The organism is Pseudomonas sp. AO-1 (genome assembly GCF_019775695.1).
Taxonomy (GTDB): Bacteria; Pseudomonadota; Gammaproteobacteria; order Pseudomonadales; family Pseudomonadaceae; genus Aquipseudomonas; species Aquipseudomonas parakoreensis.
In genome coordinates this window covers 3320832-3376147 of record NZ_CP079947.1, presented here as the reverse complement: position 1 = coordinate 3376147, position 55316 = coordinate 3320832, and the positions used below count along the sequence as shown (strand labels likewise).

Below are 55316 nucleotides of genomic sequence, written 5' to 3'. Positions count from 1 at the left end.
TCGGCCTATGACTCCGTGGGCCCATTCTTCCGAGTAGCCATTTCCTGTACTGCTGGACTGGCCTTTGCGAAAATCACGGTTGAAGTAGAAATTTCGATTGAGGATGCTCAGGCTGCTGCCTTCGATGAATCCCTCGCCTTTTTCCTCGGCGGCCATTGCAGCCTGCGCAGCGCTGATGCTCAAGACGATCTGAGAAAGTCCCAACAGGGCCTTGTTGTTCATAAACGCTCTTGATGTTTTGGCAGATTTTTCATTGTGCGGTTGTGTATATGCCGAAGCGCGCCGGGCATAGCCGGGTGCGCTTCTTACATACTTCCACATGCAAAATAACGTCAGGGTGACGTGAAAATTACTTTTCCGTCAGCAACACGTCAACAATGCTCAGTGCTGGCTCCTGCAATCCGTTCCTGATACGCGGTACTCCAGAATATGCAGGTTTCCGCTCGAATCCTCGTAGGTCATTTGCGCAGGCATCACATCGCAGTTGCCATTGGTCGACGTGACGTGAATGACCTTGGCGATGTCGAGCTTCATGCCATAGCGGTAGTGAGTGACTTCTGGCGGGTTCTTGCCTTGGGCGCTAGCGTATTCGCGCATGGATTGCTCGTTGGCCTGGATCATCTTACCGTACAGGCGATCGGAACTGCCATCGGCCCATACGGTGGATGACAGCAGAGTCGCACTCACTATCAGCAGCAGTCTTAGGTGTTTCATAACGGCGATCTCCTCTCGGGTTTTCGATCCACGATTCAACTCTACCTCCGTAGTTAAGTACGGAATCAAGGAGGGAGGAGATGAAGGTCCTGGTTTATGGCGCCGAGATAAGATGGTAGGGCTTAAGTACACTTTCGTCGGGTAACAGCAGCGCATTACTGCGCCACCGCCCCCAAAGAACCGGGCATGAGAGTCGCGCCTCATCCGGCTCAAGTCTTTCGTCAGCACCATGGTCTAGTACCGGGCAATCAATCCACGTCTATCGCAGCTCGACGTTGGGCAAAGTAAGACGACCACGCAGGATCACAGGGATTGGCCAAGTTACGTAGTGCCGTTTCTCGATCCGGCTTAGGTATGTGCGCCACGTAATCACGCTTGATCGTCTTCACGAAGCTCTCGGCCATGCCGTTGCTCTGCGGGCTGCGAACTGGGGGGTCACCGGCTGCAAGCCGATCTGTCGAGCAAACAGGCACGTCTGGTCGGCGGTGTACGCCGAGCCGTTATCGCTTAGCCATTGCACCGGCGTGGCGGGCAGTTGATCACCGAAGCGCCTCTCCACGCTTTCCAGCATCAAGTCGCGGATATCATCGCCGCTGTACCCGGTCGGGCTCGCGACCTAGCCGATGGCCTCGCGATCACAGCAGTCCAGGGCGAAGGTTACGCTCAATTTGGCTCCGTCCTCGCAGCGGAACTCAAAGCCGTCCGAGCACCAACGCGTATCGCTGGTTTGCACCGCAATACGGCCTTCGTGCCGACGCGGCACGCCGGGCTGTTTTCGTAGACAGATTCAGCAGCGGTTGCAGGTGCTCGCCGCACTGGATCACCCAGCGCGCCAGGGTTTGGCGGGGGATATCGACGCCGTGACGACCGAGGATTTTTTTGAAGCGGTGCAGCGGCAGACCATCGACGTATTTGGTGATCAACAGCATCGCCAGGACGCTAGGACTGGCCATGCTCTTTTCGATCAGTTGAGCCGGTTTGTCGGCGGTGACCGGTGCGGCTTCACAGCCGCGGCAGCCGTAGACCTTGTCCGCTGGTTCCCTTCACAACCACTGGCCAACGCAGAGCGTTTTACCCATGCAGCGAAACGATTAGCGGACAGGAAACGGTCCCGTGGCTCGCACAACAGTCGTGAACCAGTTGCACCAAAACAGACTCGATCCGTCGCAGATCCGCGAGCTTGCCACGCACATCCCCAAGCTTCTGCTCGGCGAGCACGCGCGCTTCATCACAGTGAGCGCCGTCATCGAGCCTCAACAGCCCGGCCACTTCTTCGAGGCTAAAGCCCAGCCGTTGCGCGGACTTTACGAATTTCACCCGGGCGACATCGGGGGTTGGGGAGCAATGGAACTGAAAACCAACGTAAGCCGAATTAGAGTTCGTTTTACTCGTCAGCGACTGCGAATTAACGAACTTTGATTCGTGAGAAAGGTTTATTGCACTGATTTTCGGGTGTTGGTGACCTTTCCTCGCGATAGCGGAAACGGTTTCATAAAACGGTCGTTTTTCGAAACTATCCAGACGTTGCAAGGGTTTGCGGGGCAGCGACTGAGCTTAAGTGCACTTTCTGTTCCGTTGCTCCCCCAACCCCTATTTCCAGCAGCGAGGTGATGAATTCGTTTTGCTGTTGTGCGGCGGCGACAAAAGCAGCCAAAGCCGTGATATTGAAGCGGCTAAAAAACTCGCCAGCGAGTGGAGGTCAGAATGAGCGAAAAAATTTACGACTACGACCCAGCAGCAGCCCTAGACGGCCCTGAAGCAATCGCCGTCTTCATGGCGGAGCCCTGCCATTTCCTCTCAGCGCCATAATCCAGGACCTTCATCTCCTCTCTCCTTGATTCCGTACTTAACTACGGAGGTAGAGTTGAATCGTGGATCGAAAACCCGAGAGGAGATCGCCGTTATGAAACACCTAAGACTGCTGCTGGTAGTGGGTGCGACTCTGCTGTCATCCACCGTATGGGCCGAGGGCGGGAGCGACCGAGCGATTGAGCGAATTGCTGCACGCGAGAGGGCTGAAGCGACCCTGGTGGCGGAAACCGTCAAGGAGATTAAGCAACTGGGCCCCACGGCGGCAGGCCGTAGCGAAGCGCAGCCCGCCTGTCCGCCTGCAAAGTAGAGCCTGTGCTACTCGACCAGATGCAACGTGAGCCCACTCTGCTGAGGCGCGAGGGCAAATAGCAATACCAAACTGTGCCCTTTGCAAGTGCTCCTTTGGCCATTCAGCGGCGCTCATTGAGCGCCGCTTTTTTCTAAGCGCAAGCCGACCAACAGGGGCGCCTTACGCAACGGGAAATCCTCGGTTAACGCCCGAGTTGTCCCCATGCAGCGAAACGATCAGCGGACAGGAAACAGTCCCGTGGCTCGCACAACAGTCGTGAACCAGTTGCTCCAAAACTGACTCGATCCGTCGCAGATCCGCGAGCTTGCCACGCACATCCCCAAGCTTCTGCTCGGCGAGCACACGCGCTTCATCGCAGTGAGCACCGTCATCCAGCCTCAACAGCCCGGCCACTTCATCGAGGCTAAAGCCCAGCCGTTGCGCGGATTTAACGAATTTCACCCGGGCGACATCCGCCTCACCGTAACGGCGAATGCTGCCGTAGGGCTTGTCCGGTTCGGGTAACAGCGCCTTGCGTTGATAGAACCGGATGGTTTCCACGTTGACCCCGGCCGCCTTGGCGAAAGCGCCAATGGTCAGGCTTTCCAAATTGTTTTTCATACCGCTTGATTCCGTACATGACTACGGGACTAACCTTAAACCATCGATCAAATGCTCGAAAGGAGAAATGCATGTCTGAACCATCAAACGGGCGCGCCCCTCTTGTCGCCGGGGGGCTTGCGGCGATTCTCGCCTCGGCTTGCTGTCTCGGGCCGCTGATTCTGATCGCACTGGGATTCAGCGGGGCCTGGATCGGTAACCTGACCGTGCTGGAACCGTACCGCCCGCTCTTCATCGGCGCGGCACTGGTGGCGCTGTTCTTCGCCTACCGGCGCATTTTCCGCCCCGCTCAAGCCTGCGCACCGGGCGAGGTCTGCGCCATCCCTCAGGTACGTACCTCCTACAAGCTGCTGTACTGGCTGGTGGCGGCCTTGGTGCTGGTCGCGCTCGGCTTCCCCTACATCCTTCCCTTGTTCTACTGATCAGGAGTTCACCATGAGAAAACTGCTCGCATCCTTAGCCCTCGCCAGCCTGGTCGCCACACCCGTCTGGGCGGCCACGCAGACCGTCACCCTGGCGGTGCCGGGCATGACCTGCGCCGCCTGCCCGATTACGGTGAAGACGGCGTTGACCAAGGTCGATGGCGTGACCAAGGCTGAGGTGAGTTTCGAGAACCGCGAGGCCATCGTCACCTTCGACGATACCAAGACCAATGCCCTGGCGCTGACTAAGGCGACCGAGGACGCTGGCTATCCGTCCAGCGTCAAGCAATAGGAGGGACTTCCGATGGCAAATCCTCTCAATCTGTTCACGCGGATCGGTGACAAAGCCGGCTCCGTCGGCGTGCTGATTTCTGCCATAGGCTGCGCCATGTGCTTTCCCGCCCTTGCTAGTCTGGGGGCCGCGTTCGGTCTGGGCTTTTTGAGCCAGTGGGAAGGCCTGTTCATCACCACGCTGCTGCCTCTGTTTGCTGGACTGGCTCTGCTCGTCAATGCCCTCGGCTGGCTCAATCATCGGCAGTGGCGACGGACTGCGCTCGGCCTGATCGGTCCTACCCTGGTACTGGCAGCGGTATTTTTTATGCGGGCTTATGGCTGGCGGAGCGGTTGGCTGCTCTATATCGGCCTGGCCCTCATGTTTGGGGTGTCGATATGGGATCTCGTGTCGCCCGCTCATCGCCGTTGTGGGCCGGATGCCTGTCCGACGCCGCCAAACCAGTGAACCTGACAAGAGACGATCTAATGAGTAACGAAATGACCGAACTGAAAATCATTGGTATGACCTGCGCCTCCTGTGTCGTGCATGTGAAAGAGGCCTTGGAGAAGATTCCGGGCGTGCATCGGGCGGATGTTTCCTACGCCAGCGGGAAGGCCGAACTGAAGGTCGACGAGGGCGCAAGCCGTGAGCAGATGCAGGCCGCTGTCGAGGCCCTGGGGTATCGAGCGGCGTTCGAAGACGCCATGGTACAAGCCCGTCCTGGCCTGCTCGATAAGGCACGGGGTTGGTTGAGCAGCACTGACGCCGGGAAAGAGGGCGACAAGCTCCACGTCGCGGTCATCGGCAGTGGTGGCGCCGCCATGGCGGCCGCGCTCAAGGCGGTGGAAGGCGGTGCCCGCGTCACCCTGATCGAGCGCGGCATCATCGGCGGCACCTGCGTCAACGTGGGCTGCGTGCCCTCCAAGATCATGATTCGTGCCGCGCATGTGGCCCATCTGCGCCGCGAGAGCCCGTTCGACGCCGGGCTTTCCGCCATGACGCCGACCGTCCTACGCGAACGTCTGCTCGCGCAGCAACAAGACCGTGTCGCCGAACTGCGCCACGCCAAGTACGAAAGCATCCTGGAGAGCACGCCGGCGATCAGCGTGCTGCGCGGCACCGCCCGTTTCCAGGACGGCCACACGCTCAGCGTGAAACTGGCCGAGGGTGGCGAGCACATCGTAGCCTTCGACCGCTGCCTGGTCGCCACCGGCGCAAGCGCGGCCGTTCCACCGATTCCAGGACTGAAAGACACGCCGTACTGGACCTCAGACCAGGCACTGGCGAGCGATACAATCCCTAAGCGGCTCGCCGTGATCGGCGCCTCCGTAGTGGCAGTGGAACTGGCGCAGGCCTTCGCCCGGCTGGGTAGCGAGGTCACGATCCTGGCACGCAGTGCGATGTTCTTCCACGAAGACCCGGCCATCGGCGCGGCGGTGACGGAGGCCTTCCGTATGGAGGGCATCGAAGTGCTGGAGCAAACGCAAGCCAGCCAGGTGTCCCACGCCAACGGCGAGTTCGTACTGGCCACCAACCATGGTGAGTTACGTGCCGACCAACTGCTCGTCGCCACCGGCCGCACGCCCAATACCCAGGGCCTGAACCTGGAAGCGGCCGACGTGCAGCTGGACGAGCGCGGCGGCATCCAGATCGACGAGCGCATGCGCACCAGCGCAGCGGATATCTATGCGGCCGGCGACTGCACCGACCAACCGCAGTTCGTCTACGTCGCGGCAGCGGCTGGCACCCGCGCGGCAATCAACATGACCGGCGGCGAGGCCAAGCTCAATCTCGACGTCATGCCGGCCGTGGTGTTCACCGATCCGCAAGTGGCCACCGTCGGCTACAGCGAAGCCGAAGCGCAGCACGCCGGGATCGAAACCGACAGCCGCACCTTGACCCTGGACAACGTGCCGCGCGCGTTGGCCAACTTCGACACGCGGGGTTTCATCAAGTTGGTTGCCGAAGCGGGCTCCGGCCGACTGCTGGGAGTGCAGGCTGTGGCCCCGGAAGCAGGAGAACTGATCCAGACGGCGGTACTCGCCATCCGCAACCGTATGACCGTGCAGGAATTGGCTGACCAGTTGTTCCCCTACCTGACGATGGTCGAGGGACTGAAACTCGCCGCACAGACCTTTAACAAAGACGTCAAACAATTGTCCTGCTGCGCAGGGTAATGAGAGAGGGAGGTTGAAACATGAGCAACACGGCAGACGATCTCGGTAGGTGCGACAGCCTACGCAAGACATGGCAGTTGGTCAGCTTCTGGGGCCTGCCTGCCGTCGTGGCGACGATAGCGATTGTTCTGTCTAATCGACGCCCCGCGTTGTTCCTGGCAGCAGGCGCCGCGCTGGCCGTGATGGGCGGCGCCTGCCTGGTCAACGCCACGCGTTGTCGCCGCCTTCACTGCTACATAACGGGGCCTCACTTCCTGTTGCTCGCAGTTGGTGCGCTATTGGCTTATGTGTTTGACCAAAACGGCGAGCATCTCTCCAGGTTGTGGCTGCTACTGGCTCTGGGAGCTGCACCGTTGCTCATCTGGCTACCTGAGCGCCTAGCCGGAAGGAAATATCTGAGCGCCCCAGTTTGCGGTGAAGGTCGGGAGTGTCGGCGATGAATGCCTACTCCATATCCAGATTGGCCGAGGACGCGGGCGTCAGTGTCCATATAGTCCGAGATTATATGCTGCGCGGCTTGCTGCACCCCGCGCGGCGCACGGAAAGCGGTTACGGCATTTTCGATGAGCGGTCCCTGGCGCGGCTGTGCTTCGTACGTGCCGCCTTTGAGTCCGGTATCGGGCTCGACGAATTGGCGCGGCTCTGTCGAGCGCTCGATGCAGACGATAGTACCGATGTGATCGGGTGTATCGACCGCTTGCTTGGGCAAATCGCGACCCGGCTGGCAGCTTTAGACGCAGTGAAAACGGAGTTGGCCGGGCTGACTCATCGTGCCATCGAAGGTCACACCCATGCGTAATACCAACCAATCCGAATCAATCAAGATGCCCCGCTGGCACGCCTACACGTGGGGTGTGCTCGCCGCGCTCACTTGCCCCTGCCATCTGCCGGTGCTGGCATTACTGCTCTCGGGGACTGCGGCCGGGGCCTTCGTCAGCGAGCATTGGAGCCTCGCGACGCTCGTGCTGACGGTTCTCTTCGTCCTCTTCCTGAGAGCGGCTCTACGGGCCTTTCGGAAGCGGGCGTGACCCGCTCGGAGCACGGCGCGGTCTCCGCTGCCGAGTTGCGGCAGGCTTGGGAGCGTTGGGAATTGTTGCTGCACTGCCAGCCGCAGGTCGATCTGCGCGCAGGTTCGATCGCAGGTGTGGAAGAGTTACTAGGTTTTCTTGGACGATGGAGAAACCCCATCATGAACGCAAACGACACCCCCACTATCAGTTGCTGCGAATGTTGCAAGGAAATTTCCCTTGACGCCGCACTGACGCCGGAAGGTACCGAGTACGTCGTGCACTTCTGTGGCCTTGAATGCTATCAGCGCTTCATATCGCGCGCGGATAAGAGAGCGGCATCCGAGCCTGATCACCCCTGCACACCAGAGGTCAGTACCCGTCACGACGACTAATCTTTGCCTCTGGAAAGTGGCTCTGGTTTTTTTTAGAAAGCGTGAGTCCATTGAGATTTAATGCAAGTCCGCTCGTGGCTAATGTAAGCCCGAAGGCTTCGTCAGTAGTTTTATCTAGGCCGATGCCCGGGAGGATGGCAGCGTGCCTACAGGGCGTCAAAACCGGCTACCCAGAGTCAAATTCACCCCACAGTACAGCGATGCTATAGAGTTACTCGTCAGTCCTGCAGCATCAGTTTTACTCTGCACCTCCATTGTATTCAGTCTGCCGGCAGCCCATTTGCACGAATAGTCTAGTCCTGATAGTCAGGAGCAAGCGCTGCCAAAGGAGCAACGTGTTTAGAACCCGCCTGCAAGCATGAACATAAAGCAGAAATATCCTCTTGAAGGGCCATCGCCTGCGCCCAAATACTGTCGACATCACTGGTAGCCACAGTGAGGGGGAAACCTTCCAGTACCGTCATGGCCATGCCATGCAGGCGTAGGAAGTCTTCTCGAATGCTGCCGACCCCTCCGATTTCAGCAAGGCAGGCATCCAGCCGGTCGACCAAGTTGAGCAACTGAGCGGTGTCGTAGCTTGCACGCAGAGAGTCGAGTACCTTGGTATCGACGTCCCCATAAGGTGTCACGCGGAACGAAGCTGGCGGGATATGCATCAGTTCGTCACCTCAACGTTGCTGTCAGACATCTGTTTCGCACGCATTGATCCCGCAGCCTGCTGGAAAATGGAATCCTTGATCCAGGGTTCCGGTGGGCGTTTGAGTTTCAGGTTGAACTCCCCAAAACGTTTGACATTGCTGGTTAGGTAGGGGCTGAGAAACGATACGTCGTCGTCAGTGAACTGCCAGCCATCACGGGCGAGCTTCTGCAGGATGCGCATCATGTCCACGGTGTTCTGCAGGATCACCGACGAGGCCACCATGTCGTTGTAGCGCAGGCGTTTCTGTTGCTCGTCCGGATCGTTTTCGGCGATCACGTCACCGCCAAAGGACAGCCACTTAGAGAAGCCGTTGTAGGACTCGATCTTATTGGTGTTGGCGGTGACTTCCTGGCGCAACTCGCGGCTGCCGATCCAGTTGAGTAGGAAGATCGTCCGGATCACGCTGCCCAGCGCTTGCGCGGCATGATAGAGCTTGTTGCGCCGACTGTAGGAGCCAAGTTTGCGCAGCAGCATAGGTGAGGAAATCTTGCCGGCCTGGATTGACAACGCGACCTGCATCAGATCCTGCCAGTGGGTTTCGATCAGGTGCCAGTCGGCGGTGTCGGTGAACAGACGGTTGATGTGTTTATACGAAACGCCGCGATCTGGCCGGCACATCACCAGGTCGCGCCAGTTGCGGATACGCGGCATCAGATTGATGCCCAGCAGATGAGTGAAGGCGAACACCGTGGCCGACTGGCCCTGGGTGTCAGAGTACACCGTATCGGGTTCGACGCTGAGGTCGACCTTGAGCAACCCCTCAATCACATAGATTGCCTCCCAGATACCAGGCGGGATGAAGTGCTGGAACACCGCGATGTAGTTATTGGCCACGTGTCGGTACGCCACGGCCCCCATCTTGCGATAGCGGAAGTGGTAGCCGGCCAGCAGATTGTCGTCATAGAAGTCGAACTGCGTACCGTCCGCGGCCACCGCCTTGCCATCGCCCCAGAGCTTGGGCAGGTCAAGTTGCAGATAGAGTTCCACCAGCTCGCGGTTAGCCTTGTCTAACTTCTCAAGCGAGAGATGGCGGCGATTCGTATAGGACAGCATGTGCGGCGTGACATTACCGGCCAGATGCCGTGCGGCCTGGTTGGGGCCAAGGTTGCAGCCCATGGCGAAGATCGTCATCAGGTAGCGCTCGGCCGGTTCTTTGAGCTTTGGCTCGTTGCCGGACATCGGCCCGAAATGCCGAGTGAACTGAATCCAATGCTCAATGTTGGCCATGATGTCGAGCACGTGCCTGGCCGGCATGCGCTGCATAAGCGCCGTCTGTAGCGAGATGGCCGAAGGCGGGATGTCCCGCGCTATCACTCGGCGTAGCACCGGTTCGCCGGCTTCATTGATCGATACGTCACCTCGGCAAGAAGGGAATTTTTCATCCAGATGCTGCGCGGTTTCCTCCAGCTGAATCTTGAGGGAGGCGACAAACTCCTTCGCCGTGCCAGGCAGCCCCACCTTTTCGCAGTAGGCCGGTAGACGATGGAAACATTCTTCCCAGGGCAGCAACTGCTTACGGTAGTCGGCGAAAGATTCCGACCCCAGCACGCACATATCACCCGAGCGCAGCTCACTGGCCAGGTAAGAGAACACGCAGACTTCCAGATAGCGCCGGTTGGTAGGTGGCCCTTCACTGGCAGGACGACGCACGACCTTAACCCAGCGCTCCGACGCAAACGACAAGTCGACATGCTCGTCGATCCACTCGCGGTGTAGATTTTCGCTGTCCTGGATGAGCTGAAGCGCCTGGATAAGTGAGCGATCCTGAGTCGTGGGTTCCAGTTGAAGAAGGTGGCTCAGACGGAACAACAGCGAGCGATGGGACTTGAAGTGCTTCCAGATCAGCGGCAGGTAGTTGTTACCGCCCGTAGCCTGGACTTCGGCGCAAGTCTCGCGCAACCGATCCAGGTTGCCATCGGGAGAGAGGAATTCCCGGATCAGACTGCCAGCCTCCTGGTCATCCGGTTCCTGAACAAGAATCTGCACCACGCCATCCAGGGTGGCCGCCAGTTGCTCCAGCTTCTGGCGTTGCCGCGCCTGGATTTGCTCCAACTCCTCCTTGGCGCGTTTGTGGATCGTCGAAATCCGTCGGATGAACATCTCGGCCAGGTGATCCCGAGTTCGCACCCGCATCCGATAGATCAAGGCCAGCATCAGTGTGTAGCGTTTCGGCAGCGAGCAGTCCTTCAGCTCGGCGACGTCCGACGCGGCGGCTTGGGTGGCGAAGTGGCGGATCTTAGCATCGACGACCCCCTCAAGAATGGCATCCAGATCTCCGAAGCTCTCTAACCACGCCAGGTGGTCGATCAACACCTCCAGGTGCTTGCGGGAAGGCTTCTTGGGTGCCTGCTTGAGTGCGTTGAAGTCACTCTGCCGACGCCCGAAATCCGTGTCGAGCAGCTCCTTTAGCTTGTAGATCACCTCGATTGGCGCTCGGAGCACGATCAGGTTGAAGGTAACTTCCTGAGCACTCGCCAAAGCGGTTTCTGCGATGTTGTTGAGCGTCGAATAAGCCGGAAGCTCATAGCCACGCTGAATCAGCTCATCAAGCATGGCATTAATGAGATCGACTCGCTGCTCAAGCACTACAGCGCAGTCACGTGCGATTTCCTCAGTGATCGCTAGCCCGTCGCTGCTATAGAAGGGTGTAACCTGCAGGTACTGCCGAACCGCCGCTTGGTGTCGGTAAAGGGTGCGGGGGTTGCTGTAGCGCGGAGCTATTCGTGCGCCGTAGCGAAGGCATTGTCGGACATGACTGATGAGCTCCTGAGGAAGCTCCTCGAACGGAACAAAATAGTGTAGCTGCTGAAACACCTTTAGTTGGATTGCCAGCCCAATCGATAGCGCTGGACTCTTAGCGGTGTTATTGACCCATTCGATCTCTGAATCAGACAGGGAATAGCATCGATGCAGCTCCTTAGCTGGCAACTGACTGGGCAAGAGCGGGTAGGCTGTCCTTTCCACCGAAGCCATTGAGTTCATCCCCCAAGTAAGGCAAAACATCAGCATAGACGGCTAGTCAGGCCGGGGATGACCAGCAATCAAGAACTCAATAAATTTCCTTTTAGTTCAATATCTTGCAGAACGAATGTCCTAATTTTTGCCTTATCTCGGCATAACCCCTGCTCCAGTTGCCAGCCATCCTCGTCGCGCTCCAGCCCACAGAATCCCAGTAACGGACCATCCGCCGCGACCAGCACCGCGTAATGGCCGGTCAGTTGTGCCGGGGTTAACGTCAGCGCCGGTTTCCAAGCCTCCATCCAGGCTTCGGGATAACCCCAGTGGGCTTTGCTGCGCCGGGCCAGGGCACTCAGCGTCGGCGCATCCGCGCCATGGCATGGCCGCAGGATCGGCGTCTCGTCCGCCAATAACGCTCGCGCCGCCGGGTCAGTGGCCAGCAGGCTGTACTGGTGCAAGCTGAGGAAGCGCTCGTCCTTGTACTCCAACTCCCGCAGGGTACCCTCAAACACGAAACCGAGCCGCTCCAGCAGGCGGGTGCTGGCAGTGTTCTCCGGCTCGACGTCGGCGTGGATGCGGTGCACGCCGAGGTTGCACAAGGCGAAGCGCAGAAGGGTGGGCAGGCAAGCCTGCATCAGACCTCGCCCCCAGTAGTCCGGCATCAGCCAGTAGCCGATATCCAGGCTGCGATCGGCATGAGACCAATCATTGAAGCCACAGGCGCCCACCAACTCATCGCGCCCCGGCAGTGCGATGCCCCACCAGATACCCCGGCGTTCTTCCAGCAACGCGTCGTACCAGCGCATCTGTTCGTCCGTCGCTACGAGGCTGTTGTAAGACACGCCATAGTGGGCAATCACCTGCGGGTGAGACAGCCCGGCGAAAATCGCATCGACATCACGACGATGAATTCGCCGCAGCGTGCAGCGTGGCAGGAAAAACTCGGGGAAATCAGCAATAAGGTCCATCAAATTCACTGCGCCAGGTGAGTGCAGGAATACTCGCAGCAAAGTGGCCAGGCGCACAGATACAGTCAGGGAAGGGCTGGGCGTAACAGACTGACACTCATATCGAATTGCTGGAGAGGAAGGGCGTTTATGCGCGACGGCGGGCGCATCAGGTCGGAGCTTTTGGGTCTACAGTCTTGTGTATCGGGCACTGGAAGCAATTGAAATGAACCTGTCGTCTTCGCTCTCGCCGCCAAGGTATGTCTGCCTGCTGGGCTATGGCGGTTTACTACCGTTTATTGGGCTTGTACTACTCATCCTTACATCTTTGGAATATCGAATGTTTTGGGCGATAGCGCTGGTCAACTATGGCGCTGTCATCCTCAGCTTCATCGGCGCCTTGCACTGGGGATTCGCCATGTCAGTGCAAAACATGAGTGACGAACTGCGCCGCGACCGGCTTATGTGGAGTGTCATGCCGGCGCTTGTCGCTTGGCTCAGCACGTTACTGCCGGTGCCAGTGGGTTGCTTGCTGTTGATCATCGGATTTGTCGTGCACTTCTGGCAAGACCGGCAGTTGGTTCGGGTTGTGAGCCTGCAAGCCTGGTACCTGCCAATGCGATTGCGCCTGACGGCCGTGGCGTGTGTTTGCCTGCTGACTGGCGCAGTTGCTGTAGTCATTCATTCGTGAAACCGCGCCTGCCCGAATCGTCTGCAGTGAGAGTGTCTTAACAAGATCATGGATGAGCAACTTGCCGCCTCACGACGGCAAGTTGCATCAGGCCCTACAAGGTAAACGACAGCGCGGAGAAAACCATCCCGCCGCTGCCCGCCCAGCCCATGCAAAACTGCCCGGTCTCGGCTTCGCCACGACTCATCGCATCGAAGATGCCGTAGGGGATGGACGCGGTAATGATGTTGCCGGTCTTATGCCCGACGTGGTGCAGCTTGTGATCAATACCGATCAGTTGCCCAATGTGCTCCCACATCTTTGGCGAACCGGTATGAATAAACACTTTATGAACATCCGCCGCAGAGACGTTTTGCAAATTGAAGACTTTTATCGCTTCGTTGCGACCATCTTCATGCAAGGCTGCTGCGTAGGAATTGAATTGATACTGGCCGCCGGTCGGTGAAATACGCGGAATATCTTCCTCATTGCAGAACAGTTTCCAATCCGGCAGGGAGATGGTCGACAAGTCACTCAAGTCTGGCCTGTTGATGTACGAGAACTTGAAGTTGCCGGGGGCTTCATGACTGAGGATGGTGACCGTGACGGCTTCGCCAATGGTAAAACTCGGAAACTTGTATGCCAGTTCCGCCGACGACTGTAAGGAGAAGTTCTTGGGCATCACCGGCCCGCCAGCAGACATGCCAAATTCCATATTGACGATCGCCGCGTAGCGAATCTCGCCGGCCTGCATCTTACTGTTGATGACATCCATGGCAGTCACCCAGCCATTGCAGGCGTCCACCACATCGAAGTTTCTGCAGCTCAGGCCCAGCGCCTTGGCGATGAACGTACTGTTGGCCGGCTCGATGAAGCCTCGCGTGACGTTCGGATAGATCAGCAGGTCCAGATCGGCCTTGTCGATATTGGCCTGGGCGAGCGCGGAGTTGAATGCTGTCTCCATCAGTTCCATCGGCGTTTCGTCGGCGCCCAGCCAGTGACGCGTGCCGCTGCCGCTTTTTTCAAGCAACTTGCTAATGGTCTTCAAGGTTTTTGGCAAGTCTTCCTGGAACGTATCTTTAGAGTGTTCCTCGACCAGGTTTATAACGTCTTGATTGCTGATAATGCGTGACGGGAGAATCCCGGACAGCCCAACTATTTTCATATGACTTCCTTGTTGAAAGTATGCATCCGTGGGCAATGGCTGCGGATGAGCAAACCCTTACTCATCCCTGTAAGGAGCCACTGGCGGCAATACTTTTAGCACAAAGAAAATGCCGATCAAGAAAGTTGTTGGTTATTTTCCTTAATCGAATTGAATCATGATCTGAGTCAATTTAACGCGTCATTCCTTATAAACGAGCGCATCCACCACAACCCCGAACGCGGACGAATGTTCACGACGATTCGGGTAGTAAAGGTGGTAACCGGCAAACGGTTGGCACCAATCCTCAAGTACGCGCACCAGTGTGCTGTTGGCCAACTGGCTGATGACCATGTCTTCTGGCAGAAACGCCAGCCCGCAACCTGCCTCCGCCGCACGCAGGATCGGCATGCTGCTGTTGAACGTCCATTGCCCCTCGACGCGCGCCTTGAGTTCGTGACCGTCTTTCTCAAAATCCCATTGCATCAGGCTGCCGTGGGTGGGCAGGCGCAGATTGATGCAGTTGTGCGCAGCCAGATCGCTCGGTGCCTGCGGGATCGGTCGGTGCTTGAAATACTCGGGAGAGCCTACTACCGCGATGCGCAATGACGGGCCGATCGGCACGGCAATCATGTCCTTCGCCACCTGATCGCCCAGACGCACGCCGGCGTCATAGCGCTGTGCAACGATGTCGGAAAGGGCGTAGTCGACGGTGATTTCGACCTTGATGTCCGGGTAAGCGGGCAACACCTTCAACAGCTTCGGCCAGAGGATATTGTTGGCGGCATGTTCGGACGCCGAGATCCGTACATTACCGGCCGGGGTGTCGCGAAATTCACTGACCGCAGCCAGTTCCAGTTCGATCTCATCGAAGCGCGGCGCCATCGACTGATACAAGCGCTGGCCGGCCTCGGTCGGCGAAACGCTGCGTGTGGTTCGCGTCAACAGGCGCACGCCCAGCCGAGTTTCAAGGGCGCGCATGGTGTGGCTCAGCGCCGACTGCGAGACGCCCAGCTGTGCGGCTGCGCGGGTAAAACTGCCTTCGCGGGCGATGACCACGAAGGCTTGCAGGTCGTTGAGGTTGGCGCGGGACATTGATGAGGGCCTCTCATGAGGGACGCGGGATTATTCCATGAAAGCAGGTTGCGCATGGATGCGCGACCCTCAAGGCGCTCATCACAGGGTACGTGCGTAAAATTCGCTCAGTTTGCCAATCGCCGCATCAACATATTGCGGCACCCAGTAGGTTTCGATGTGTGTCGCGCCATCGACAAAGAACACTTCCTTGTCCGTGGTGCCGGTGGCTTTGGGGAAGGCATCCTGAGTCATGTACAGGCTGTCGGCCTTGCTGCCGGCGATCATCAGCAAGGGTTGATTGATCAGTTCAATGTGGTCGGTGGCGTCGAAACGCATCAAATCCAGCAAGCTGCTGGTGGTGTATTTGAAGGTCGAGTTGGGGTGTGCGTGGGTTTTCCAGTAGTACTCGTAGCCCTGGCGATACAGTTCGAAGGGCAGTTTGGCTATCTGCTCATCGGTGAGGTTGGCATCGCCCGAATACAGTACCGCACCGCCGGCCGCTTCCTGCGCGCGGGCTGCTGATGCCTGTTGCAAACGTTGCTGGATGCTGTCGATTTGCGAATCGTTGTAGCCGTTGCGGCGTACCCGGCCCGAGTTGAACATGCTTACGGTCGCCAGCGATTTGAAGCGTTTATCGGTTTGCGCCGCCGCCAACGAATAGCCGCCACCGCCGCAGATGCCGAGCAGGCCCAGACGCTTGTCATCGACACCGGCAAACTGGCTGATGAAGTCGGCCATGCCGTGGATGTCTTCGATGCGATACGCCGGTTTATCGATGCTGCGCGGCTGACCACCGCTGGCGCCCTGATAGGCTGCATCGGCCGTGATGGTGATGTAACCCTGTTCCGCCAGACGCTGGGCATACAGACCGGCAACCTGTTCTTTGACGCCGCCATTGGGGTGTGCAACGACCACGGTCGGGTAAGTCTTCTTCGCGTCGTAGTTGGCCGGGGTGTACACGTTGGCGGCGATGTCCAGACCATTGAGCGAGTACTTGACCGGGTGGATATTGACCTTGCCCGGTTCGTTCTTGCTGATCGCGCCGTCGTAGGCGAGGGTGAAAGGGTTCTTTTTGTAGTCGGCGGCCAAGGCCTCGCCCGCCGAGAGGCCGACCAATGCCGACATGAGCGTGGCTTTGAGAGTGTTCTTCACGTGAAGCTCCTGAGCAATCAATTAGGGCGGCAGTTGCAAAAGTGTTGGGGTCAGTCCAGCTGTTTTTCTTTGAGGAATTGCGCGACCAGGTCAGCGATCTGCACGTTGTTCAGATCCGACATGGGGAAGTGGGTGTTGCCGTGAATGCCAATCTCCGGCAGGTGGATCAGTCGCACATCACCGCCATGTCGATTGACCGCGTCACGCCAGAGCCGGGCCATCTTCAAGCGTGCGCGCCAACTGTCCTGAGCGGGCAGGTCGACGGCCTGTTCCGGGATGTTGTCGCCGTAGATGATCAGAATCGGAATGCGCGTCAGTACCATGAATTGCTCCATCGGTACCGCTGCGCCTTGCACCGTGTCGAACGCGCTGGGAATCGGCGCCGGCACTTCACCGTCAGCAAACACGAAACTGCTGCCCGGTTCGAATGCCACGATGGCTTTGACCTTGTCGTTCTTGATCGCCGTCAACCAGCCCGGCCCGCCACCTTGCGAATGGGTGAACAAAATCCCCGGGCCGATTTTGTCGAACAGCGCCGACACTCCGTCGGAGACCACGCCCATGTCGAACGGCCCGGTGTTTGGCGTCATCGCCCGGAAAAACTGCTCGCGGGTTTGTGCGTCCTGTGCCACTTGCACGCCATTGAAGTAGTTGGGCCACAGGCCGATGCGGAACTGGTTGAACCACAGTTGTTCGTCAGGCACAGGCTTGAGTGTGGTCTCGACCATGCTGCGTCCGGCATCGCCACGCCGAGGCTGATCGATCAGATAGACGCCGTAGTGCCGGCGCAGAAAGATGTTCTGAAACCCCTCGCGGCCATCGGCAGTGGTTTCCCAGGTCTTGGAAAATTGTCCCGCGCCGTGCCACATGACGATGGGCAGTTTTCGCGCATCGACCGGGATCTGATAGAACGCGTAGGCGTGGTCACCGTGGTAAGTCTGGCCGTTGGGCGCCATCGGTTGGCGCGGGTTGAAAGTGCCCGGTGCCGTGATCATCGTTCCGCCAGCGGCGAAGCTGCCTTGCTTCTGGATCAGCAGCGGCCCTTCGGAAGGGTTTGCGCAGGCCGCCAGCAGGCTCAACAGTGAGAGGCACAGCAAATGTTTTGCAGCTTTCATGTCATGCCCCTGAAGCCGCGAGGGCCTGGGTCAGCGCGATATTTGCACGTTCAGCTGTCTGCGCATCGCCGTTTTTTTTCAGCAGCTCGGTAACTTGGCGCAACTGTGCCGCGCTGAGACCGACGCGCAGGCTCGCCGCCATGTGCGAGCGCAGCTGTGATTCCACCCCCGGCGTGGCTGCCAGCGCCCCGACGGTCGCCAGTTCGCGGCTTTGCCAGTCGAGGTTGTCGCGCTCGAAGATGTCGCCGAACAAGTGCGTTTGCAGGAAGCGGTTGATCACCGGAGCGAACTCGAACACCGGGCCTTTGACCGGGCCGCCGGAGATTCTGGTTTGATTCGCGGTGCCGGCGGCCAGCAGTTCGTCACCGGTCGGGATAGCGCGTCCCGGCTCGCGTCCCGGCGCATCATCGATGCCGCGCTGTTTGCGCGCCTGCACCACCGTCATCAGTTCGTTCAAGGCGTTGAGGCTGCGCGGGAAGCCGACATAAGCGTAGAGCTGCACCAGAACTTCGCGGGTTTCGCTGATGGTCAGGCCGGCATCGAGTCCCTGGTTGAGCGCCGCGTTGAGGTGAGGCATGTCGCTGGTCGCCATGAAAGCCGCGATCAGTGGAATCGCTTGTTGTTGGCTCGACAATGTCGTTGCGCTGGCGGGTGTGTTGGTCATGGTTTGCGCTGCCTCGGTTGCTTGAGTGGTCACGCTGAACATCGCCGCAACGCCCAGACAAAGCGTCATGAGTGCGGGGAGGGCAGTGCACTTGCGTGCGTCAGTGGTCATCATGAAAGGCTCCATCCATTGCAGGTCACTGCGGTGTTGCTGGATCGTACGGAGGATGGTTGTGGCGATTAACCCCGAAAAGGCGCATGGACTCCTGAGCAAAACTCATGAGTCAACGTTGCCATAACCGCTGCAATCCTGACGCGGCCCCGCTGTTACGGGGCCCGGAGCTCAGATGATGGTTTGCCGAAAGAGTACCGAGCGAACAGCTTCGACACATTCAGTAACTTCATTGGCCGGCGTATTGCGCCTCCGAGACCTGCTCCGCCCAGGTGACGGTCTGGCCGTCCTCGGCTTCAGCGATGGCGATGTGGGTCATGCCACTGTTGGCCGTGGCGCCGTGCCAGTGCCGGGTGTTCGGCGGAATCCAGACAGTGTCGCCCGGACGGATTTCCTGACGCGGGCCACCCTCTTGCTGCACATAGCCAACGCCAGCGGTGACGATCAGTGTTTGCCCCAGCGGATGGGTGTGCCACGCCGTGCGTGCGCCAGGTTCGAAGGTCACCGTGCCGCCGGCGATGCGCGCGGGCGCGTTACCTTTGAACAAGCCATCAACGCGCACAGCGCCGGTAAAGTTTTGCGCCGCTCCCTTGATCGAGGGCTGGGTACCGTTCGGGGTAATGCGGATTTCACTGGCAGCCTGGGCTTCTGCGGTCATGAGTGAGAAAGCCACGAGTGGCGCGATCAATCGGTTCATCGGATCAACTCCGGTCAGGCAATGAAAGCGGCGCCGCACGCAGCGCCGCGTTGGGCAGACTCAAAGTCCGGTCATTTTCAGTGCCGACTCCGGCAGGCGTTCACCGTGCACCTGAATTTGCGCCATCTGCTCGTTGATCACGCGCAGATCATCTGCGCTCAATGGCAACTCGACCGCGCCCAGGTTTTCTTCCAGGCGATGCGGTTTCGTCGTACCCGGGATCGGCACAATCCACGGTTTCTGTGCGAGCAACCAAGCCAGGGCCACTTGTGCCGGCGTGGCGTGTTTGCGTTGCGCGACGGCTTTCACCACATCGACCAGCGCCAGATTGGCCCTGCGCGCTTCAGGGGAAAAGCGCGGGACGACATTGCGGAAATCGCTTGCATCGAACTGCGTGTGCTCGTCGATCTGACCGGTGAGGAAACCGGCGCCCAGCGGGCTGAACGGAACGAAGCCGATCCCCAATTCTTCCAGCACCGACAGCAGTTCCAGCTCCGGCCCGCGCCAGAACAGCGAATATTCGCTCTGTACCGCCGTGACCGGTTGCACCGTGTGAGCCCGGCGTATGGTCTCCACACCCGCCTCAGACAGGCCAAAATGCTTGACCTTGCCCTCGGCGATCAGCTCCTTGACCGTGCCGGCGACGTCTTCGATGGGTACCTGCGGATCAACGCGGTGCTGATAAAACAGGTCGATGCAATCGGTGCGCAGACGCTTCAACGAGGCCTCGGCCACGGCGCGGATATGCGCCGGGCGGCTGTTGGTGCCGCCGCCGCGTGCGCCGGTGATCAGGTCGATATCGAAGCCGAATTTGGTAGCAATGACGACTTGCTCGCGGATCGGCTGCAAGGCTTCGCCCAGCAGTTCTTCATTGGCGAACGGGCCATACGCTTCAGCGGTGTCGAACAAGGTGACGCCTTGCTCGTGGGCCGAACGAATCAGCTTGATCATGCTGGTTTTGTCGGCAGCCGGCCCATAGGCCGACGTCATGCTCATGCAACCAAGGCCCAGTGCGGACACTTTCAGGCCATTGCCCAACGTGCGGATTTTCATGATGTCTCTCCGTACAGAATTCGATTAACGCGTGAGGGGGTGATCGCTCAGCCAGCCATTCACGCGCTCCATGGTCTTGCGCTCTTGCTCACCCTCCATCACAAAACCTTCCAGAACCTTAGTCTTCGGCGCGTGCTTGACGAGCACGCTGCGACTGTTGCCCAAGCCATAACCGCCGTGGGTGTTGAAGGGGATGAGGGTCTTGCCGGTCAGGTCGTGGGCGCTGAGGAAGGTGCGCACGATGGGCGGCGCGGTTTCACCCCAGATCGGAAAACCGAGATAAATCGTGTCGTAGTCGCTGAGGGCGTGAACCTTGTTTTGCAGTTCGGGTTCGAAGCCGCTGTCACGCTCCTGACGCGCCTGTTCCACGGTTTGCAGATAGTCCTCGGGGTAGGCGTGGGCCGGGCGAATCTCGAAAAGATCGGCACCCAGCCCACGCTGGATCAGCCCGGCAACCACGCGGGTATTGCCCGAGCGCGAAAAGTACGCGACCAGAATCCGCGAGCCTGAGCGCGGTGTTTCACTGGCGCCTTGTGTGTCGGCGAGCGACAGCAGCGGAGCGCTGGCCAGTGCGGCGATCACCGTGCGCCGCAGCGGATCGTGATCGTTGCTCATCGACCGACACGCGCTTTAAGGGCCTCGGGATAGCGCTCGCCTTCGATGCGGATCTGCGCCAGCGCAACATCAATCGCCTTCAGCTCGGCGGCATCGAGCGTGATGTCCGCGCCGCCGAGGTTTTCTTCCAGGCGATGCAGTTTGGTCGTGCCCGGAATCGGTACGATCCACGGCGCTTGCGCCAGCAGCCAGGCCAAAGCGATCTGCGCCGGTGTTGCGTGTTTCTGCGCGGCGATTTGCCGAATCAATACCACCAGCCCCTGATTGGCTTTCAGCGCCGACTGGCTGAAGCGCGGCACGATGCTGCGGAAATCGTCGCTGCCGTAAGTGGCCTCCGCCGACACCGTGCCCGTGAGAAAGCCCTTGCCCAAAGGGCTGAATGGCACGAAGCCGATGCCCAACTCCCAAAGCGTCGGCAGGATTTCCTGTTCGGGCTCGCGCCACCACAGCGAGTATTCGCTTTGCAGCGCCGTGAGCGGCTGCACCGCGTGCGCACGGCGAATGGTCTGTGCACCGGCCTCCGACAGGCCGAAATGCTTGACCTTGCCTTCGCTAATCAGGTCTTTCACCGTCCCGGCGACGTCTTCGATCGGCACGTCCGGATCGACGCGGTGTTGGTAAAGCAAATCGATGTAATCGGTTTTCAGTCGGCGCAGCGAACATTCGACGGCGACCCGAATACGTTCGGGCCGGCTGTCCAGAGTCTGCTTTGTGTTGTCGGCACCGACGGCGAAGCCGAATTTGGTGGCGATCACGACCTGGTCACGAACCGGGGACAGCGCCTCGCCGACGACTTGCTCATTGAGATAAGGGCCGTAAAACTCGGCGGTATCGAAGAAGGTGACGCCTAGATCAACGGCCTTGCGAATCAGCGAGATCGCTTGCGGCGTTTCTGTCGCTGGACCGTAGCCATGGCTCAAGCCCATGCAGCCAAAGCCCAAAGCTGACACTTGCAGTGAACTGTTTCCGAGTGTGCGCTTGTGCATGTCGATCTCCCGTCAGACGTTGGGAGCACAGTAAGCGAGCGTGAGTAAGGGCACTAGACGGGTAAATCGGCAAGGGTTTATGAGGCTCACTCATCAGTCACTCGATGTGTCGACCGCGCTCTGCCGGTATCTGTATGTGAGCAAAGGTCTCCCCGAAGGGATAAACACCGTCAATAGCCAATTTCTGTCACATCGTTGCGTAAAAGCCTCAAGATGGCCCTAACATCCGCGATAAATAGGGAACTATTAACGTCCACAAATAGACTGAGCTGCTGTTGCGACGTCGCACGAAACAATTTCTACAAAAAATGGAGCACACAATGGGCAGGGCACGCGATGAGTTTGATTTTTGGTGGGGTACGTCCGGGTCGTGGGTGGAACCGCCGAATGTGCGCCGCAGCGGCACCAGCGGTGTCCAGCTGATTGTTCAAGGTGACAAGACATTTTTTGTAAAGCGTCAGACCGGCCATTTGTTCCGCAGTCTGCGTTACCCCACTGGCCGACCCACCGCATTGCGTGAAGGCGTTGCCCTTTCAAGACTCGAGCAACTGGGCGTGAATGCGCCAAGACCGGTATTTTATGGCGCGAGAAAAGTTGACGGCCTATGGCAGGGTGTTCTGGTTACCGAAGACCTGGGTGGCTTCATCGATCTGGATACCTGGTATGGCCAGGGCGCTGCAAGCCTGTTGACCACAGCGCAACATCTGCGACTGCTTGAACGTTTAGCGCAAATGCTGGCGCGGCTGCACTCGGGCAAATGGCAGCACGGTTGCATGCGTTCCAAACACATCTTTATCAAGGCGTCGATTACCGACGCTGACTTCGATTTTGAACTGGCGCTGCTGGACCTGGAGAAGTCTCGCGGTCGTGCTACGGCAATGGGCGCGGCGCGTCACGACATTCCTCAACTCAGACGGCATTCTTTCTGGGATGAGTCGCAGTGGCGGCATTTCCTTTCCTGCTACGAGCAAGCCCTTGGCAGAACCCTGTAAGAAGGTTGTTCGGCAGTGACTCCAGCTCAATCTGCGCCTGACAATAGCACCAGCGAACGCCGTCCGGGTTGGTAATGCTCACGCTCAGGCGTGGGTTGGCGGGCGACCGCAACAGTCGCCCGCTGACTGCTCAGATTTGCGCCTGGCCGCCGTCAACAAACAGCTCGATACCGTTGACGAAACTGGCGTCATCCGAGGCCAGGAACAACGCGGCGCTGGCAATTTCATCAGCCTCACCGACACGCCCCATGGGGATCAGCGACGCCAGGTAGTCGAGCAAGCCCTGCTGTTGAGCGGCATCAGGGCCGGCCAAGTCAACCAGGCCAGGCGTGCGGGTGGCGCCGGGGCTGATGGTGTTGATGCGCACCTGGCGGTCTTTCAAATCCAGAATCCAGTTGCGGGCAAATGAGCGCACGGCGGCCTTGGACGCGGCATACACACTGAAGGCGGCGGTGCCCGAGCTACCCGCCGTAGAGCCGGTGAGAATCACCGAGGCTTTTGGGGCCAGCAGCGGCAGCGCCTTTTGCACAGTGAACAGCACGCCTTTTACGTTGCGATTGAAGGTGTCGTCGTACTGCTGCTCCGTGATGTCACCCAGTGGCAGCATGGATCCACCGCCGGCATTGGCGAACAGCACATCGATCCGACCGTGGGTCGCGCCAATCTGGCGATACAACGCGTCCAGCTGATCAAGGTTGGTGGAGTCCACCTGCACGCCGGTGGCGTTGCCAACTGCGGTAACAGCGGCGTCCAGTTCGGCTTGGCGACGGCCCGTGATATAGACGTGAGCGCCTTCCTGAGCGAAGCGTTTGGCGGTGGCCAGACCGATGCCTGTAGTGCCGCCGGTTACCAACGCAATTTTGCCTTCGAGTTTGTTAGTCATGGTGTTTCTCCCGTATTTCGATTGAGTGAGTTGCGGTGTGGGAGAAGCTTATCGACGGGGAAAAACTTTCAAAATAGAATTGCCTGAAACCTATCGTTGCAGAAATGAAATGAGCAGACTTCCGGATTTCGAAGGGTTGGCAATGTTTGCCAAGGTGGCCGAAGAGGGCTCGTTCGCCGGCGCGGCACGCGTCATGAGCGTGTCGGTGCCGACGGTATCGCGGGCGGTCGCCCGGTTGGAGGCGCGTTTGGGTGGGCGCTTGTTCAACCGTACGTCGCGGCAACTGGCACTTACTGAGTTCGGCGCGAGCATGGCGGCCAAGGCGGGTGAGATTTATCGGCAGGCTGAAGAGGTAGAAAGCGAGGCTCAGGATTTATCGGTCCAGCCCCGCGGCCAAGTACGTTTGGCGATCCCCATGTCGTTTGGCTTGCGTTGGGTGGCACCGCTGATGCCGCAATTGCTGCGCCAGTATCCCGAGCTGTCGATTGATCTGCACCTTTCAGATGCCTCGGTAGACCTGATCGCCGAGGGCTTCGATGCCGCTTTGCGCATCGCCGTATTGCCGGATTCCTCGCTGGTTGCACGGCGCCTGTGTGCCGTCACTCAATACCTGGTCGCTTCACCGGCTTATCTGGATGCTCATGGCCATCCTGGCCACCCCCGCGAACTCGCGTCCCGCACGTGCCTGAGTTATGCCTACCGGGCCCGCAGCCAAGTGTGGCGGTTCACCCATCAAGACGGCAGCGAAGAAGACGTGGTGCCCAGCGGCCCGCTGAGAGTGACCAACTCGGATGCGTTATTGCCGGTGTTGCTTGAGGGCTTGGCTATCGCCGAACTGCCGGAGTTTATTGCCAGCGAGTACCTGAAAGACGGGCGCTTGGTGGTGGTGCTACCGCAATGGAGCATGGCCCGTGGCGGTTTGTATTTCGTCACCCCCTCGGCGCGTACACGGCCGGTAAAGATCAAAGCGCTGTCGGACTTTTTTGCCGAACATCTAAGCCAGCCTGAATGGCGATGGCCGTCATGAGACGTTGGCTTTCAATTATGAAACGATGATTTTCATTAACGTCTGTTTTTGAAATCGAAGGGGTCCCTTAACGTAGTCAGGTCAGCACCTGCAGTGTGCCCGTCCCTTATGCGTTTCGGAGAAAGTCGTCATGAAAAATGCCGTGGAGTTACTGCAAAATTACCTGGATGCCATTCAGACACCGTACCTGGCGGCAGCACTTTTCGCGGAGGATGGCGTGCTCGAGTTGCCGTACCTGGCGTCGCTGGGCATACCCCATCGCGTTCAAGGCCCTGCCGCCATCGAGGGATTCATCGGCTCGTTGCTCGGTAAAGTGCCGGATTTCAAATTTCACAATGTGCGCTTTTTGATCGACACACCCGATCAGGCGTTTGCCGAATACAGCGTAGAGGCCTTGGTGCCTGCCACTGGGCGCCTCTACCGGCAAATGTACGCCGGCCGTCTGGTGGTCAAGGACGGCAAAATTCAGCTGCTGCGCGAATCCCTGGATACCGTGGCCGCTGCCAAAGCGTTCGCGCCGGATGATTCAGAGCGAGGCCAATAAGTCGCGATTATCCCGGTAGGGCGGGCAGGGACTGGTGCTGGCATGGATCACTTCCCTCAGTGGGCGTTCGAGCGCAGATAATGATGCAGTTCCTCACCCACCACTTCGAACGCCTTGGCGATCCGTTTGATTTTGCGCAAGTCACTGTGCATCGCGATCCACACTTCGACCTCGAAGCCGAAGCTGTCTGGCAATACGTGAATCAGCCCATGACTTCTGGCGATAGGTATCGGGCAAAGACCGAAGCCCAATCCCGCTTTCAATGCAGCCAGTTGCGCAAGGTGGTGATCCGTGGCAATCGCGAAATGCTGATCGGCTTCACACAGCCCGGCTTCGACCAAGCGACGCAAGTCAGCTGAGCGACGGTCTGGCCCGATCAGCGGCCGCTGGCGCAGCGACGTCAGGCTGACGGGCTCACCATAACGCTCCAGGCACTCGGCACTGGCATGGACGCCGATCCGCAAGCTACCGACCCGCCGCACCACGATATCGGCCTCCATCGGACGCATCAGGCGTACGGCTATATCCGATTGCAGCCTGGCGATGTCTTCCAGTGCGTCGCCGATGCTCAGTTCGAGCTTCAGTCCAGGATGGTCGTAATGGAAGTTCCGCAGTAAAGCGGGCAATACCTCCACTCCCAGCAACTCGCCACAGGTCAGCCGCACCGTGCCGTGGTCCACCGACGTTTCAGCGCTGGCCGCCCGGTTGAAGGCTTGCGCGGCGAGATCCATGGCCTCGACATGATCGATGAGGCGCTGCGCCCCACTCGTAGGCGTCAGGCCTGAGGGCGTGCGGGTGAACAGGCTCAAGCCGAGTGTTTGCTCAAGATGATCAAGGCGTCGGCGGGCGGTGGCCTGCGCAATCCCCAACAACTTCGAAGCACCGCTCAGGCTGCCGGAGCGCAGCACCGCAAGGAACACCTGCTGGCTTTCCCATTCAAGACCGCTCATACATTCTTGACCAACAGCTGCTCCTTATTTGCTCTTCTGCTCGGACGAGTGAAAAGCGATCATGCGCGCCGAACTTATCCGGGCGTCATTGTAAGGAGTCAACGCATGAGATTCACCGGTCAGTGTCTATGTGGACAGGTCAGCATCGAAATCGAGGCGCAGCAACTGCCACCGCTGTATGCCTGTCATTGTCTGAACTGCCAGCGTTGGAGCGGCAGCGCATTCGGCCTGCACATGCTATGCGCGGCTTCGGCAGTGCAGGTGACGGGCGAAACGGCGACCTTTGTACGCGAGCACCAAGGGCATACCTCCACGCAACAAGCCTGCGGCGAGTGCCATACCCGCCTGTTCAACGAGACAACCGCCGCGCCCGGCATGCGTGTGGTGCGGGCGGGAGTATTGGAAGGTACGGAGCACTTCACGCCGGTGGCGCATATCTGGACGCGACGCAAACAACCCTGGCTGGTTCTGCCGCAAGGCGTTGCACAATGGGAGGAGAGCCCGACGCCCCAGGCGTTTGCCAGCGCACTCGGGTAAAGGAGCGTACTCCTGAAAAATCCGGAACAAAGGGGCGGATTTTTCTGGAGCACCAAGGTGACACTAACAATGTCCGTTATCGGCAGTCTGCGGAAGTAATCGAACGTTCGCCTTGGCTTTCGCCAAGTCGCTGGATCGAGTCAAATAATCTGAACCCCGCCCGAACGCCCACGCCTAACGATCAGCTTGTGTTCATTCGCACAGGCCCGGTGCCAATACCGGCACAATTCGAGAGGTGGTCAACGTGGCTAAAGACGAGAAGAAAAGCAAAAAAGACGATGCTTCGAAAGCCAGCAAGGACTTGAAAGACAAAAAGTCCTCGCCGGAAAAGAAATCGGCGGCAGCCTCGACGCTTTCCAAGTCTTCCGACAAGAAAGACAAGAAGAAAGACGCCGAACCGAAAAAGTCTGCCAAGAAAGCCGATAGCAAGCCGGAAAAGGCCAAGGATGCAAAGAAGGCTGACAAGTCGGCGAAAAAGAAAAAGTAATACCTGCGACTCGCCAGGGCGTCATGCCCTGGCGTGCATGTGTTTAAACAGTCTCTTCAACCCTGCGCGCATCCCCCAATGAATCACGCTGCATCGACTGCAGGTTTTTCTCGATGGTTTCGCACAGGGCCTCCATCTGAATCTGGTGCTCACTATGGCGAAAAGGGCTTTGCAGGTCGGTGCCGATGCGCTCGATGGCCAGCAACATGAAGCCCACCACGGTCGAGGCGAGCGGGGTGAACCAGCCCAGCGACTCCACCAGTCCAACCGGCACAATCAGGCAGAACAGCGAGATAAACAGGCGCGGGAAATACACGTAAGGGTAGGGCAGCGGGGTATTGGCGATCCGCTCCATCCCGCCCTGGCTGTTGGACAGCTCGACCATGGTCGATTCCAGCCGCGCCAGACGAATGCTGTCCAGACGCCCGGCCTTGTATTCCCGGGCCAGCAACGCCGCGGAACCGGTGAGGATGTCGTTGGCGAAGTTGTTGGTGGTGCCGCTGCGGGCGAACTCATCTGCCGGGATAAACGCGCGGACCTCCTCCGGGCAAGGCTGACCTTGCAGGTGCGCGGCGAGGCAATTGACGTACGCCACATGGCGGCGCAACAGCGTCGCCTTCACCGGGTTGATTTCGTTTTGCGGATCATCCAGCAGCGTCAGCACCTGCCGGGCGAAGCTGCGCGAGCTGTTGATCATCATGCCCCACAGCGTGCGCGCCTCCCACCAACGGTTGTACGCGCTGCTGTTGCGGAAACTGATCAGCACCACCAGCGCTGAACCGAGCAAAGTCAGAGGCATCAGCGGCAGGTTGATCTTGGCGTTGAGGAACAACATGAAGTCGACGGTGACGGCGATGTCCCAGAGCAACAGCCAGAACAGCGACCAGCCCACGTAACCCATGGTCTTGATGATCAAGCGGTATTTTTTGACGATGGTGGCTTTCAAGCGGAAACCTCGTGGCGAGCGGTAAGCGTTAACGCCCTAGCTCCGACGCAGGTTCGGGGGTAAAGGTTCGGTGTTGACTGAGCATCTTGGTTACGACAATTGTCAGGCAATAAAAAACCCGGTCATTACGCCGGGTTTTTTATTGCCTGCAGTTCTGCCAGAAGTCAGAGCGAAGCTTTCACCTGTAAACCAAACACCAACGCATTGTCGATGTCCTGCCCGGAAAACGCCCCCGGTTCGATGATGTATTGCAGGTTCGGGCGCAGTGTCAGCCAAGGCGTGGCCTGATAACCGTAGCCAAGTTCGATCAACTGCTCGCCACTGTCCAGGTTCGGGAACTGCGTGCCGTTGGCCATGGCGGCGTCCTGCTGCACGTCGCGGCTGCGCGGGTTAGGCACGGCGCGGCCGTAGCCCAGGGCGACGGTGTCACGCGGGCGACCTTCGAACGGTTTGTACAGCACCAGACCGGTGCCATACCACTTGCTGAATGGCGAAGCCGCCTCGCTGGCTGCCGAGTATTGGCCGAACGCATGCAGGCTGCGGCCCTCGGACGATTGCGAACTCCATACCGCCTGATCAATCAGCAGGTAATGCCCGCCACGCCCGGAGACTTCTTTGTCGCTGCCGATGCGTTTCACGTCCGAGCTGTCGTAGTAGTAACCCAGCTTGTATTCGCCGGGCAATTGGCCCGCGTGCTTGTACACCAGCTCGATCGGCACCACGGTGCCGGTGGTGTGTTTCGGGCCCAGATGCCAGGCGCGGCTGGAGTTGCCGTTGCTTTCCGGATCGACGTTGAACGCGGCCACGCGCAGTTGCCACGATGGGGACAAGTCGTACTTCACCCGCACGCCCAGGTGCGCGTTGGGGTAGTTGGTCCAGCCACTGCCGCCGGACATGTTCAGCGGATGGCCGCAGAAACCGGCGTTCATGAAGTTGCACAGAATGCCGCTGTCCAGACCACCGAGGTCGTTGCCCATGGCCATGTAACCCAGCTTCACGTTGAGCGCCGGGGTGAACAGGCTGCGCTCGTAGCTCAGCTCGGTCAGGCGGGTGTAGAGGCCGCCGTAGTTTTCCTGGATCGGCAGACGGTTGCCAACCAGGTCTTCGGAGGCGCTGTTGCCGCGGCGGTCGTTGATGGTCAACTGGACCTTGCCGGCGTTCTCTACGCCATACAACTTGCTCAGGTCGAACTGGGCACCGAGCTTGATGTTCTGCGAGTAACGGCCGGAGCGGTGCAGGCCGCCATCGGCGTTGTAGGCCATTTCACCGGTGTAATCGCCGGTGAATTTGATGCCGTCTTCGTCCATCTGGTGACGCAAGCCACCCCAGTCACCGGTCAGGGTATTGCGGGTCAACAGGTTTGCATCGGTATCGGCGAAGGCGGGCAGGGTGGCGCTGCAGGTCAGGCCCAACAGCACGCCGTTGACCCAGCCGTTACGAGTAAAACCAAACATGGAGATCTTCCTGCTCAAAGCGGTAGCAATATCGGAAAGCGGCGCGGCACCCTCAGGTGCCGCGCGCAAAAATAAAGCGCCCGTGTTCAACACGGGCACTGCGGTTTACGGCAAGGCGTAAGCCATCACGTAGTCGCCGCGGTCAGTCGACTGACGCGCGCCGCCAGCGGTGACAACGATGTACTGCTTGCCGGTTTTCGGCGAAACGTAGGTCATCGGGCCGCCCTGGCTGCCGACCGGCAGACGCGCTTTCCAGATTTCCTCGCCGTTGCCGCTGTTGAAGGCGCGCAGGTAGAAGTCCTGAGTACCAGCGATGAAGATCAGGCCACCTTGGGTCGACAGGGTGCCGCCCAGGGTTGGCAGGCCGATCTTGATCGGCAGGTGCATGCGGATGCCCAGCGGACCGGTGTCTTCAACGGTGCCGACCGGAACCTGCCAGGCGACTTTCTGGGTCTTCATGTCGATCGCAGTCAGGGTGCCGAACGGCGGCGCCTGGCAAGGAATGCCGGCCACCGACAGGAAGCGGTTTTTGTTCACCGCATACGGCGTGCCTTTGAGCGGTACCGCGCCCATGCCGGTGTTCAACGCTTCGCCACCGGACGAGGCTTGAGCCTTGTTCTGCGACGGAATCATCTGGATCCACAGACCCAGGCGCATGTCGTTGACGAAGATGAAGCCGTGGACCGGGTCAGTGGAGAGGCTGCCCCAGTTCATGCCGCCCAGCGAACCCGGGAAGCTCAGCGATTTGTCGGTACCCGGCGCGGTGTACAGGCCGTCGTAACGCATCGATTTGAAATCGATCCGACACAGCAACTGGTCGTACGGGGTGGCGCCCCACATGTCCGACTCAGTCAGGTGCTGGGCACCGATCTGCGGCATGCCCACCGATTTCGGCTGGGTTGGCGAGTACGGTTCGTTCGGGATGTTCGCGGCTTTGACCGGGACTTCTTTAACGTCGGTCAACGGCTTGCCGGTGGCGCGGTCGAGCACGTAGATCTGCCCAGCCTTGGTGCCGATGACCAGCGCCGGAACGGTTTTGCCGTCCTTGGTGAAGTCGATCAGGCTCGGCTGCATCGGCAGGTCGAAGTCCCAGAGATCGTTGTGCACGGTCTGGAACACCCAGCGTTCATCACCGGTGGTGGCGTCCAGCGCGAGCACCGAGGCGCCGTAGGTGTGATCGAGTTTGCTGCGTTCGACACCATAGATGTCGGTGGACGAGCTGCCCATCGGCAAGAACACGGTGTTGGTCGCCGGGTCGTAGGACATTGGCGCCCAGCTGTTCGGCGTGCTGCGCACATACGTGCTGCCATCGCCCGGGGCCTTTTTATCCTGCGGGTTGCCCGGGTCGAAGGCCCAGCGCATGGCGCCGGTGATCACGTCGAAACCACGGATCACGCCACCCGGCATGTCGGTTTGCACGTTGTCGGCCACACGACCGCCAACCACCACGGTGGTACCCGCCATCAGCGGAGCGGAGGAGAGCTGATAGTAGCTGTCCGGCACATCGCCCAGACCGGCCTTCAGATCAACCTGACCGTTGTTGCCGAAACCCTGGCAGAACTCGCCGGTGTCGGCATCGACCGCGATCAGGCGAGCGTCGATGGTGTTGGTCAGCAGACGGCGCTGGCAATTGGCGGCAGGCGCCGGTTTGACTTCGATGATGCTCGAATTGCTTGGCTGAGCGATGGCCTTGGTGGCATCGAAATAGGCCATGCCACGGCAACGCTGCCAGACTTTCGATTTGGCGTTGATCGCGTTCTTCCACAGCTCTTTGCCGGTGTCGGCATCCAGCGCGATCAGGTTGTTGTGCGGGGTGCAGATGAACACCTTGTTGCCGATCTGCAGCGGGGTGAGCTGGTCTTCGGCACCGTTGCCATCGCTCTCGGCGACGTCACCGGTGTGGTAGGTCCACGCCACTTTCAGTTTGTCGACGTTGTTGCGGTTGATCTGGTCCAGCGCAGCAAAGCGGCTGCCGCCCTCGGTATTACCGTAGTGCGCCCAGTCTTTTTGCGCCTTGTCTGGCTCAACCGGGGTCAGGCCTGGACCCGTGCCGGTGGCAGCGACAGTCGGGTGCGCAACGAACATGTTGCCGGCAGCCACCGCCAGCCCCACGGCCAGGACAGCGGCAACGCCGTAAGCGGCACGCCCCGGCACGCCACCGTTGGCACGCTTGAGCAGCGGGTAGACCAGCGCCACCACCAGGCCTACGGCGCTGAACATGAACAGGCGCGAGAACACCGGCCAGAACACCAGCCCGGCATCGCTCACCGCCCAGATTGCGGTACCGACCAGAAATGCCGCGAACAGCCAGGCGCCGGCCGTCTTGAAGCGAGCGATCAGCAGACCGGAAACGGCCATCACCAGACCGCCCACGAGGAAGTACCACGACCCTCCCAGGCTGACCAGCTTCACTCCGCCAGCCGCAAGTGCCAGGCCGAGCAGGGCGATGATCACCCCCAGCCCGACCAGAATGAATTTTGATATGCCCGAGAGGCGTTGACTCTGCTTCACGTTGAATGTCCCGTTGAAATGAGGCGTGCATTATATAGATAGGTAACTACCTAGTTAAATCACTAATTCAGAATGAAGCATAGATCAACGCCGCTACGCGGGTTTGCGGGCAGGCGTGAGCGCTCACGGGACCGGCAAGGGCTGGTGGAGCGTGAGGCAAAGTCGCAATTACGCCTGGTTAAATGGGATTTTTGACAGGTGTCAATCAACAGGAGGGAGAGTGAATCGATAAACGCCGATTCGACATGCCAGGCATCAACCGACGTACGGCTGCTGCCGTTTCGACTCACGAGAACGAATGCTCAGAAAGGCCAACACGCCGGGCAGGCACTGAGATCAGTGGGCGCGCAAAACTGTAAAAATGACGTCAGACGTCCTTGAATTCCTCTACGAGCAGCTCCGCAAATTTTTCTTTTGCTCGATGAGGCCCACTGTTTTTATTCCATATAAAATAATTCTGTATTGGGTTCAGGTCGTCAAATACATGGCCGCTTATGTCACCGATCCTGCGAAACTGTTCAAAAACGCCTCTGGGCACTAACGAAACACCCGCTCTAGAGCTGACACACCCAAGAATGGTTCCATAACTGGCGATGCTAGTTATGGGGCTAACAACACCATGCGCTTGCAGCCAGTTTTCCAGCGCCTTTCTATAAGGACAGCCTTCAGGCCACATGAATATATCCGTGCCACTCAAGTCCTGCGGATTATGCACGTGCCCCGCAGCTGAAGAGGCAATCAATACCAGTTCTTCCATGTAGATTTCGATACTTTCAATATCAGGATGATCCTGATTGACAGCAATGATGGCACCGTCGAGTTTATGATCAACCACATCATTCAATAACTGCGACCAGTCACCGGTGCTGAACTGCATTTGCACAGATGGATAGAGTTGATGAAACTTTGAGAGCAACTTGGGCAGTCTGCCGGTGGCCGATGACTCTATTGCCCCGATCTTCAAGAGTCCTGACGGCGCCGCCGCAGGATCGAGCGCTCTTTGTGATTCCTGGCACAAAGACAGGATTTTGTTTGCATACCCAAGAAATAATCTACCGGAAGGGCTGATAACAAGCCCCCGACCTTTCCTGATAAACAAAGATACCCCAAGTTCTTTTTCCAGAAGTTTGATTCTGTTGGTAATATTGGACGGCACACAGTGCAGTAATTCAGAGGCGCGAATGATACTTCCGTGATCCGCTACAGTCTTGAACATAGTAAGTTGAGAAAGCTCCATGCCATTGCTCACTTATAATGAAGGGTTTGATCATTATAAGTCACTTGTCGAAACCCTTCAAGTCACATATTGTTTAAAGCCTGATCTGATTGTGGAAGTTTAAATCAGCGGATTAACTCGGCATATCTTTAGGGAGAAGGATAAGCTCATGAACTCAACCATGTTGCAGAGTCGCGTTGACGCATTTAATAGTTACAGATCCATGCAAGAGTTTGGTGAAGCTTTTATAGACGCTCTGCCAAAGCATATCAGGAATTTGAAAATACCTGGTCGAGTGATATTGCAGAATCAGCGCAGACAGCCCGTATTGGCAAACGTCACGCATATCCCTGACGTTCAGGATGCCATGCTGGAAGTGCTTAATCATCCCATTACCCAGGATGCCCAGCGCCATGCCGAGAACGCATTTGAAGCGTTTCTTGAAAAGGCCGCAATCGATTCGGCTGTTCTGAAATTCTTTAATGGATGGAATGAAACACATAAAACCACCAGCTTGGTCTCTGCAAAAATAATAATGCGACTCTCAGCAGACGCACTATCCGTATCTGCTGAAAGACACATCGAATATCTGAATGTCATGGCACACATGCATGAAGTTGCGAAAGACGACTTCGGGCTCGGGCACCCTGGGCATGATGGCATGTTCGAATACATGACTTCAGCTTTTAACGCGACTGCCTGGATTGAAAGTCAACACAAAGTTCGAGAGTGCAATGAATTCTCAGATTTTCTTTACAGTACTGGAATCTCAGAACACAAATCAGCTCTGAATTCGATAGAACACAAGAGTTCAATCATGGATGCCATGATGGTTTCTATCGCTTCAGAACTTTGGAATGGTCGTGAATATAATTTCATCGCCCAGTACATTGAAGCAAAGTTGCTTGAAGTCAATCCTCTGCTAAAAATGGATGTTCAAGCTCTACGTAACGCTAAAGGTTACGTGATGGGGCACTCAGGCGAAGTCGAAAACAAACATGGTCTTCATGCGTTGGCCGCCGCGCAAGCGTACGGTCGAGCGATGGATATACCTTTCAAGCTCGGTCGCATGAAAGGCATCATGCTCAACTATAATGAGCGCGTAGGAAGAGCTTTCGAGGCCATGCATCGATATCTTACTGCGGAAAATTAACCTGGAGGATGTTGTGATACTTTGCGGAGAACTTCAGTCCCGAAAGGATCTCCTGAATGGATTTTGAACAAGCGTTGTTCGCTTTAGGCTTTTTTGCATTCTGTGGTGGTTTGATAGATGCAGCGGTAGGTGGTGGCGGGCTTGTACAGCTGCCAGCACTTTTGCATGCGCTTCCTCAATATAGTTTGGCAACCGTATTTGGAACCAATAAGCTGGCGGTTCTTGCGGGCAATCTTTCTTCGATATACAGCTATACCAAAAGAATAAAAATTGTCTGGAAACTGATGCTGCCCACCATGCTGTCGGCATTCATTTTTGCGTTCATTGGCGCGTTTTCCGTGTCAATCGTTCCCAAAAAAATCATGGAGTTCGTTGTTTTTTTTGTTTTGATAGCGATGGCGATCTATACGTTCGCGGAAAAAAGATTAGGCCTGATCAGCACTGAATTTCATTGCGGAACAAAGGAAATTGCGTGGGGCATTTTTTTTGGTGGCTTGATTGGTTTTTATGACGGCGTCTTCGGTCCGGGTAGCGGCAGCCTTCTGCTATTCATTTTCGTCAAATATTTTGGCTTTGATTTTTTAAATGCCTCCGCCTCCGCAAAGCTGGTGAATCTGGGCACGTTCTGCGCGGCGCTCATGTTTTTTGTACCAACGGGAAATGTTCTGTGGGCGGTAGGTGGCGTCGTAGCACTGTGCAATATTGCCGGCTCCCTGACTGGCGTTTTTCTGGCACTGCGGTATGGCAGTGGCTTTATTCGGATCTTTTTCCTGATTCTGCTGGTTTTCCTGATTGGCAGAATGGGGCTGTCTCTATTTTCATAGATGAAATCCAGCCCCTTCAGCACTCCAATGAACATTGGCTGTTGCGCTTGATCACCCACGGTTGTTGCGCAAAATCGAGAAATTCAACGCCGCTGCCACACACAACCAGGCCAGATAAGGAAACAGGATCAGCCCGGTGATCACATCCAGGCGCATCGCCAGAAATACCATTGCCGCGACTACCAGCCACAACACCAACAGAATCACCATGGCGGCCAACACCTGATGCGCGCCGAAGAACACCGGCGTCCACAGCGTGTTCAAGGCGATCTGCGCGGCCCACAGCGCCAACACGGTCTGACTGCCGGGAATAAGACTCAAGCGATAACCGGCCCAGGCCAGCAATAGATAGATAATCGTCCAGGCCACCGGAAACGCCCAATTGGGTGGGGTAAATCCGGGTTTATTCAGCCCTTCGTACCATGGCCCGGGTTTGAAAATCACCCCGGTACTCGCTGCAGCGCCGCACGCGATCAGGAAAATCAGAAACGTCATCATTTATCACTCCTTGGCCGCAGCCACTCTCTCTGGATTCGTACCGCCGCAGCGGATTATTCGGACTTCGTCGCCATCAGGTCACTGACCCGCGCCACCAGCGTGTCGACGGCGAAAGGCTTGGTCAGCACCTGCATGTCCGGGCCAAGCTGACCGGCACCAATCACCGCGTTTTCCGCGTACCCGGTAATGAACAGGGTCTTCAGGTTCTGGCGGATTTCCCGGCCGGCATCGGCCAGTTGCCGACCGTTCATGCCACCCGGCAAGCCGACGTCGGTGATCAGCAAGTCGATGTGAATGTCCGAGCGCAACATCTTCAGCCCGACCACGCTGTCAGCAGCCTCTATCAAGGTGTAGCCGAGATCGCCGAGCACGTCAGTCAGCAGCGCACGCACCGTAGGCTCGTCGTCCACCACCAGAATGGTCTCGCCTGCCTTGGGCACGGCGGCCGGCGCGTTGTCCTTGTGATCCTGATTCGGCAGCGGTTCGCCATGATAGCGAGGCAGATAAATGCACATTTCTGTGCCCCGGCCGACCTGCGAATGCACGCGCACCTGGCCGCCGGATTGCTTGGCGAAACCATAGATCATCGACAGTCCTAGCCCCGTGCCCTGGCCCAGCGGTTTGGTGGTGAAAAACGGGTCGAAGGCCTTGGCGATGACATCGGCGGTCATGCCGGTGCCGGTATCGGTCACGCACAGGCACAGGTATTCGCCCTCTGGCATGTCCAGGGTGCGCGCGGTCTCGCCGTCCAGCGTGCGGTTGGCGGTTTCGATGGTGATACGCCCACCGTCTGGCATCGCATCGCGGGCGTTGATGCACAGGTTGAGCAGAGCATTCTCCAACTGACTGGCATCCACCAGCGTTGGCCAAAGCCCCGGCGCGGCGCGGGTTTCCAGGACGATGCTGGGGCCAACCGTACGCTGGATCAGTTCGGTCATGCCGGTCATCAGCGTGTTGACGTCGGTGGGGCGCGGATCGAGGGTCTGGCGTCGGGAGAACGCCAGCAGCCGGTGGGTCAGGGCGGCCGCACGCTTGACCGCACCCTGAGCAGTCATCATGTACTTGTCGACTTCGTTCAGCCGTCCCTGGCTGATGCGCGCGCCCATCAATTCCAGCGCACCGGAAATGCCGGCCAGCAAATTGTTGAAGTCATGCGCCAGGCCCCCGGTCAGTTGGCCGACGGCCTCCATTTTCTGCGACTGACGGAGTTTCTCTTCGGCTTGCATCAGCTCTGAAGTGCGCGATGACACGCGCTGCTCCAACGTATCGTTGAGCGCGCGCAATGCAGCAATGGCGCGGTCGCGCTCCGCTTCGACATTGCGCCGTTCCTCGACATCGATCAGCACGCCGGGAAAGCGCAACGGCGTTCCATCATCGGCACATTCAACACGGCCGTTGGCCTCGATCCACTGGTACTTGCCGTCCGTGCGACGCACGCGGTACTGATGGGAGTAGGCGCCACCGCGGCCGATGGCTTCGTTGATCGCGCTGGTCAGTCCATCGCGGTCTTCGGGATGCACGGTCACCATCACTTGTTCGAGGCTGAGCCCTTCGCGGCCCAGCGCCGGGTCAAGGTCGAACACCCGAGCAAAAGCTTCGTCCACGGCAAAGCGGTCGGTGAGCAAGTCCCAGTGCCAGGTGCCGATAATGGCCCCGGCGGCGAGCGCCAGTTGCACACGCTCGACGTTCTCCCGCGCGATGGCCTCGCTGGCTCGCAAACGCTCCTCGGCGTCACGCCGCTGGGTGACGTCGTTGAACAGAATGGCGATCTGCCGGTCGGCCGGATCGCCGACACGCACGGCGCGCACGTCGAACCAGCGCTCGAAGGTGTTGGCGTAATTCTCGAAGTTCGCCGGTTCCCCGGTCTTGGCCACATGGCCGTAGGTTTCAAACCAGAAGCTTTCCAGATTGGGCGCGAACTCGGTCACCCATTTGCCGCGCAGGTTGACGCCGCACTGGTGTTCGAACGCCGGATTGGCTTCGACAAAGTAGTAATCGACCGGCTTATCGTCAGCGTCGAACTTGACCTTGACGATGGCAAACGCCGATTCGATGGTTTCCAGAATGGTGATGAAGCGAGCCTCGCTGCGGGCGAGTGCGTCCCGACTGGCTTGCAGTTGCGCCGCCATGTCGCGCTCGAGGTCAACGTCCTGTGTATCGACCTGAGTGCTTTGAAGCGCCGCGCGCAATCGCCTGACTTCTGACTCGAGCGCTTCGCGACTAAGGTGTTCAAGGGTATCCATGTGACCTGCTTTGTTGAATGTTCAAGGGCTGGCTGCATAGAGCGCGTAAGCACAACACGAGCAGTGGACATTGCGCTCGCGGAGGACTCGAGCGCCGATCATCCGTTGACCGGGCGGGTTGTGCTTAAGTTTCACCACCGGCGCAAGCGAGCGTTCATTTCAGATCGATTCGCCGTTATCCAGACGCGCCAACAGGTTCTGCCCGCGTTGCCACAGCGCCTCCTGCTTGGCTGACGGCATGCGGTCGAGGTTCTTGTACATCATCGCCATGCGCTGATTGCCGCGCAGCTGTTCACCGTGGCGCATCAGAAAATGCCAGTACAACGCATTGAACGGGCAGGCATTGTCCGCCGTACTTTCGCTGACCTTGTAGGCGCAGCCGCGGCAGTAGTCAGACATGCGATTGATGTATTGGCCACTGGCGCAATAGGGTTTGGAACCGAGGTAACCGCCGTCGGCATGCATGACCATGCCCAACGTGTTGGGCAGTTCGACCCAGTCGAAGGCGTCCATGTAAATCGCCAGGTACCACTCACAGATCTGGCTCGGCGCAATGCCAGCGAGCAGGGCGAAATTGCCGGTGACCATCAGCCGCTGAATGTGGTGCGCGTAGGCATGCTGCAGACTCTGGCCGATGGCCTGGCGCATGCAGTTCATCTGCGTGGCACCGGTCCAGTAGAACTCCGGCAGTGCACGGCTGTTGCCGAAGGCGTTGCCCAGTGCGTAGTCCGGCATTTTCAGCCAGTACACGCCGCGCACGTATTCACGCCAGCCGATCAGTTGCCGAATGAAGCCTTCGGCAGCATTCAGGGCAATCCTGCCGGCCCAATAAGCCGACTCGACGTCGCTGCACAACCGCCGCAAATCCAGCAGGCCGATATTGAGCGCGGCGCTGATGCGTGCATGAAACAGGAACGGCTCGTCACTGGCCATGGCGTCCTGATAGTCACCGAAACCCGCCAGGCCATAATCCAGAAAATAGTCCCATAGCGCCTGCGCGTCGGCATGGGTGACCGGGTAATTGAAATCATCGAGTGCACCGTAATGCTGACTGAAGTGCGACTTCACCAGATCCAGCACCTCGCGGGTGATGGTGTCGTTACTGAAACGGATCGGGTAGGGGGCTTTCACACCTTTGGGCAGGGACTTGCGATTCTCGGCATCGAAGTTCCAAGCACCGCCCACCGGCGTGCCATCGCCATTGAGCAGCAAGCGACTCTTGCGGCGCATCTCGCGATAAAAGAACTCCATGCGCAACTGTTTTTTCCCCGCAGCCCAGGCGGCGAACTCGGCGCGACTGCACAAAAAACGCGAATCGGCGTGCCAACAAACGGGCAGGCCACAATCCTTGATCGATTGTTCCAGGCGCCAGTCACCGCACTCGGTGACGTGTACTTGCTCGACCTGCAAGCGCTGTTGCCAACGGCGTAATTCCCCCGGCACCGAACCGCTATTGTGCGGATCATCCAGCGTCACGTATTCGACACGAATGCCCTGGTCTCGCAATGACTGGGCGAAATGGCGCATGGCGCTGAAGATCAGGGCAATCTTTTGCGGATGGTGCGGTACATGGCTGGCTTCTTCCATGACCTCGACCAGCAGCACGGTGTCGCGCTCGCTGTCGAGCGTCTGCAAGGAGGCCAGATCGAACGACAACTGATCGCCCAGCACCAGGCACAACCGACGATTCGGGTTCATTCAGTGCGGTCCGGCGGGATTCGTTTCATAACGGCGTGGCCAGCGAAAACGGAATGCGCAGCTCTTCGACCGGCCCGGTATCGCGGCCACACATTTCGTCGTGCACGCATTGCTGCACCAGCACGCACGGGAATGCCGGCACGGTCTGCAGCAAGTCACGCAGATGGGTGATTGAACGCAGGTGCATGGGTTTGGCCGCGTCGTCGAGCAAGGTGAACTGACCGTGATCCAGGCGAACCCGGGCCAGATAAAAACCACCTTCAAGCGACAGCAACTCCAGCTCACGAATTTCGCTGTTGGCCGCGCGTTCGGTCAGGGTTTGCAGATTCATGCTTCACTCCTTGCCTACCAGGGCAGGCGTTGTCCATCGTAGGCAAAGAACTGGCCACTGTCGGCCGGCGTCAACTGGTCAATCAGGTTCAGTAGCTGCTCAGCGGCAACGTCCGCGGGTCGGGCGCTGGATGCCCCGCGAAAAGGTTGCGACAACCCCGACACGACCGTGCCCGGGTGCAGACTCAGCAAGCGGCTTTGCGGGCGGGTGCGGGCCAGTTCGATCGCTGCGGTCTTGATCAGCATGTTCAGCGCCGCCTTGGAGGCGCGATAGGCATACCAGCCGCCCAATCGGTTGTCGCCGATGCTTCCAACCTTGGCCGAAAGCATCGCCATCGCCCCTTGGGGATCAAGCAACGGCAGAAAATGCCGCAACACCATCGCCGGCCCCAGCGTGTTCACTTGAAACACAGTTTGCAGCGCATCGGCCTCGATCGCGCTGTAGCTCTTTTCCGGCTTGATCCGCTCACGATGCAGCAGGCCGGCAGCGTGCACGATCAACTGATAGGGCGCTTGCCCGGACAGTTCGGCGGCGGCGCTGGCGATCGATTGCGGCTGCTCGAGATCCAGCGCCGGAACGGTATGGCGCCCCAGCTCACGAACGCCAGCACAGCGCGGGTCCTGACTGAGCTGCTGGCAAAACGCGCGGCCGATGGCGCCACTCGCGCCGATCACCAGGGCACGATAATCATCGCCCAGGGAGGCCATGCTGAAAGCGCTGTTCATTGACTGACTCCGGCACCCTGACGGCGGAAGAACAAGGTCACCTGGCCAACTTCAACCCCGAGCTTGGACATGCGGGTGCGATTGATCAGCGTGTCCTCGTCCATCTGGTACATCCAGTCGTCCATGCTCATTTCATAGGTCGAGCCATCAACCGGCAGGTTCAGGCGATACCGCCAGTGCAGCGCATTGCCGGCCACCTGACCTGTGGCAACGCCCACTACATCACCTGCGCGCCCGCTCCAGCGTCCCTGGCCCTCGGGCGTCAGGGTCCAGACGCGGCGCTGGCGCGTACCGTCGCTGTACAGGAAGCGCTCATCAAGAATCAGGTTGTCACCTTCACGATGGCTGACGATGTTGACCTCAAAGCGCTTGACCACTTCCCCGGAACGCTTCTGAAACATCCCCCAGGCTTTCACCGGTTGGCTGAAAAAACGCTGCAGATCCAACGCCGGTTGCTGATCGGCGTAGCGACTGACATCCACGCTGCCGCAGCTCGCAACGCTGAGTATCAGAGCCAGCAAGAGCACAATTCGGGTCATTGACGTTCTCCCTGAATGCACAGGCAGGTGGGTGAAATTGGAAAGATCGTGCTTATACAGCCTACTGTCGCTGTACAGGTTTATCGCACCCATCGAGGGTCGAACATCAACTTCGCCGCCCGATCAGTTGCAGGAACTCTTGACGCGTGGTGGTGCTGTCACGAAACGCGCCGAGCATCACCGAGGAGGTCATGACCGAATTCTGCTTTTCAACGCCGCGCATCATCATGCACATGTGCCTGGCCTCAATGACCACGGCCACGCCGGCGGCATCGGTGATCTGCTGGATGGCCTCGGCAATTTGCCGGGTGAGGTTTTCCTGGATCTGCAGGCGCCGGGCGAACATGTCCACCACGCGCGCCACTTTCGACAGCCCGAGCACCCTGCCGGTGGGGATGTACGCCACGTGCGCCTTGCCGATGAAAGGCAGCATGTGGTGCTCACACAAGGAATAGAGCTCGATGTCACTGACGATGACCATCTCATCGCTTTGCGATTCGAACAGTGCGCCGTTGGTGACGTCTTCCAGGCTCATCGTGTAGCCGTTGCACAGATACTGCATCGCTTTGGCCGCACGTTTGGGCGTGTCGAGCAGACCTTCACGCTCGGGGTTTTCTCCGACGCCGAGGAGAATTTCACGGTAATGGCTGGCTAGTAGTGGGTTCATTCAGAGGACTCGCAGCAGTGCTGTGCGTGAGGGCCAATCCGTAGCGCAAGAGTTGTACGCAATTAAGTTCGTTGTATAGGTTTTACTCAAGATAGGCTGAAAAAATCCGCCTGACAATCAATCGGCAATCTTTTTTATGCAGATGCGAACACCTCACATCGCAGCGTGCGAGGTTGCGCGTTTGGCGCAGAGGGGAAAGCGCTCCCGGGCAGTGGGAGCGCTGGGCGAATTCGCGGAATTATTCGCTGTAGGTCGGGTAATCCACATAGCCTTCGGCATTGCCGCCGTAGACCGTGGCGGGGTTCAGCGGATTGAGCGGCCAGTCATTGGCGATGCGCGCCGGCAGGTCCGGGTTGGCCATGAACGGCCGACCGAACGCCACCAGGTCCGCCAGCCCCGATTCGAGCAATTGCGCTCCGGATTCAGCGTTGTAGCGTCCGGCGTAAATGATGGCGCCGCTGAAGGTGTCGCGCACTGCGCGGCGGAATGTTTGCGGCATCACGGGCGCGTCGTCCCAGTCCGCCTCGGCGATGGACAGGTAGGCAATCCCCACGTCCTCAAGCACCTTGATCGCTTCAATGTAAGTGGTGTGCGGGTCTTCCTCGACCATGCCCAGATAAGTGCGTGCTTCATCGGTGGTGGTGAACAGCGGCGCAAACCGCACGCCGACTTTTTCCTTGCCGATGCACTCGGCGACACCCGACACCACTTCGCGCAGAAAACGCAGGCGATTGTGCAGCGAGCCACCGTATTGATCGGTGCGCACATTGCTGTGCGCAGAAATGAACTGGTTCACCAGATAGCCGTTGGCACAGTGCAATTCGATCCCGTCAAAACCGGCGTCCATCGCATTGCGCGCGGCCTGTATATAGAGCTGAACCAGTGCCTGGACTTCATCGGTGCTCAGCGCTCGCGGTGCGGATGGCTTGACCAGCTCTCCAGCGCCCGGCGTGGTTTCAATGAACACGCTGACCCGTTCAGTAGCGATGGCGGAAGCGGATACCGGGGCCGCGCCGTCGGGTTGCAAGGCGGTGTGGGACACACGTCCGACGTGCCACAGCTGGGCGAATATCACGCCGTTCCGGGCATGAACCGCTTCGGTGACAGTGCGCCATCCGGCAATTTGTTCCGGCGTGTGAATGCCGGGGGTCCAGGCGTAGCCCTGACCGCGAGGCTCGATCTGCGTGCCTTCGGTGACCAGCAGTCCGGCGCCGGCGCGCTGCTGGTAATACTCGGCCATCAATGTGTTGGCGACATTGCCCGGTTGCGTGCTGCGCTGGCGGGTGAGGGGCGGCAGGACGATGCGGTTCTTCAGGGTGTGCAGGCCCAGTTTGACGGGGGTGAAGTAAGGGCTGTTTTTCATGTGATTCCTGTTTTGGTCTTATTAGACCAGTCGACTAGTAATGCGGTAAAAAAACACCGTGCGGGATGCGCACGGTGTCTGGACGCTGGAGGGCTCAGGCCAACAGTTTCAGCAGTTTTTCGGCGACGGCTGCCGAGCTGGCAGGGTTTTGACCCGTCACCAGTTGGCCATCGGTCACCACGTGAACCTGCCAGTCAGCGACCTTGGAGTAGCGACCGCCGAGACGCTGGAATTCGTCTTCGATCAGGAACGGCACGACATCGGTCAGGCCTACCGCGGCTTCTTCAGCGTTAGTGAAACCGGTGACGTCCCGGCCTTGAATCAACGGCTTGCCATCGGCAGCCACCACGTGACGCAGAACGCCCGGCGCATGGCAGACGAAACCGTGAGGTTTGTTGCTGCGGTCGAACGCTTCGATCAGCGCAATCGAGTGTTTGTCTTCGGCCAGATCCCACAGTGGGCCATGGCCACCGGGATAAAACACGGCATCGAAATCCTCAGCGCTGACATCCGCCAGGCGCCCGGTATTGGCCAGCGCCTGCTGAGCAGCAGGGTCCTTGCGGAAGCGGTCGGTTTCAGCGGTTTGCGCATCGGGCTCATCGCTTTTCGGATCGAGCGGTGGCTGGCCGCCGGCCGGCGATACCAGAGTGATCTGCGCGCCGGCATCCTTGAAGGCGTAGTAGGGGGCCGCGAACTCTTCGAGCCAGAAGCCGGTTTTCTTGCCGGTGTTGCCAAGCTGATCGTGGGAAGTCAGAACCATCAAGATTTTCATAGAGCGCCCTGTGGTGGTCGGGTGTCCTCGACGGGTTCGTCTGCGACACCTTGGAAGGAATGACGGGCACAGCATAGATTCATATTAGACCGGTCGTCTAGTAAATTTTTACGCCCGTGTTTCCAAGCCATCACTGTGGCAAACTCCTGCTCATCAGAAATATACGACTGGTCTAATGTTTGGTATTTTGCGCCCCATGAAACCGACCTACGACGATACCCGCCAACACCTGCTCGACACCGGCCACCGCATGATGGCCGAAAAGGGCTTTACCAGTGTTGGCCTGAGCGAGATCCTGCAGACCGCCGGTGTGCCCAAGGGCTCGTTCTATCACTACTTCAAATCCAAGGAACTCTACGGCCAGGCGTTGCTGGAGGATTACTTCGTCGGCTACCTCGCAGATATGGAGCGACGCCTGACACTGCCGGGGCTCAGTGCCTATGAGCGGCTGATGGATTACTGGCAGGGCTGGCAGAACCGCTGCACCCTGGAAGGTCACGGCGATGAATGCCTGGTGGTCAAGTTGAGCGCGGAAGTCGCCGACCTGTCCGAGTCGATGCGCCTCACCTTGCGTGACGGCGCCGAGCGCATCGTTGCGCGGATCACGACGTGCCTGGAAGAAGGGCAGTTGGATAAAAGTGTGCCGGATGCTGATGCTCGTCAGCTGGCAGAAACCCTTTACCAGCTCTGGTTGGGCGCCAGTCTGCTGAACAAGCTGCAGCGCACCGGGCAGTCATTGCAGACCTCGATGGTGATGACGAAGCGGCTTTTGCAGCGGCCATCAAACTGAAGCGCCCCCTACTGTTGAGCGTCCCCGATCGTTGTGGCCTGGCTTTCAAGGTAGTGCGTAGATCTTGAACAGCTTCTTCGCCGCGTCGCCGGCGCCATCCAGGTAGTTGTCGTACGCCTGCTCGATGTCGCCGGCGCGGTACATCTCACTCAGCGCAGTGTCGACCAGCAGGCGGAAATCTTCGTCGTTTCGATCCAGCGCCATGGCCGTTGGCGCGTACTCGAAAATCCGCTCCAGCAGCACCAGGTGACCTTCGGGGTCATTCTTGCTTAGCAGATGCTTGAGCACCATGCGCTCAGCAAAGAACGCACTGGCTTTGCCATCGGCAACCTGTTTGAGGCCTGCATCGGCGTTCTCCACCGTGACCAACGTAGCCACCACGCCGAGCAAACGCATCTGCTGATGTATCCACGCCTCGGTCACACCGCCGCCGATGGCAGCATAGGTTTGATTGGACAGCCCAAGGTTCGCGGTGGCACGCCACGTTGGCCCGGTATGGGCCACCTTGCCATTGAGCACATTAAGCAAAGGCTGGGAGGCGTCCTCGCGCACCACGGCCGAGAGACCGGCGGTGTAGACCGGCACCGAGTAGCTGACCTGCGAGCGCCGCACCAGTGTCGGAGGGGTCGGTGTACAGAGAATGTCGATTTTCCCCGAATTGACGGCATTGATTTCGTCGTTCAGGGACACAGGCTGGTACGCAATCTTCAGCGTGGGCAACGCCAGTTCGCTCTTGACCTTTTCGGCTATTTTCAAACAGAGGTCGATGGCATATCCGCTGGCTTTATCGGCGACCTGCTCGCTGAACGGCGCGAAGTCCGGCAAGTAACCGAGAGTGAACGTGTGGCTCGTGCGGATGCGCTCAAGCGTGCTGCCATGAGCCACGACCGGCAATAGCGTCAGTAGGCAGACGAGTAGCAGCGGTTTGGATTTGCTCAGTTTCACGTTCATGTGCGGGTTCCTCGAATTCAGCTGTCTGAGCCGTCACGATGACGGCGGTCAAGGATTGTCGGCTCGGGGGTGAACCGGCACAGACACTTCGACAAATCGTTTGGCGAGGAAGCCGTAGAGCAGGTAGCCGAACACCAGAACCAGAATGCCGCCGAACACCGCATCTTTGCCGCAGGCATACAACGCGTAGAGGGAGTACGCCACGGCCACCACCAACAGCAAGGTATTGCGGGTGTACACGCTGGCACTGACCTTGGCTTTGTACATCATGACCAGCAGCCCGGTGGCCGCTGTTACATAGGGAATCAGGTTGGTCACTGCGGCGAGGCTGACCAGTTTGCCGAACTGCGCACTGGCGTTCGGCGAAATGGTCGACAGCGCCATTAAAGTCTGCAGCACGCCGCAGACCAGCATCCCGACGATGGGGGCATTGCGGGCGCTGACCTTGCAGAACAGTTTGGGAAACATGCCTTGGTCAGCCGTCATCTTGGCGGTTTGCGCCAGGGTGAACTGCCAGCCCAACAGCGAGCCCACGCATGCCATCACTGCCAACGCCATGATGATGTGGCCGACCGTCGGGTTGAACATATGCGCATAAACCAGCGCGAACGGCGCGGACGAGTTAGCCAGCTCGGCATTCGGAATGATCCCCTGAATGACGGTCGTCGAGAGCACGTAGACAACCGCCGCTCCCAGTGTGCCGAACAGGCAGGCCAGCGGCACCGTGCGCGTGGGATTTTCCACCGCGTCAGAGGCCTGCGCGGCCGATTCCATGCCGAGAAAGGCCCAGAGTGTCAGCGGAATTGCTTTGCTGATCGCTTCGGAAATGGGCAGGTGGTAGGGGTTCCAGGCGGCGATCAGCAGATCGGGTTTGAACCAGAACCATCCGATAAGGCTCAAGCCGGCAACCGGGATGATCACGCCCCAGACCGTAATCGCGCCGATCTTGCCGGTAACGCCGGGGCCGCCAAAATTTGCCACGGTGGTTATCCAGAGCAAGCCGACCGTTCCGATGAACAAAGGAATGGCGCCGCTTCCCAGCCAAGGCATGAACGACGTCATGTATCCCACTGCGGAGATGGCCACCGCCACGTTGGCGATGGCCAGTGACAGGAAATACAGATACGAGCAGAGGAAAAATCCCGATTTTGCGTGCGCCTCTTCGGTGTAGGCGGATAACCCGCCCGAGCGCAGACAGAAGATGCCGCACTGGGAAAAACAATATGCAATGGCCATGGAACCGACAGCGGTGACGATCCATGACAACAACGAGACCGCCCCGAGTTGCGCCATGCTGGTCGGCAACATGATGATGCCCGAGCCCATCATGTTGACGGTCACCAAAGTGGTGAGTCCCGTCAGGCTCATTTTCTTGTTGGTGTCGGTCATCGAAAACCCCTCGATCGGCGAAGTGCATCCGCGCCCAGCCCTTGAACGCACTGCAGCGTGGTCATGGTCAATGTTCGCCGACGGTTGAGGTCAACGTGTCTGCCTTGCTTATCCAGCCTCCGCCCGTTGCCTTGTAAACATCGATCATGGCGGTGAACACCGAACCCCGGGTCCGGGTGTAGGTCAGCTCGGCGTCGAACAGACTGCGCTCGGCATCCAGCACTTCTATGTAGCTGGTATAGCCGTTGTCGTAACGCAGCCGGGCAAACCGGGTGTAGGTGCGCAAGGCTTCGACCTGATTGCCTTGAGAAGTCATTTGCTCGCGGGATTTGCTCGCGGCAACCAGGGCGTTTTCAACATCCCTGAAGGCTGACTGGATCGACTGCTGGTAAGCCAGCAAGGTTTGTTTTTGAACGGCCTCGGCCTGTTGCACCTGACCGGCGATCCCGCCAGCGGTGAAGAGCGGCATGCTGGCGGCGACTCCGTAAGACCAGGTGGCAGCCGGCCCGGTGAACAGGTTGGACAGTTGGTTACTGACCGAGCCCAACAATCCGGTCAGCGATATCGTCGGGAAATACAGTGCCTTGGCCGCACCGATTCGGGCGTTGGCGGAAACCAGATTCAACTCGGCTTGCCGCAAATCGGGGCGGCGCTCAAGCAAGTCCGAAGGCAGCCCGGCGGGCACCAATGGCAGCGACAGTTGTGTCAGCTCACGGCCTCTGATGATCGGCCCCGGATTGCGCCCAAGCAGCACCGCCAGATTGTTTTCCTGTTGCGCCACCAATGACTCGAATTGCGCAACGGATGCCTGGGTGCGCTGGAATTCCGAAAGGTTTTGCGCCAATTCCATTTCAGAAATGGTCCCGGCACCGAAACGCAGCTTGAAGATTTCGTAGGAGTCGCCACGGGCCTTGGCCGTGGTGCGGGCGATTTCCAGTTGGCGGTCAAGATCGCGCAGCGCGATGTAACTCGATGCCACCGACGAGACCAGGCTGAGTATCACCGTCCGCCGACCTTCTTCCGAGGCCAGCAAGTCAGCCCGTGCCGACTCATTGAGTCGCCGCAAGCGCCCCCAGACGTCAAGCTCCCAGCTTACACTCAGGGTGGCCTGATAATTCTGGTAAATCGGGTCGACGCTGGAGTCCAGCGGTACCGGGCCATTGTCGCGTGGCGCCCGAGAACGACTGCCTTGCGCGGCGGCGCCGATTTGCGGAAACAGCTGCGAACGCGCCACACCGTAACGGCCCTGAAACTCCTCGACCCGGGCGGCGGCGATCTTGATGTCTTTGTTTTGCGCCAGCGCGCTGCGGATCAAGTCATTGAGCACCGGATCGTTGAACTGTTCCCACCACAACGCGTTGGACAGGTCGTTGGCCTCTTGCTCTGCGTAACGATAGGCCGGCGGGGTGTCGGTGGCCGGGCGCTGGTAATCCGGGCCGAGCATGCAGCCGCTGAGCCCCAGACAAATCAACCACGACAAATGACATGTGCGCATTCATTCCCCCTCATGTCTGTGCAGGGGAGCGCCACCGGGGATCTCTCCGGGCGATGTGAGCGAAGGCGGCGGGGTGGTCTGTTGCGGCGCGCCTTTTTTCTCGGTCAAGCGTTCAACCAGGTAGTAGAACAGCGGGATGAAGAAAATGGCGATGACTGTTGCCGCCAACATCCCGCCGATGACACCTGTGCCGATCGAGTGTCGGCTGTTTTCCGATGCGCCGACGGCAATGGCCAATGGGACACACCCCAGAATGAACGCCAGGGACGTCATCACGATAGGCCGCAGCCGCTCCCTGGCGGCGGTCATTGCCGCATCGTAGGCAGACATGCCGCTTTCCCGGTTCAGTACCGCAAATTCGAAAATCAGAATCGCATTCTTCGCGGCCAGGGCGACCAGCATGGTCAAGCCGATCTGGAAGTAAACATCGTTGCTCAACCCGCGAATCAGTACCGCGAGCAGGGCACCGAACAACGCAAAGGGCACCGCCAGCAATACGCCGACGGGCAGGGACCATTTTTCGTACTGCGCGGCCAGGATCAGGAACACCATGACCAGGCCGAAGATGAACACCTGAGAGGAAGCGCCCCCGCTTTTTTTCTCCTCGAAGGCCTCGCCACTCAGGGCCAAGGCATAGTCATTGGTCATGATTTCAGCGCTGATCTCTTCCAGCGCCTTGAGTGCCTGACCGGAGCTGTAGCCGGGCGCGGCGTTGGCGGTGAGCTTGACTGCCGGGAAGTTGTTGAAGCGCGTCAGCAGGTCGGGGCCGGTGACGTAGCGGGTGGTCAGCAGCGCTTTGAGTGGCACCATCCCCAGGTTCTTGCTGCGCACATAAATCTGCTGCAAGTCTTCAGCCTTGAGTCGGTAGCTCGGTTCAGCCTGCAGAATCACCTGCCACAAGCGGCTGAACTTGTTGAATTGAGACACATACAGAGAACCGAACATGGTTTGCATGGTGCTGTACACGTCTTCGACCGGCACCCCCAGCGTCTCGGCCTTTTCGCGGTCGACATCGACCAGCAATTGCCGGGAAAACACATTGAAGGTCGAGGTGATGGCGCCGAGTTCCGGACGCTGCCTGGCTTTTGCGACAAGCATGCCGACCATCTCGGCCAGTTGCCCGACGCTGGCGTCGCCCTTGCTTTGAACCCACACCTCCATGCCGCCCGTGGTGCCCAGGCCCGGTATGGATGGCGGGTTGACCGGCAAAATGATCCCGCCCTGTACTGTGGAAAAGGCCCGGGCCGCTTTCTGGATGAGCGCTGGAGCACTCTGTTCCTTGATGGTTTGCGAGTCCTTGTAGCGCTCTTCGAAATCCTTGAACCCGACGAAAAAGGCACCGGCATTGTTCTTGTTCTGGCCATCGAGCAGGCTGTAGCCGTTAACGATAGCGACACCCTCGACGGCCTCGTCATGCATGAAGAAATCACTGGCGACCTTGCCCACTTCAGCGGTGCGATCCAGGCTGGCGGCATCGGGCATGATCAGCGCGCCCAGCAGATACCCCTGATCCTCCGGTGGCAGAAAGGCACTGGGAATGCGCTGCGCCATCAGCGCAATCAAAACGATCATGCCGGCGAACAGCAGCAACGCCAGCACAAAGCGTTTGATCATGAACGCCACGGCACGCGAATAGCCCTCGGTCATGCGTTCGAAGCTACGTTCGAACCAGCGGAAAAAAGCGTTTTTTTCGCCTTGATGAGGTTTGAGCAGCAGGGCGGCCAGGGCCGGTGAAAGCGTCAACGCCACCAGACCGGAGATCACCACGGAGATGGCAATGGTGATCGCAAATTGTTTGTAGAGCTGCCCGGTGATGCCCCCCATGAAAGCCACCGGCACGAACACCGCACACAACACCAGCACGATCGCGACCACCGGCCCGGCGACTTCATCCATGGCGCGTTTGGCGGCGTCCTTGGGGTTCATCTTGTGTACGTGCATATTGCGTTCGACGTTTTCAATCACCACGATCGCGTCGTCGACCACGATGCCGATCGCCAGCACCATGCCGAACAGCGTCAGCATGTTCACCGAAAATCCCAAGGCGGACATGCCGATAAAGGTGCCGACAATCGACACCGGTACGGCGAGTACCGGGATCAGCGTGGCGCGCAGACTCTGCAGAAAGATGAACACCACCACGACCACCAGCACCAACGCTTCGAAAAAGGTGTGAATCACCTCGGAAATCGACGCGCGGGTGAACGCGGTAGTGTCCATCACGATCTTGTATTCGATCCCTTCGGGAAATGTCGTTTTCATTTGTGCCAGGGTCGACGTCACCGCTGCCGAGACATCGAGGGCGTTTGCCCCCGGCTGCTGATACACCGCAATCAGCGTGGCGGGACGTCCCTGATAGGTGCTGCGCAGCGAATAGTCCTTCTGCCCGAGTTCGGCGCGCCCTACATCCTTCAGGCGGACGATGGCCGCGCCGTCGTTGCTGGCGCGCAAGATGATGTTCTCGAATTCCGCAGGCTCCGTCAGGCGGCCCTTGGTGGTCACCGCGAACGATTGCTCCACGGCCTGGCCGGTCGGCGATTGCCCGACACGGCCGACGGCGAATTGCTGGTTCTGGTTGGCGACCGCTGTCTGTACGTCAGCGGCGGTAATGCCCAGTTGCGCCATGCGATCGGGTTTGAGCCAGATCCGCATGGCGTAGTCCGGCGTGCCGAAAATGCTCGCCTGGTTGGCCCCCGGAATGCGCTTGATTGCATCCAGAATGTAGAGGTTCGCGTAGTTGGCGACGTAGGTGCTGTCATAGCGCTCGCCGGCCGAATACACGGCAAGCACCATCATGAACGCGGAAGATTTTTTCTGTACCTGAATGCCTTGGCTCTGGACGGCGGAGGGCAGTTGCGGCAAGGCCAGATTGACGCGGTTTTGCACATCGACCTGGGCAAGGGACGGGTCGGTGCCAATCTCGAAGAACACGTTGAGGGTCATGTTCCCCGTCGCCGAGCTGGACGAGTTCATGTAAATCATGTTGTCGGCGCCGTTGACCTGTTGCTCGATCGGCGCTGCCACGTTATTGGCCACCACCTGGGCATCGGCGCCGGGGTAGGTTGCCGAAACGGTAATTTGCGGCGGGGTAATATCCGGGTACTGGGCCACCGGCAATTTGGCCATGGCCACCGCGCCGGCCAGGGTGATGATGATTGAGATCACCGAAGCGAAAATGGGGCGATCAATGCAGTAGTGGGAAATACTCATGGGCTGTGCCCGGTGTCTTGCTGCGTGCTGGCAGCCATCGGTTTTGTCGGCGTCTGGTTAGCTGGCGGGGCAGGAGGGGCAATGATGTTCAGCGGCCCTCCGGGCGTGACTCTGATCGCACCGTCGACCACGATCCGTTCACCGGCCTGCAACCCCTGGGTAATGAACCAGTCATCGCCGTGCCAATCACCCACTTCGACCACCCGTTGTTCGGGCTTGCCTGCGGCATTGATCACCCACACGAAGTGGCTCTTGGCCCCCTCCAGAACGGCTTTTTGCGGTACGACGATGGCGTTCGGCCTGGTAGCGCCGATGGCCCGCGCCCGTACGAACTGGCCGGGACGCAATTGGCCATTGGGATTGGCGACCACGGCGCGGACCAGAAAGGTGCCGGTGTCCTGGCTGTAGGAGGGCGCGGCAAAATTCAGTCGCCCCTGTTCGGGCAGCACCGAGCCGTCGGCCAATACCACTTCCACGACAAATTCACTGCGCAGCGGGAATATGAGGTGCCCGGAAGCAATCTCTTCGCGGAACTTGAGCGTCTCGTTTTCCGAAAGACTGAAGTTGACGTAGATCGGGTCCATCTGCGAGACGGTGGTCAGCAGTCCGGACTCACCGGGTGTGACGTAACTGCCTTCCTGCTTTTTGGCAAAGCTTGAAAAACCGGTAAGCGGGGAGGCGATGGTGGTGTAGCTGAGGTTCAGCTGTTCGGTTCGCACCGACCCTTCGGCGGCCAGCACGGCGGCTCTGGTCTGACGCTCATCGCCGACGGCATTGTCCAGGTCCATCTTGCTGACAGCATTCTGCGCCGCCAGCGGCCGGACACGGGCGAGGGTGGCTTTGGCCACCTCCCAGCGTGCCTGCTGTTGAGCCAGTTGCCCCTGGGCCGAGAGCAATGAAGCTTCAAAGGGCTTGCGATCCATCTGAAACAGCGTCTGCCCGGTTTTTACCAAGTAGCCTTCGGTGTACAGCCGCTTTTCCAGGAACCCGGCAACCCGGGCGCGGATCTCGACTTCGCGGGAGCTTTGGGTTTGCGCAACGAACTCGAAGGTCACCGGTGTAGTGCGTGCGGTGACCGTCATGATCGTGACATCAGGCGCTTGACGGGCGAGGGTCGGGGGTTCTTTGCCGCAGCCGGCGAGCAGGCTCAGGCTGCCGACGATAATGGCGACGGGCAAGCCGAGTTGCCTGCCAACACTCATGTTCCTGCCCATATTCTGCTCCGTGAAGGTTTCTCGGACAGACACTTAGCCATTCGTTGGTCACAACGCTAGCACCGGCACTCAGTGGCATTTCTGACAATTATCAAAGAACACGATTTGCCAGCCGCGAGACCCATGGGTTGGCACTCAAACCATGGAGCAGCACACTCAGTAAAACGGTGCAGGCCGCTACAGCCACCAACGTACGACCGACTTGCAGAGGGTAGTCCAGAATCATCACGGCGAAGACAATACTTGCAAGGCCGCGCGGGCCGAACCAGCCGATGAACAGCCGGGTTTCGAAATCGAAGTCGGTCCCTGCCAGACTGATGAGCACAGGCAGTACGCGAACCACGGTGAGGCTGAGCACCGCATACAACCAGATATTCAGCGTGAAACTGCCCCAGGCCCAAGGGATTACCTGCGCGCCAAACACCACCCAGGTAATGACGGAAAGCAGGCTGGCGAACTCTTCACTGGCCTTGAGCAGATCATGCTTTTGTTCAGCAAACAGATAACTGGCGAGCAGGCCGCCAACGAACGCCGCGATAAACCCGCTACCGCCCGATGCTTGCGCGGTGGCAAAGCAAACCAGCGCCAGTCCGGGTAGCGTCAGCTGTGACCACATGGGGGTTTGCCAATGGCGTTTCCCGGCGTAACGCTGCAACAACCAGGCGATCAACGTCAGGGCTACGCCGACGAGCGCGCCAATGCCAAGCTCCTCGGCAACCAGCTCCACCGCCAGCGAGACGGGCGACCGCGTCTGTTCTTCGATCAACAGGGCCAGGAACATCAACAGCACCGGCACGCAGATGCCGTCATTGAGCCCGCTCTCCACGTTCAATCCTTCACGCACGGATGCCGCCACCTTCGGATTGCTCACGACAGCCTTGCCCAGTGCCGCATCCGTGGGCGCCAGAAGAGTCGCCAAGATGGCCAGTTCGATCGGGGGAATCTGCGGAAACAGCCAGATGCCGACCAGCCAGCCACTGAGCATGGTCAGCGGCAGCCCGATCAACAACAAGCGTAGCGGTAATCCTTCGTGGGCTTTCAGCACCTTGAGATCAGCGCTGGCTGCATCGCTGAAGAGCACAATTGCCAAGGTCAGTTCGGCCAGGATCCGGAGGCCGTCCTTGTCGATCCGGGGCAGCAGCAGGCCCAGGAATGCCGGGCCAAGAATCAGCCCGGCGAGCATGAACATCAGAGGCCCATTGAGCAGGCGCGACTCGAAACGTCCGGCAAACAGGCTATAGACAAGAAGGAAGGCGGCAAGCAGTGCCAGGTTCTGATACATCGGTCACCTGCCTGTCCGGGTTTAGAGAGAAGGGATAAGGCAGGTTTAATTCATTGCTCGTAGCGTCTTCTGATAAAAATCAATGGATGTGAGGATTCCCCAATCGACTACCTGATCAGCTCCTGCGTCGACGTTCCAATAGAGAGAACAGGTACATGCCGGCCAGCATGGCCAACACGAATACGATGATTTGCCCGTGCCCGGTAAGCAGAATAGCGACGGCTGGCCCAGGGCAGATTCCCGCCATCCCCCAACCGATGCCGAACAGCAGGCTGCCGCCAATCAGGCGGGCATCCAGCTCCCGTTTCATCGGTAGCTGCATGGGGGCTCCCAGCAAGGATTGCTTGTTGTTCCGCGCCCAATTCAGCGGGATGACCGCCACGGCGATGGCGCCTCCCATCACCAGTGCAAGTGACGGATCCCAGGCCCCGGCCACATCCAGGAAAGCCAGTACCTTGGCGGGGTTCGCCATGCCTGCCAGGAGCAGCCCAAGGCCGAAGATCAGTCCTGCGGAAAAAGCGCTCAGCTTGATCATTTTCAAGCCCCCACGACATGACGAATGACGTACACCGTTGCAAAACCGGCGAACATAAAGCACATCGTTGCCGTGATGGATCGAGCAGACAGTCGAGAGATCCCGCAAACCCCATGACCACTTGTGCAGCCAGAGCCGTAACGGGTGCCCACGCCGACGAACAGTCCCGCAATGATCAGCGTCGGCCATTCTGCCTTGATCTCGATCTGCGGCAGTACGGCAAACACCCCCCACAGCAGTGGCGCGAGCATCAGGCCAAGAAGAAACAATGCCTTCTCGCTCCAGCCCTCACTGCCAAATTGCATCACGCTGCCAATCAAGCCACTGATGCCGGCGATGCGACCATTGGCGAGCACGAATACCCCGACCGCCAGGCCTATCAAGGCCCCTCCGCCCAAGGCAGTCCAGGGCGTAAAGTTCAGCCAATCAATGCTCATTTTGTAGCTCCTGCACAGAAGTGCTGATTAAAAGCCAAACATCACCGCGCGTG

General features: G+C 58.8%; 57 protein-coding genes and 5 pseudogenes (2 of these 62 cut by a window edge). 20 read left to right on the top strand and 42 right to left on the bottom strand.

Annotation, left to right across the window (positions count from 1 at the left end; all coding sequences use genetic code 11):
- The 5 genes and pseudogenes from KVQ82_RS15425 to KVQ82_RS15410 all read right to left on the bottom strand — a co-directional run.
- Positions 1-222: pseudogene (locus KVQ82_RS15425) on the bottom strand (OprD family outer membrane porin); its annotated part reaches 539 nt to the left of the window's first position; the annotation flags it as partial.
- Between the two features lie 159 nt (positions 223-381).
- A complete protein-coding gene (locus tag KVQ82_RS15420) occupies positions 382-714 on the bottom strand; it encodes a DUF2790 domain-containing protein (protein WP_033979951.1) in 333 nt (110 codons plus the stop codon).
- A 314-nt stretch (positions 715-1028) separates the two neighbouring features.
- Positions 1029-1474, bottom strand: a pseudogene (locus KVQ82_RS31595) (DDE-type integrase/transposase/recombinase); the annotation flags it as partial.
- A 22-nt stretch (positions 1475-1496) separates the two neighbouring features.
- Positions 1497-1742: pseudogene (locus KVQ82_RS15415) on the bottom strand (transposase); the annotation flags it as partial.
- 43 nt (positions 1743-1785) lie between these two features.
- Positions 1786-2043 (bottom strand): annotated as a pseudogene (locus KVQ82_RS15410) (MerR family DNA-binding protein); the annotation flags it as partial.
- Between the two features lie 262 nt (positions 2044-2305).
- Here KVQ82_RS15410 and KVQ82_RS31590 point away from each other — a divergent pair.
- A pseudogene (locus tag KVQ82_RS31590) lies at positions 2306-2422 on the top strand (type II toxin-antitoxin system RelE/ParE family toxin); the annotation flags it as partial.
- Between the two features lie 195 nt (positions 2423-2617).
- Entirely contained in the window at positions 2618-2833 is a 216-nt protein-coding gene (locus KVQ82_RS31825; RefSeq protein WP_017849619.1) for a co-regulatory protein PtrA N-terminal domain-containing protein, read from the top strand.
- Between the two features lie 162 nt (positions 2834-2995).
- Here the strand turns inward: KVQ82_RS31825 and merR are convergent, their stop codons facing one another.
- Complete coding sequence (merR, locus tag KVQ82_RS15405) at positions 2996-3436, bottom strand: Hg(II)-responsive transcriptional regulator (RefSeq protein WP_003131870.1); 441 nt, start codon at positions 3434-3436, stop codon at positions 2996-2998.
- A 71-nt stretch (positions 3437-3507) separates the two neighbouring features.
- On the opposite strand from merR, the gene merT reads away from it, so the two are divergent.
- The 8 genes from merT to KVQ82_RS15365 all read left to right on the top strand — a co-directional run bounded on the left by merT (position 3508) and on the right by KVQ82_RS15365 (position 7711).
- Entirely contained in the window at positions 3508-3858 is a 351-nt protein-coding gene (merT, locus tag KVQ82_RS15400; protein WP_017849617.1) for a mercuric ion transporter MerT, read from the top strand.
- A 13-nt stretch (positions 3859-3871) separates the two neighbouring features.
- Positions 3872-4150, top strand: a complete 279-nt coding sequence (gene merP, locus KVQ82_RS15395) for a mercury resistance system periplasmic binding protein MerP (protein WP_003131880.1) — start codon at positions 3872-3874, stop codon at positions 4148-4150.
- Between the two features lie 12 nt (positions 4151-4162).
- Entirely contained in the window at positions 4163-4597 is a 435-nt protein-coding gene (gene merC / locus KVQ82_RS15390; protein ID WP_003131881.1) for an organomercurial transporter MerC, read from the top strand.
- A 32-nt stretch (positions 4598-4629) separates the two neighbouring features.
- The gene (merA, locus tag KVQ82_RS15385) at positions 4630-6309 is read left to right on the top strand and encodes a mercury(II) reductase (protein WP_031633059.1); all 1680 of its coding nucleotides are present in this window, start codon (positions 4630-4632) and stop codon (positions 6307-6309) included.
- 20 nt (positions 6310-6329) lie between these two features.
- On the top strand, positions 6330-6749 hold the full coding sequence (locus tag KVQ82_RS15380) for a hypothetical protein (protein ID WP_017849615.1): 420 nt from the start codon (positions 6330-6332) through the stop codon (positions 6747-6749).
- On the top strand, positions 6746-7108 hold the full coding sequence (gene merD, locus KVQ82_RS15375) for a mercuric resistance transcriptional repressor MerD (protein ID WP_017849614.1): 363 nt from the start codon (positions 6746-6748) through the stop codon (positions 7106-7108). Before KVQ82_RS15380 ends, merD begins: the two co-directional genes overlap by 4 nt.
- Positions 7101-7337, top strand: a complete 237-nt coding sequence (gene merE / locus KVQ82_RS15370) for a broad-spectrum mercury transporter MerE (RefSeq protein ID WP_017849613.1) — start codon at positions 7101-7103, stop codon at positions 7335-7337. The genes merD and merE overlap by 8 nt, the downstream gene beginning before the upstream one ends.
- Before the next feature lie 161 nt (positions 7338-7498).
- Positions 7499-7711 carry a DUF3330 domain-containing protein gene (locus tag KVQ82_RS15365; protein WP_032805095.1) on the top strand — a complete coding sequence of 71 codons (213 nt, stop codon included), beginning with the start codon at positions 7499-7501 and terminating at the stop codon, positions 7709-7711.
- Between the two features lie 293 nt (positions 7712-8004).
- Here KVQ82_RS15365 and tnpC read toward each other — a convergent pair whose 3' ends face one another.
- The 3 genes from tnpC to KVQ82_RS15350 all read right to left on the bottom strand — a co-directional run bounded on the left by tnpC (position 8005) and on the right by KVQ82_RS15350 (position 12337).
- Complete coding sequence (gene tnpC, locus KVQ82_RS15360; RefSeq protein ID WP_017849612.1) at positions 8005-8367, bottom strand: Tn3 family transposase post-transcriptional regulator TnpC; 363 nt, start codon at positions 8365-8367, stop codon at positions 8005-8007.
- Complete coding sequence (locus KVQ82_RS15355; protein ID WP_026140367.1) at positions 8367-11384, bottom strand: Tn3 family transposase; 3018 nt, start codon at positions 11382-11384, stop codon at positions 8367-8369. Before KVQ82_RS15355 ends, tnpC begins: the two co-directional genes overlap by 1 nt.
- 68 nt (positions 11385-11452) lie before the next feature.
- Entirely contained in the window at positions 11453-12337 is an 885-nt protein-coding gene (locus KVQ82_RS15350; protein ID WP_222014331.1) for a GNAT family N-acetyltransferase, read from the bottom strand.
- Positions 12338-12542: 205 nt separating this feature from the next.
- On the opposite strand from KVQ82_RS15350, the gene KVQ82_RS15345 reads away from it, so the two are divergent.
- Positions 12543-13007 carry a DUF3429 domain-containing protein gene (locus tag KVQ82_RS15345; protein WP_222014329.1) on the top strand — a complete coding sequence of 155 codons (465 nt, stop codon included), beginning with the start codon at positions 12543-12545 and terminating at the stop codon, positions 13005-13007.
- 94 nt (positions 13008-13101) lie between these two features.
- On the opposite strand, the gene KVQ82_RS15340 is transcribed toward KVQ82_RS15345, so the two are convergent.
- The 9 genes from KVQ82_RS15340 to KVQ82_RS15300 all read right to left on the bottom strand — a co-directional run bounded on the left by KVQ82_RS15340 (position 13102) and on the right by KVQ82_RS15300 (position 21600).
- Positions 13102-14151 (bottom strand): 3-oxoacyl-[acyl-carrier-protein] synthase III C-terminal domain-containing protein, encoded by a 1050-nt coding sequence (locus tag KVQ82_RS15340; RefSeq protein ID WP_041064001.1) that lies wholly within the window; start codon positions 14149-14151, stop codon positions 13102-13104.
- 180 nt (positions 14152-14331) lie between these two features.
- Positions 14332-15225, bottom strand: coding sequence for a LysR family transcriptional regulator (locus KVQ82_RS15335; RefSeq protein WP_047294470.1), 894 nt, complete (start codon positions 15223-15225; stop codon positions 14332-14334).
- A gap of 81 nt (positions 15226-15306) precedes the next feature.
- Positions 15307-16359, bottom strand: coding sequence for an alpha/beta hydrolase (locus KVQ82_RS15330; RefSeq protein ID WP_222014326.1), 1053 nt, complete (start codon positions 16357-16359; stop codon positions 15307-15309).
- Positions 16360-16409: 50 nt separating this feature from the next.
- Positions 16410-17354 (bottom strand): alpha/beta fold hydrolase, encoded by a 945-nt coding sequence (locus KVQ82_RS15325; protein WP_222019401.1) that lies wholly within the window; start codon positions 17352-17354, stop codon positions 16410-16412.
- Positions 17355-17475: 121 nt separating this feature from the next.
- On the bottom strand, positions 17476-18252 hold the full coding sequence (locus KVQ82_RS15320; protein ID WP_222014324.1) for a carboxymuconolactone decarboxylase family protein: 777 nt from the start codon (positions 18250-18252) through the stop codon (positions 17476-17478).
- A 226-nt stretch (positions 18253-18478) separates the two neighbouring features.
- Entirely contained in the window at positions 18479-18946 is a 468-nt protein-coding gene (locus KVQ82_RS15315; RefSeq protein WP_222019344.1) for a cupin domain-containing protein, read from the bottom strand.
- A gap of 60 nt (positions 18947-19006) precedes the next feature.
- Positions 19007-19999: an aldo/keto reductase gene (locus KVQ82_RS15310; protein ID WP_222019343.1), complete on the bottom strand. Its 993-nt coding sequence runs from the start codon at positions 19997-19999 to the stop codon at positions 19007-19009.
- A gap of 24 nt (positions 20000-20023) precedes the next feature.
- Positions 20024-20614, bottom strand: a complete 591-nt coding sequence (locus KVQ82_RS15305; protein ID WP_121185477.1) for a flavodoxin — start codon at positions 20612-20614, stop codon at positions 20024-20026.
- Positions 20611-21600 (bottom strand): aldo/keto reductase, encoded by a 990-nt coding sequence (locus KVQ82_RS15300; RefSeq protein WP_222019342.1) that lies wholly within the window; start codon positions 21598-21600, stop codon positions 20611-20613. Before KVQ82_RS15300 ends, KVQ82_RS15305 begins: the two co-directional genes overlap by 4 nt.
- 320 nt (positions 21601-21920) lie before the next feature.
- On the opposite strand from KVQ82_RS15300, the gene KVQ82_RS15295 reads away from it, so the two are divergent.
- A complete protein-coding gene (locus KVQ82_RS15295) occupies positions 21921-22592 on the top strand; it encodes a lipopolysaccharide kinase InaA family protein (RefSeq protein ID WP_086791250.1) in 672 nt (223 codons plus the stop codon).
- 130 nt (positions 22593-22722) lie between these two features.
- Here the strand turns inward: KVQ82_RS15295 and KVQ82_RS15290 are convergent, their stop codons facing one another.
- Positions 22723-23475, bottom strand: a complete 753-nt coding sequence (locus KVQ82_RS15290) for an SDR family NAD(P)-dependent oxidoreductase (RefSeq protein ID WP_047294458.1) — start codon at positions 23473-23475, stop codon at positions 22723-22725.
- 109 nt (positions 23476-23584) lie between these two features.
- Between KVQ82_RS15290 and KVQ82_RS15285 the strand changes: the two genes are divergently transcribed.
- Both KVQ82_RS15285 and KVQ82_RS15280 read left to right on the top strand, forming a co-directional pair.
- Positions 23585-24502, top strand: coding sequence for a LysR family transcriptional regulator (locus tag KVQ82_RS15285; RefSeq protein ID WP_041063980.1), 918 nt, complete (start codon positions 23585-23587; stop codon positions 24500-24502).
- Between the two features lie 130 nt (positions 24503-24632).
- The gene (locus tag KVQ82_RS15280; protein WP_222019341.1) at positions 24633-25046 is read left to right on the top strand and encodes a nuclear transport factor 2 family protein; all 414 of its coding nucleotides are present in this window, start codon (positions 24633-24635) and stop codon (positions 25044-25046) included.
- A 56-nt stretch (positions 25047-25102) separates the two neighbouring features.
- On the opposite strand, the gene KVQ82_RS15275 is transcribed toward KVQ82_RS15280, so the two are convergent.
- Positions 25103-25996, bottom strand: coding sequence for a LysR family transcriptional regulator (locus KVQ82_RS15275; protein ID WP_222019340.1), 894 nt, complete (start codon positions 25994-25996; stop codon positions 25103-25105).
- A 105-nt stretch (positions 25997-26101) separates the two neighbouring features.
- On the opposite strand from KVQ82_RS15275, the gene KVQ82_RS15270 reads away from it, so the two are divergent.
- Both KVQ82_RS15270 and KVQ82_RS15265 read left to right on the top strand, forming a co-directional pair.
- Entirely contained in the window at positions 26102-26533 is a 432-nt protein-coding gene (locus KVQ82_RS15270) for a GFA family protein (protein WP_222019339.1), read from the top strand.
- 235 nt (positions 26534-26768) lie between these two features.
- Positions 26769-27020 carry a hypothetical protein gene (locus KVQ82_RS15265; protein ID WP_222019338.1) on the top strand — a complete coding sequence of 84 codons (252 nt, stop codon included), beginning with the start codon at positions 26769-26771 and terminating at the stop codon, positions 27018-27020.
- A 43-nt stretch (positions 27021-27063) separates the two neighbouring features.
- Here KVQ82_RS15265 and KVQ82_RS15260 read toward each other — a convergent pair whose 3' ends face one another.
- Both KVQ82_RS15260 and KVQ82_RS15255 read right to left on the bottom strand, forming a co-directional pair.
- Positions 27064-27966: a bestrophin family protein gene (locus KVQ82_RS15260; RefSeq protein ID WP_222019337.1), complete on the bottom strand. Its 903-nt coding sequence runs from the start codon at positions 27964-27966 to the stop codon at positions 27064-27066.
- A gap of 164 nt (positions 27967-28130) precedes the next feature.
- On the bottom strand, positions 28131-29420 hold the full coding sequence (locus tag KVQ82_RS15255) for a carbohydrate porin (protein ID WP_222019336.1): 1290 nt from the start codon (positions 29418-29420) through the stop codon (positions 28131-28133).
- On the opposite strand from KVQ82_RS15255, the gene KVQ82_RS31585 reads away from it, so the two are divergent.
- Positions 29419-29541, top strand: a complete 123-nt coding sequence (locus KVQ82_RS31585; protein WP_260688108.1) for a hypothetical protein — start codon at positions 29419-29421, stop codon at positions 29539-29541. The two genes, KVQ82_RS15255 and KVQ82_RS31585, sit on opposite strands and share 2 nt — an antisense overlap.
- Here KVQ82_RS31585 and KVQ82_RS15250 read toward each other — a convergent pair.
- A complete protein-coding gene (locus tag KVQ82_RS15250; protein WP_222019335.1) occupies positions 29526-31931 on the bottom strand; it encodes a glucose/quinate/shikimate family membrane-bound PQQ-dependent dehydrogenase in 2406 nt (801 codons plus the stop codon). The two genes, KVQ82_RS31585 and KVQ82_RS15250, sit on opposite strands and share 16 nt — an antisense overlap.
- 367 nt (positions 31932-32298) lie before the next feature.
- A complete protein-coding gene (locus KVQ82_RS15245; protein ID WP_198758072.1) occupies positions 32299-33168 on the bottom strand; it encodes a LysR family transcriptional regulator in 870 nt (289 codons plus the stop codon).
- Positions 33169-33316: 148 nt separating this feature from the next.
- Between KVQ82_RS15245 and KVQ82_RS15240 the strand changes: the two genes are divergently transcribed.
- Both KVQ82_RS15240 and KVQ82_RS15235 read left to right on the top strand, forming a co-directional pair.
- On the top strand, positions 33317-34300 hold the full coding sequence (locus KVQ82_RS15240) for a hypothetical protein (protein WP_222019334.1): 984 nt from the start codon (positions 33317-33319) through the stop codon (positions 34298-34300).
- 56 nt (positions 34301-34356) lie between these two features.
- Entirely contained in the window at positions 34357-35124 is a 768-nt protein-coding gene (locus tag KVQ82_RS15235) for a TSUP family transporter (RefSeq protein ID WP_222019333.1), read from the top strand.
- A 51-nt stretch (positions 35125-35175) separates the two neighbouring features.
- Here the strand turns inward: KVQ82_RS15235 and KVQ82_RS15230 are convergent, their stop codons facing one another.
- The 9 genes from KVQ82_RS15230 to KVQ82_RS15190 all read right to left on the bottom strand — a co-directional run bounded on the left by KVQ82_RS15230 (position 35176) and on the right by KVQ82_RS15190 (position 43960).
- The gene (locus KVQ82_RS15230; RefSeq protein WP_047294693.1) at positions 35176-35619 is read right to left on the bottom strand and encodes a TspO/MBR family protein; all 444 of its coding nucleotides are present in this window, start codon (positions 35617-35619) and stop codon (positions 35176-35178) included.
- A gap of 56 nt (positions 35620-35675) precedes the next feature.
- A complete protein-coding gene (locus KVQ82_RS15225) occupies positions 35676-37865 on the bottom strand; it encodes an ATP-binding protein (RefSeq protein ID WP_222019332.1) in 2190 nt (729 codons plus the stop codon).
- A 159-nt stretch (positions 37866-38024) separates the two neighbouring features.
- Complete coding sequence (locus KVQ82_RS15220) at positions 38025-39563, bottom strand: cryptochrome/photolyase family protein (RefSeq protein ID WP_222019331.1); 1539 nt, start codon at positions 39561-39563, stop codon at positions 38025-38027.
- 25 nt (positions 39564-39588) lie between these two features.
- A complete protein-coding gene (locus tag KVQ82_RS15215; RefSeq protein WP_047294422.1) occupies positions 39589-39894 on the bottom strand; it encodes a DUF6482 family protein in 306 nt (101 codons plus the stop codon).
- A gap of 14 nt (positions 39895-39908) precedes the next feature.
- Entirely contained in the window at positions 39909-40619 is a 711-nt protein-coding gene (locus KVQ82_RS15210) for an SDR family NAD(P)-dependent oxidoreductase (RefSeq protein ID WP_222019330.1), read from the bottom strand.
- Complete coding sequence (locus KVQ82_RS15205) at positions 40616-41158, bottom strand: DUF3833 domain-containing protein (RefSeq protein ID WP_222019329.1); 543 nt, start codon at positions 41156-41158, stop codon at positions 40616-40618. Before KVQ82_RS15205 ends, KVQ82_RS15210 begins: the two co-directional genes overlap by 4 nt.
- 106 nt (positions 41159-41264) lie before the next feature.
- Positions 41265-41825, bottom strand: coding sequence for a GTP cyclohydrolase I FolE (gene folE, locus KVQ82_RS15200; RefSeq protein ID WP_222019328.1), 561 nt, complete (start codon positions 41823-41825; stop codon positions 41265-41267).
- A 238-nt stretch (positions 41826-42063) separates the two neighbouring features.
- The gene (locus KVQ82_RS15195; protein WP_222019327.1) at positions 42064-43188 is read right to left on the bottom strand and encodes an alkene reductase; all 1125 of its coding nucleotides are present in this window, start codon (positions 43186-43188) and stop codon (positions 42064-42066) included.
- 94 nt (positions 43189-43282) lie between these two features.
- Positions 43283-43960, bottom strand: coding sequence for a type 1 glutamine amidotransferase domain-containing protein (locus tag KVQ82_RS15190; RefSeq protein ID WP_103367097.1), 678 nt, complete (start codon positions 43958-43960; stop codon positions 43283-43285).
- 196 nt (positions 43961-44156) lie between these two features.
- Between KVQ82_RS15190 and KVQ82_RS15185 the strand changes: the two genes are divergently transcribed.
- Positions 44157-44750: a TetR/AcrR family transcriptional regulator gene (locus KVQ82_RS15185; RefSeq protein WP_095669313.1), complete on the top strand. Its 594-nt coding sequence runs from the start codon at positions 44157-44159 to the stop codon at positions 44748-44750.
- A 45-nt stretch (positions 44751-44795) separates the two neighbouring features.
- Here KVQ82_RS15185 and KVQ82_RS15180 read toward each other — a convergent pair whose 3' ends face one another.
- From KVQ82_RS15180 to KVQ82_RS15140, 9 genes are all read right to left on the bottom strand, one after another.
- A complete protein-coding gene (locus KVQ82_RS15180; protein ID WP_222019326.1) occupies positions 44796-45701 on the bottom strand; it encodes an amino acid ABC transporter substrate-binding protein in 906 nt (301 codons plus the stop codon).
- Between the two features lie 48 nt (positions 45702-45749).
- Positions 45750-47090, bottom strand: coding sequence for a putrescine-ornithine antiporter (potE, locus tag KVQ82_RS15175; RefSeq protein ID WP_222019325.1), 1341 nt, complete (start codon positions 47088-47090; stop codon positions 45750-45752).
- 67 nt (positions 47091-47157) lie between these two features.
- Positions 47158-48585 (bottom strand): efflux transporter outer membrane subunit, encoded by a 1428-nt coding sequence (locus KVQ82_RS15170; protein WP_222019324.1) that lies wholly within the window; start codon positions 48583-48585, stop codon positions 47158-47160.
- Positions 48586-51795 (bottom strand): efflux RND transporter permease subunit, encoded by a 3210-nt coding sequence (locus KVQ82_RS15165; RefSeq protein WP_041063938.1) that lies wholly within the window; start codon positions 51793-51795, stop codon positions 48586-48588.
- On the bottom strand, positions 51792-52877 hold the full coding sequence (locus tag KVQ82_RS15160) for an efflux RND transporter periplasmic adaptor subunit (protein WP_313902825.1): 1086 nt from the start codon (positions 52875-52877) through the stop codon (positions 51792-51794). Before KVQ82_RS15160 ends, KVQ82_RS15165 begins: the two co-directional genes overlap by 4 nt.
- A gap of 223 nt (positions 52878-53100) precedes the next feature.
- Positions 53101-54291: a sodium:proton antiporter gene (locus KVQ82_RS15155; RefSeq protein ID WP_222019322.1), complete on the bottom strand. Its 1191-nt coding sequence runs from the start codon at positions 54289-54291 to the stop codon at positions 53101-53103.
- A gap of 115 nt (positions 54292-54406) precedes the next feature.
- Positions 54407-54826, bottom strand: coding sequence for a DUF6691 family protein (locus KVQ82_RS15150; protein ID WP_222019321.1), 420 nt, complete (start codon positions 54824-54826; stop codon positions 54407-54409).
- Between the two features lie 2 nt (positions 54827-54828).
- A complete protein-coding gene (locus KVQ82_RS15145) occupies positions 54829-55263 on the bottom strand; it encodes a YeeE/YedE family protein (RefSeq protein WP_222019320.1) in 435 nt (144 codons plus the stop codon).
- A 41-nt stretch (positions 55264-55304) separates the two neighbouring features.
- Positions 55305-55316, bottom strand: partial view of an ArsO family NAD(P)H-dependent flavin-containing monooxygenase gene (locus KVQ82_RS15140; RefSeq protein ID WP_222019319.1) — the 3' end only. Its footprint extends 1098 nt past the window's final position; 12 of the gene's 1110 nt are visible here — the last part of the coding sequence; the start codon falls outside the window, past its right edge — the gene reads right to left on this strand; the stop codon is at positions 55305-55307.

Excerpts from the sequence above, each read along its gene's own strand:
- KVQ82_RS15420 (WP_033979951.1), bottom strand. The coding sequence starts at position 714 with ATGAAACACCTAAGACTGCTGCTGATAGTGAGTGCGACTCTGCTGTCA.
- KVQ82_RS31825 (WP_017849619.1), top strand. The coding sequence starts at position 2,618 with ATGAAACACCTAAGACTGCTGCTGGTAGTGGGTGCGACTCTGCTGTCA.
- merR (WP_003131870.1), bottom strand. The coding sequence starts at position 3,436 with ATGAAAAACAATTTGGAAAGCCTGACCATTGGCGCTTTCGCCAAGGCG.
- merT (WP_017849617.1), top strand. The coding sequence starts at position 3,508 with ATGTCTGAACCATCAAACGGGCGCGCCCCTCTTGTCGCCGGGGGGCTT.
- merP (WP_003131880.1), top strand. The coding sequence starts at position 3,872 with ATGAGAAAACTGCTCGCATCCTTAGCCCTCGCCAGCCTGGTCGCCACA.
- merC (WP_003131881.1), top strand. The coding sequence starts at position 4,163 with ATGGCAAATCCTCTCAATCTGTTCACGCGGATCGGTGACAAAGCCGGC.
- merA (WP_031633059.1), top strand. The coding sequence starts at position 4,630 with ATGACCGAACTGAAAATCATTGGTATGACCTGCGCCTCCTGTGTCGTG.
- KVQ82_RS15380 (WP_017849615.1), top strand. The coding sequence starts at position 6,330 with ATGAGCAACACGGCAGACGATCTCGGTAGGTGCGACAGCCTACGCAAG.
- merD (WP_017849614.1), top strand. The coding sequence starts at position 6,746 with ATGAATGCCTACTCCATATCCAGATTGGCCGAGGACGCGGGCGTCAGT.
- merE (WP_017849613.1), top strand. The coding sequence starts at position 7,101 with ATGCGTAATACCAACCAATCCGAATCAATCAAGATGCCCCGCTGGCAC.
- KVQ82_RS15365 (WP_032805095.1), top strand. The coding sequence starts at position 7,499 with ATGAACGCAAACGACACCCCCACTATCAGTTGCTGCGAATGTTGCAAG.
- tnpC (WP_017849612.1), bottom strand. The coding sequence starts at position 8,367 with ATGCATATCCCGCCAGCTTCGTTCCGCGTGACACCTTATGGGGACGTC.
- KVQ82_RS15355 (WP_026140367.1), bottom strand. The coding sequence starts at position 11,384 with ATGGCTTCGGTGGAAAGGACAGCCTACCCGCTCTTGCCCAGTCAGTTG.
- KVQ82_RS15350 (WP_222014331.1), bottom strand. The coding sequence starts at position 12,337 with ATGGACCTTATTGCTGATTTCCCCGAGTTTTTCCTGCCACGCTGCACG.
- KVQ82_RS15345 (WP_222014329.1), top strand. The coding sequence starts at position 12,543 with ATGAACCTGTCGTCTTCGCTCTCGCCGCCAAGGTATGTCTGCCTGCTG.
- KVQ82_RS15340 (WP_041064001.1), bottom strand. The coding sequence starts at position 14,151 with ATGAAAATAGTTGGGCTGTCCGGGATTCTCCCGTCACGCATTATCAGC.
- KVQ82_RS15335 (WP_047294470.1), bottom strand. The coding sequence starts at position 15,225 with ATGTCCCGCGCCAACCTCAACGACCTGCAAGCCTTCGTGGTCATCGCC.
- KVQ82_RS15325 (WP_222019401.1), bottom strand. The coding sequence starts at position 17,354 with ATGATCACGGCACCGGGCACTTTCAACCCGCGCCAACCGATGGCGCCC.
- KVQ82_RS15320 (WP_222014324.1), bottom strand. The coding sequence starts at position 18,252 with ATGATGACCACTGACGCACGCAAGTGCACTGCCCTCCCCGCACTCATG.
- KVQ82_RS15315 (WP_222019344.1), bottom strand. The coding sequence starts at position 18,946 with ATGAACCGATTGATCGCGCCACTCGTGGCTTTCTCACTCATGACCGCA.
- KVQ82_RS15310 (WP_222019343.1), bottom strand. The coding sequence starts at position 19,999 with ATGAAAATCCGCACGTTGGGCAATGGCCTGAAAGTGTCCGCACTGGGC.
- KVQ82_RS15305 (WP_121185477.1), bottom strand. The coding sequence starts at position 20,614 with ATGAGCAACGATCACGATCCGCTGCGGCGCACGGTGATCGCCGCACTG.
- KVQ82_RS15300 (WP_222019342.1), bottom strand. The coding sequence starts at position 21,600 with ATGCACAAGCGCACACTCGGAAACAGTTCACTGCAAGTGTCAGCTTTG.
- KVQ82_RS15295 (WP_086791250.1), top strand. The coding sequence starts at position 21,921 with ATGGGCAGGGCACGCGATGAGTTTGATTTTTGGTGGGGTACGTCCGGG.
- KVQ82_RS15290 (WP_047294458.1), bottom strand. The coding sequence starts at position 23,475 with ATGACTAACAAACTCGAAGGCAAAATTGCGTTGGTAACCGGCGGCACT.
- KVQ82_RS15285 (WP_041063980.1), top strand. The coding sequence starts at position 23,585 with ATGAGCAGACTTCCGGATTTCGAAGGGTTGGCAATGTTTGCCAAGGTG.
- KVQ82_RS15280 (WP_222019341.1), top strand. The coding sequence starts at position 24,633 with ATGAAAAATGCCGTGGAGTTACTGCAAAATTACCTGGATGCCATTCAG.
- KVQ82_RS15275 (WP_222019340.1), bottom strand. The coding sequence starts at position 25,996 with ATGAGCGGTCTTGAATGGGAAAGCCAGCAGGTGTTCCTTGCGGTGCTG.
- KVQ82_RS15270 (WP_222019339.1), top strand. The coding sequence starts at position 26,102 with ATGAGATTCACCGGTCAGTGTCTATGTGGACAGGTCAGCATCGAAATC.
- KVQ82_RS31585 (WP_260688108.1), top strand. The coding sequence starts at position 29,419 with ATGGAGATCTTCCTGCTCAAAGCGGTAGCAATATCGGAAAGCGGCGCG.
- KVQ82_RS15255 (WP_222019336.1), bottom strand. The coding sequence starts at position 29,420 with ATGTTTGGTTTTACTCGTAACGGCTGGGTCAACGGCGTGCTGTTGGGC.
- KVQ82_RS15245 (WP_198758072.1), bottom strand. The coding sequence starts at position 33,168 with ATGGAGCTTTCTCAACTTACTATGTTCAAGACTGTAGCGGATCACGGA.
- KVQ82_RS15240 (WP_222019334.1), top strand. The coding sequence starts at position 33,317 with ATGAACTCAACCATGTTGCAGAGTCGCGTTGACGCATTTAATAGTTAC.
- KVQ82_RS15235 (WP_222019333.1), top strand. The coding sequence starts at position 34,357 with ATGGATTTTGAACAAGCGTTGTTCGCTTTAGGCTTTTTTGCATTCTGT.
- KVQ82_RS15230 (WP_047294693.1), bottom strand. The coding sequence starts at position 35,619 with ATGACGTTTCTGATTTTCCTGATCGCGTGCGGCGCTGCAGCGAGTACC.
- KVQ82_RS15225 (WP_222019332.1), bottom strand. The coding sequence starts at position 37,865 with ATGGATACCCTTGAACACCTTAGTCGCGAAGCGCTCGAGTCAGAAGTC.
- KVQ82_RS15220 (WP_222019331.1), bottom strand. The coding sequence starts at position 39,563 with ATGAACCCGAATCGTCGGTTGTGCCTGGTGCTGGGCGATCAGTTGTCG.
- KVQ82_RS15215 (WP_047294422.1), bottom strand. The coding sequence starts at position 39,894 with ATGAATCTGCAAACCCTGACCGAACGCGCGGCCAACAGCGAAATTCGT.
- KVQ82_RS15210 (WP_222019330.1), bottom strand. The coding sequence starts at position 40,619 with ATGAACAGCGCTTTCAGCATGGCCTCCCTGGGCGATGATTATCGTGCC.
- KVQ82_RS15205 (WP_222019329.1), bottom strand. The coding sequence starts at position 41,158 with ATGACCCGAATTGTGCTCTTGCTGGCTCTGATACTCAGCGTTGCGAGC.
- folE (WP_222019328.1), bottom strand. The coding sequence starts at position 41,825 with ATGAACCCACTACTAGCCAGCCATTACCGTGAAATTCTCCTCGGCGTC.
- KVQ82_RS15195 (WP_222019327.1), bottom strand. The coding sequence starts at position 43,188 with ATGAAAAACAGCCCTTACTTCACCCCCGTCAAACTGGGCCTGCACACC.
- KVQ82_RS15190 (WP_103367097.1), bottom strand. The coding sequence starts at position 43,960 with ATGAAAATCTTGATGGTTCTGACTTCCCACGATCAGCTTGGCAACACC.
- KVQ82_RS15185 (WP_095669313.1), top strand. The coding sequence starts at position 44,157 with ATGAAACCGACCTACGACGATACCCGCCAACACCTGCTCGACACCGGC.
- KVQ82_RS15180 (WP_222019326.1), bottom strand. The coding sequence starts at position 45,701 with ATGAACGTGAAACTGAGCAAATCCAAACCGCTGCTACTCGTCTGCCTA.
- potE (WP_222019325.1), bottom strand. The coding sequence starts at position 47,090 with ATGACCGACACCAACAAGAAAATGAGCCTGACGGGACTCACCACTTTG.
- KVQ82_RS15170 (WP_222019324.1), bottom strand. The coding sequence starts at position 48,585 with ATGCGCACATGTCATTTGTCGTGGTTGATTTGTCTGGGGCTCAGCGGC.
- KVQ82_RS15165 (WP_041063938.1), bottom strand. The coding sequence starts at position 51,795 with ATGAGTATTTCCCACTACTGCATTGATCGCCCCATTTTCGCTTCGGTG.
- KVQ82_RS15160 (WP_313902825.1), bottom strand. The coding sequence starts at position 52,877 with ATGACGGTCACCGCACGCACTACACCGGTGACCTTCGAGTTCGTTGCG.
- KVQ82_RS15155 (WP_222019322.1), bottom strand. The coding sequence starts at position 54,291 with ATGTATCAGAACCTGGCACTGCTTGCCGCCTTCCTTCTTGTCTATAGC.
- KVQ82_RS15150 (WP_222019321.1), bottom strand. The coding sequence starts at position 54,826 with ATGATCAAGCTGAGCGCTTTTTCCGCAGGACTGATCTTCGGCCTTGGG.
- KVQ82_RS15145 (WP_222019320.1), bottom strand. The coding sequence starts at position 55,263 with ATGAGCATTGATTGGCTGAACTTTACGCCCTGGACTGCCTTGGGCGGA.